Annotated in this window: 16 protein-coding genes (1 of these 16 running past the window's edge); 7 read left to right on the top strand and 9 right to left on the bottom strand. The window is 62.8% G+C overall.

Annotated features, from left to right (window positions below; genetic code table 11):
* Positions 1-320, top strand: partial view of a hypothetical protein gene (locus B7X90_RS01160; RefSeq protein WP_292620964.1) — the end only. It extends 1,846 nt beyond the left edge of the window; only the last 320 of its 2,166 coding nucleotides appear in the window; its start codon lies beyond the left edge, outside the window; the stop codon is at positions 318-320.
* Positions 290-1,042, top strand: coding sequence for a DUF3142 domain-containing protein (locus B7X90_RS01155; protein WP_292620962.1), 753 nt, complete (start codon positions 290-292; stop codon positions 1,040-1,042). The genes B7X90_RS01160 and B7X90_RS01155 overlap by 31 nt, the downstream gene beginning before the upstream one ends.
* 16 nt (positions 1,043-1,058) lie before the next feature.
* Here B7X90_RS01155 and B7X90_RS01150 read toward each other — a convergent pair whose 3' ends face one another.
* The 9 genes from B7X90_RS01150 to B7X90_RS01110 all read right to left on the bottom strand — a co-directional run bounded on the left by B7X90_RS01150 (position 1,059) and on the right by B7X90_RS01110 (position 49,369).
* Positions 1,059-3,086 carry a DEAD/DEAH box helicase gene (locus B7X90_RS01150; protein WP_292620960.1) on the bottom strand — a complete coding sequence of 676 codons (2,028 nt, stop codon included), beginning with the start codon at positions 3,084-3,086 and terminating at the stop codon, positions 1,059-1,061.
* A complete protein-coding gene (locus B7X90_RS01145) occupies positions 3,079-5,256 on the bottom strand; it encodes a peptidase M50 (RefSeq protein WP_292620959.1) in 2,178 nt (725 codons plus the stop codon). Before B7X90_RS01145 ends, B7X90_RS01150 begins: the two co-directional genes overlap by 8 nt.
* Positions 5,257-7,134 (bottom strand): HlyD family efflux transporter periplasmic adaptor subunit, encoded by a 1,878-nt coding sequence (locus B7X90_RS01140; protein WP_292620957.1) that lies wholly within the window; start codon positions 7,132-7,134, stop codon positions 5,257-5,259. It abuts the gene before it with no gap.
* Positions 7,134-44,483 carry a putative Ig domain-containing protein gene (locus B7X90_RS01135; protein ID WP_292620956.1) on the bottom strand — a complete coding sequence of 12,450 codons (37,350 nt, stop codon included), beginning with the start codon at positions 44,481-44,483 and terminating at the stop codon, positions 7,134-7,136. The genes B7X90_RS01140 and B7X90_RS01135 overlap by 1 nt, the downstream gene beginning before the upstream one ends.
* Before the next feature lie 207 nt (positions 44,484-44,690).
* Positions 44,691-44,879: a hypothetical protein gene (locus B7X90_RS01130; protein ID WP_292620954.1), complete on the bottom strand. Its 189-nt coding sequence runs from the start codon at positions 44,877-44,879 to the stop codon at positions 44,691-44,693.
* A 10-nt stretch (positions 44,880-44,889) separates the two neighbouring features.
* On the bottom strand, positions 44,890-45,588 hold the full coding sequence (locus tag B7X90_RS01125) for an ECF-type sigma factor (RefSeq protein WP_292620953.1): 699 nt from the start codon (positions 45,586-45,588) through the stop codon (positions 44,890-44,892).
* Positions 45,588-47,078, bottom strand: a complete 1,491-nt coding sequence (locus tag B7X90_RS01120) for a TolC family outer membrane protein (protein WP_292620952.1) — start codon at positions 47,076-47,078, stop codon at positions 45,588-45,590. Before B7X90_RS01120 ends, B7X90_RS01125 begins: the two co-directional genes overlap by 1 nt.
* Positions 47,079-47,119: 41 nt before the next feature.
* Entirely contained in the window at positions 47,120-48,109 is a 990-nt protein-coding gene (locus B7X90_RS01115; protein ID WP_292620950.1) for an efflux RND transporter periplasmic adaptor subunit, read from the bottom strand.
* Between the two features lie 243 nt (positions 48,110-48,352).
* Positions 48,353-49,369 carry a bile acid:sodium symporter family protein gene (locus B7X90_RS01110; RefSeq protein ID WP_292620948.1) on the bottom strand — a complete coding sequence of 339 codons (1,017 nt, stop codon included), beginning with the start codon at positions 49,367-49,369 and terminating at the stop codon, positions 48,353-48,355.
* A 374-nt stretch (positions 49,370-49,743) separates the two neighbouring features.
* On the opposite strand from B7X90_RS01110, the gene egtD reads away from it, so the two are divergent.
* The 5 genes from egtD to B7X90_RS01085 all read left to right on the top strand — a co-directional run bounded on the left by egtD (position 49,744) and on the right by B7X90_RS01085 (position 57,599).
* Positions 49,744-50,742, top strand: a complete 999-nt coding sequence (gene egtD / locus B7X90_RS01105) for an L-histidine N(alpha)-methyltransferase (RefSeq protein ID WP_292620947.1) — start codon at positions 49,744-49,746, stop codon at positions 50,740-50,742.
* Positions 50,743-50,753: 11 nt separating this feature from the next.
* Positions 50,754-51,983 (top strand): ergothioneine biosynthesis protein EgtB, encoded by a 1,230-nt coding sequence (egtB, locus tag B7X90_RS01100; protein WP_292620945.1) that lies wholly within the window; start codon positions 50,754-50,756, stop codon positions 51,981-51,983.
* Between the two features lie 32 nt (positions 51,984-52,015).
* On the top strand, positions 52,016-53,239 hold the full coding sequence (locus tag B7X90_RS01095) for an MFS transporter (protein ID WP_292620966.1): 1,224 nt from the start codon (positions 52,016-52,018) through the stop codon (positions 53,237-53,239).
* 681 nt (positions 53,240-53,920) lie between these two features.
* Positions 53,921-57,103: a type II CRISPR RNA-guided endonuclease Cas9 gene (gene cas9 / locus B7X90_RS01090; protein ID WP_366409648.1), complete on the top strand. Its 3,183-nt coding sequence runs from the start codon at positions 53,921-53,923 to the stop codon at positions 57,101-57,103.
* 52 nt (positions 57,104-57,155) lie between these two features.
* A complete protein-coding gene (locus B7X90_RS01085; protein ID WP_292620941.1) occupies positions 57,156-57,599 on the top strand; it encodes a CRISPR-associated endonuclease Cas1 in 444 nt (147 codons plus the stop codon).
* The last annotated feature ends 72 nt before the right edge of the window (positions 57,600-57,671 follow it).

Raw genomic sequence — 57,671 nt, 5'->3', positions numbered from 1 at the left:
TGTTCAACCCGGACGGGAACGAGATGGCGCTCGGCAACGGGCCGGATGGCTTCGGCGGCAAGGCAGTGGCGCGCGGCGCAATCTATGACGCGGTCATAGCCGACAAGACCGCGGCGCCCGATCTGCGTGCCTACGCGCTCTATCGCGCCGTGATGTGCTATGCGCCTTCGGGCTACAACGGGTGCAGCGGCCCGGCATGGACCATGGCCGAAATGGATGCTGCCCAAGCGCCTACCGCCACACGCAAGGCATGGTTCACCGAACTCAAGCAGCGCTACCCGAACAGCCCATGGGCCAAACGTCTGCGCTACTACTGGTGAAGTGGCGTCCGGCGCTCCTGCTGGCGTTGGCACTGCTGACGGGGTGCAAGGCTGAGCCGCAGCCAAACGCTCCTGCGGCAGTGCAAGCGGCAAAGTATGACGCGATCTACGTCTGGCCCGGCGTGCGACCTGCCCCCGGCAATGCGGCAAAGACCGTCTACCTGCTCGATGGCGAAGTGCGGCGCGAAGGCGTGGCACGGCTCGAACGGTTGCGCATGGGCGTGCCGAAACTGCCGGGGCGGACGGTGTGGCTGGTGGTCCGCGCCGAACGGCTCGACTGGAACGAGGCTACCTATGCCGCGATCCTGTCGGACCTTGAACGATGGGAAAAGGCCGGCAACACGCTGGCCGGCCTGCAAGTGGATTTCGACGCCGCCACGCGCGGGATCGATGGCTACGCCCGCTTCCTGCAAGACTTGCGCAAACGCCTGCCGCAGCGCTGGAAGCTATCGATCACCGGCCTGATGGACTGGAGCGCGCATGGCGATCCTCAAGCGCTGGCAGGCCTTGCCCGGACTATCGACGAGGTGGTGGTGCAAACCTATCAGGCCCGCACGACCATCCCCGGATACGAACAATACTTCGCAAGGATGGAGCGTTTCCCCATCCCGTTCCGCGTCGCCCTGGTCGAAGGCGGCGCGTGGAAGGCCCCGCCCATGCTGGCACAGCACCCGATGTTCCGCGGCTATGTCGTGTTCCTGCTGGCGCCCGAGGGCAAGTAGCCTGCCGGGGCGATGCTCAGCCATCTCTCCCCGCAAAGGCCAGGCTCTCCTTCAGCCGCTCCTCCGATAGCTCGGTCTGCCGCCGCGTGGCGGCATGGCGTCGCTCCGCCGCGCGCTGCGCCCACTTGCGCAGCCACTCGGCAGGGCCATCCAGCACCGGAAACTCGCGCGCAGACGAGGCCAGCGTCTTTGCGGCGCGCGTGGCGAAGTGGCGGTAAAGCTCATCATCCAGCGCGGTGATCGCCTGCGAACTGCCCGGATCGCCCTGCCGTCCGGCACGCCCGTAAAGCTGGCGGTCGATCCGCGCCGTTTCATGAAACGCCGTCAGGATCACATGCAGCCCCCCTGCCGCCCGCGCGCTTTGCGTCAGTTCGATATCAGTGCCGCGCCCTGCCATGTTGGTGGCAACGGTCACCGCCCCAACCTCACCCGCCCCCGCGATGATCTCGGCCTCCTCGCTATCCTGTCGCGCATTCAGCACGCGATGCGGCACCCCGCGCGCCGCAAGACAGGCCGCCACGCTTTCCGAATCCGCCACTGATCGCGTTCCGACAAGGATCGGCCGCTCGCCCTCCTCGCGCCGCACCCGCTCCACCTCGGCAGCCACCAGCGCCCACTTGTCCGCTTGCGTGCGCACCAGAGCATGGCCCCGATGCACCCGCTGCGTCGGCCGGTTCGCCGGAACTGGCCGCACCCGCAGTCCGAAATCGGCCCACAATTCGTCTGCCACCTCGCGCACCGTCCCGCTCATCCCCGCCAACCTGCGATAGCGGCGGAAGAAGCGCTGGTAGGTTATCCGCGCCAGTGTGGTGCGCTGCCCGGTCGTCTCGACCTGCTCCTTGGCCTCGACCATCTGGTGCAGCCCGCCTTCCCATGACCGGTCGGCCATCGTGCGCCCGGTCGATTCATCTACGATCCGCACTTCGCCTTCGACCACCACGTAATCGCGGTCCTTCAGGAACAGGCGGCGCGCGCTGATCGCCTGAACCACCAGCTGTTCGCGCGCCTGCCGGATGCGCCACTGGCGGTGCGGCAATCCGGCGGCCATGTCCTCCACCGCCCGCTTGCCCCGCTCGGTCAGTTCCACCGCGCGCTGCTCTTCGCGGATCGTGTAGTGGCGGCCCTCCTCCAGCCGTCCGGCCAGTTCCAGCCCGGCAAGGTAAAGCCCGTTGTCATCCCCCGGCGTCTCCGCCGAAAGGATCAGCGGCGTCCGCGCCTCATCGATGAAGATCGAATCCGCCTCGTCCACGATGGCAAAGTGCAGCCCGCGCATGGTCAGCGGTGGAACGCGCTGGCCACATAGCGCCTGCACCTGCCGCCGCACCGAACTGCGCCCCTTCGTCAGCGCCGCCATGTCCTTGAGGTAATCGAATGCGATTTCCTTGTTGGTCCCATAGACCACATCGGCGCGATAGGCCGCGCGCCGCTCTTCCGGCTCCCCCCCTTCCACGATCAGCCCGGTCGAAAGCCCGAACAGCGCATAGACCGGCGAAAGCTTGGCCAGATCGCGCGTGGCTAGGTAGTCGTTGACGGTGAATACATGCGCCTGAATGCCCGCCAGCGCGGCAGTGATCGCAGGCAGCAGCGCGGTGATGGTCTTGCCCTCACCCGTCGCCATTTCGGCAATGCCGCCCTCAATCATGGCAAGGCCGCCCATCAACTGCACCGGATAGTGCCGCATCCCCAGTTCGCGCCCGGTCGCCTCGCGGATCAGCGCGAAGCACTCGTCCACCAGCGCTGGCACCAGCCCCTCGCGCGAAAGCCGTGCCCGCATGGACCGGCAGCGCAGCATGAAGGCATCCTGCCCCATCTTCGCCAGCTCCGGCCAACCCTCCGCAATCGCCGTGGCGCGGCCGAGCAACGTGCCCTTCACAAATGGCGGATCGACCATCAGCCGCCCGATCAGCTTGTCCAGCGGGCGGTCCCACTTCCACGCCTTGGCCTGCCCCAGCTCAGGATAGGGTGCGATCACCGGACGTTCGGCTTTGCGGATCTCGTACCACACATCGCCCGCACGCGCTTTCAGAGCTGCCATGTCACGCATCGAACTGCGCCAACAGCAATTGCCGGATGCGCCGCACGCCCTGCCAGCCCAGCGGCTCCCAATCGAGCGCAAAGCGCACGTGGACGCGCGTCCCGAAAGGCACCTCGCGCAAGTCCGGCGGCAGCGCCACGTCGAACAGGAACACCCGCGCCAATGTGCCCGTGCCATCCTCGCTGCGCGGATCGAGCGCAAACGGACCGCCATTGGCCGAACCCAAGGCCGGACTCGGCAATTCGAACGTTCCGCCCGGCACGGCACGCACGATCTCGCTGTCCCAGGTATCGCCTGGCCGGTTGGCCAGCTTCAACCGCAGCGACCGCAAATGCCCCCGGATCAGCTCGAAATCGTCCTGCGCCACCGCAATCCGCGCCACATCGGCATGGCCCGGCGTCACATAGCCGATCAGCTCACCCTTCTTCATATAGCGCCCCGGCATGTCGCCCGCAGGAGCAGCGGCCAGCACGAAAGTCCCGGTGCTTTCAGCCTCGATCGTCAGATCACCCAACCGCCGCTCCTGCGTGGTCAGCCGCTCCACCGCCTCGGCCAGTTGCAACTGGCTGACCTCGCGCTGCACGCGGTCCCCGGCCTCGGCCCGCCCGGCCCCGGTGCGCAGTTCGGCATCGGCCTGTGCCTGTAATTCATGCGCCCGCCAGCGCAGTTGCTCCACCTCGGCGGCAAGGATTGGATTCTCCGCACCGACCAGCAGTTCGCCCGGTTCAACCCGCGCGCCTTCCGCCGCCATGATCTCGTTCACCGTGCCATCGCCGCCTGCACGCACATGCGCTTCCTCGGGCAGCCAGACGATCCCCTGCGTGGTGGCGTGATGCGGGGCGGGCACGGCGAACAGCAGCACCAGCACCGCCGCTGTCACTCCCACCGTCAGCCGCACCGCGCGCTGGCGGTTCTTGTGCAGTTGCGGGCTGGTGAAAACATGCGAATACATCTTCCACAGCGGCGCGCCGATGGCATTCCACAGCGACCACAGCGCAATAGCCACACCGATGAAGAAGAACCGCTTGGCCACCAGCAGCGCAATGCCCAGCATCATCACCATGCGCGCAGCAAAAGCCGCAGGCGCATAGGCGATGAACCAGCGCTTCTCCCCCGGCGTGGCGGCAAAAGGCTGCTCGTCCGAAGCGCCCAGCAGATGCCGTGTTGCCAGATGCCCCCAGAACCGGTTGGATCGCTCGGCAAGGTTCGGAATCTCGATCAGATCGGCAAGGATGTAATACCCGTCGAACTTCAGCAGCGGATTGCCATTGACCAGCACGGTCGAAATGCCCGCCACCAGCATCACGTTGAACAGCACCGCCCGCAACGTGCCCGGCTCCACCATGACCCACGCGAACATCGCCAGCGCCGCCAGCGCCAGTTCTGCCATCATCCCCGCTGCACCCACCGTCGCGCGCTGCCACTTGTTCGGCAGGGCGCTGGCGGCAGAGGCATCGACATAGGGCACCGGGAACAGCACCAGCAGCATCACCCCCATCTCGCGCACTTCGCGCCCGCGCGCCTTGGCGGCAAAGCCGTGCCCCAGTTCGTGGATCACTTTGACCAGCGGATAGACAAAAGCCATGATGAACAGGTTGTCCGCCGACAGTGCGCGGTCCCACAGGTTGCCGGTCAATTCGTCCCAATGCCGCCCCGCCAGCACCAGCGCGGGCACCACCAGCGTGAGCCACAGCGCAAGCCCCGCCCAGCCGAACAGCGGCTGCACCCACGGCATCGTGCGGGTCAGGAACCTGTCGGGATCCACCAGCGGCACGCGCAGGGACATCGGGCTTTTCAGGTTCTGCAACCAGATCTGCCGCCGCTGCTTCTTCTGCCGCTTGAACAGGTCCGCCGTATCGGGCGCGGCGTCGCTCGCCAGCAGATCGGAGTTGTGCAACTGCCCCAGCGCGCGGATCACTTCGTCCTGCGTCGGCGCATCCTCGCCCATCTCGTCCACCAGCCGTTGCCACAAAGCATCGACGGTCTGCGCGCCGTCCAGCCGCCCGATCAGCAGATAGGCCCCGCGCGCAAACCGATGCACGCGCCCCGCCGCACCATCATCGAGCACGTACCACATCGCTCCGCGATAGACATGCCGCCGCACCCGCACGTGCGCGCGCAGCTTGGGCCGCAGATGCGCGACGTTGAACCAGCTGGCGCTCTCGAACGGGTTGGCCATTTACGGTAGCCACTCCCATGCAAACAGCCGCATCCAGCCGATCACCGAGCGCAGCAAGATGCCGGCCAGACTGCGCCGGTCCACATCGACCTTGGCCACGCCTTCCATCCCGGGCCGCAGCAATTCGCGCGCTTCGGGCGCAAGTTCAGCCTCCACCCGGAACGTGTTCTGCCCGTCACGCGCGGCAGTCACGCTGGTCAGCTTGGTCACGGTGAATGGCACGGTTTCCCCGGCCAAGCCGGTCGGCGCGAATTGGCCCTCCTGCCCCGGCTTCACGTGCGAAATGTCGCCCTCGGCCACGTTCAGCACCACGCGGAAGTCGTCCGCGGGGGCCACTTCGAACAGGACTTTGCCTTCTTCCACCGGCGATCCGACCAACTGGCTGACATCGCCAGATACCAGCACACCGCTCAAGGGCGCCGTGATGGCGATGCGTTCCAGCTTGTAATCGATCAGCCGCAGTTCGGCCTCGGCCTGGCGGTATTGCGCGCCCAGCAGGTTCATCTCGGCCCGCTCGTGCCCCGCCAGCGCCTTGCGGTACTGCCGGTCCACCTGCTGCAGTTCGGCCGCCGCCCGCGCCCGGTCCAGCCGCAAGTCGCGGTCGTCAAGCACCGCCAGCACTTGCCCCGCCTGCACCACATCGCCCGCCCGCGCCATCGACCGCGCGATGAAGCCGTTGAACGGTGCGGCGGCAGCGCGCTGCACCCGGCCCTCGAGCGTCGCATCGGCCCCCACCCGGAACTGCGCCAGCGGCACCAGAAGCACGAAGGTCAGCACCACCGCACCAATCGCCAGTGCCTTGGCCAGCGGACGGCGCGGACCGAACACGGCGCGCGCGCCATGCATCGCCTTGTCCCGGATGCGCCCGCTCACCAGCCGCGCCTCGCGCTGCTTCAGCGAGATCGTCGGCGCAACCAGCGCAGCGGCCGTCTCGCACAGCAACAAGTCCCGCGCGCTGAACGGTGCGCGGCCCCGGTCGCGCTCCAGCGTCAGCACGCCAGTCACGATACCCCGGTCCTCGAACGGGATCGAGGCGATGGCCCCGCTGCCCAGTGTCGAAATCAGCCGCGCGTGCTGGATCGTCACCGCGCCACAATCGTCGCCCGCATCGCCTTGCGGCAACACAATCCGCGCGAGCTGGTCATAGGCTTCGTCCATCGCGGCCTCGATTGTCTCGGCCAGTTCGGACTTGCGCCGGAACCACGCGCCGTGAGACATCGCCGAGAGCCGCACCGCATCGCGCCGCACCAGCCCCACCGCCGCCCGGTCCGCCCCCACCGCACGGGCAATCTCGTTGACGAAGGCCAGCAGCGTCTCCTCCAGCCCCTCATGCTCCTGCACCGCCGCCAGCAATTCCATCGCCGCGACCGCTGCGGGCGGAGGCGCGGCGCTTGCCTGCCCCGCCTCGGCCGCGCGATGCTGCCATACCAGCGTCAGTATCCAGCCCACGCCCCAGTGCAGTTCGCGCAATGTCTGCTGCAAGGTGCCCGCATCGGCAGAGGCGAGCGCCAGCACGATCACACCGTGAACTTCTGCCGAAGATCCAACGGGATAGGCGATGACGGTCTGCCCCTCCCCACCCGGCGCGATCTGCGGCTGACCACTCGCCAGCACCGCTTCTGCCGCCTCGCGCAGCGGGTCGATATTGCTCGGCCCGGCAGGCCAGACCGCAGCAGGCGCAAAGCCGCCGCCCTGCGCTTCCAGCAGGATCAACCCGCCGCTGGCCTCCGGCGTGCGGGCGCATTGCAGATCGAGCCAGGCGCGGCAGAAGCCTGCGCCGTCCTTGGCCATCGCCAGCGCCGCCCAAAGCGCGGCCTCTTGGGGCGCGGCGGTGCGGGCCTCATCCGCGTCGAGCATCTCGGCGTGAACCTCGGCCATCAGACGGCCTCCTCTTCAGCCTTGCGACGGCGACCCTTTGCCCTGTCCTCGCGGTTCGGAATCAGCACTGGCAGGCCGACCGCGATGAGCGCATCTTCGAGCATGAAGCCGGACGGCGACGGGCCAGCGAGCAGGTTTGCCAGCATGAGCGCCGGAGTGCCCGGCGCAGGGGCGTTGGTGAGCGGTCCGGTGCCGTCAGGTGCTGTTTGGTGCACTTCGGGATTTGCGGCCTTCGGCGTTGCCGGAGCACCCTTTTCTGCTGGCTTTTCAGCAGGTTTCACGCCCTCTTCCGGCGGCAATGGCGTGGTATCGGTCGTCCAGATGTCCCCCGCCCACTTCGCCACCGCCTGCGCGAACCCATAGGTGACTTCCGGCAGATCGGCCATCGGCGCGCTGGTCGATCTGTGCAACCGGAGGTCCGCCGCAACCAGCGGATCGATGATCGGCAAGCGCGGAGAATTGAAGAAGCGGGAATCGCGGATATCTGCGATCAGTTCGGGCGGAATCCCGCTCCATGCGGCGAATTCCCCCTCACTCCGCACCGCAAGGCGCGTGATTTCGTAAGTGTCCAGAATCGTGAGGATTTGATCGCCATCGGCATCGCCGAAGGTGCCGACCACTTGCAACGCCTCGTCCCGTGCCAGCGCGGTGGGATCGGCGGCGTTGATCATTTCCACTTGCACTTCAAGCACTTCGCTGGCCCCATAGGGCGCGGATTGCGGCACTCTTGCATCGAGGCTGGCGAGCGCAACGCTGCCCGCGGCGATCGGCGTATCGCTGATCACGGTGACGCGCACCAGCGCCTTGCCACCGCTGGCGGGGAGGACTTCCCATGTCAGCTTTGCGCCTTCGGGCAAGTCCGGCCCGGCATTTACGCCATCAAGCGCAAGCAGTGCAGGATCGTACTGCACTGTAAAGCGCAGGGTTTTTACCCCACCCTCGCTGGCAAAGCGCACCTGCAAGCCATCTTGCGCTTCACGCGGCACATCGATCTTCTCACCCGGCACGCGCAGGAAATCGGGCAGCGAGGCAAGGCCGGGACGCGCCTGCTCAAAGCGCAGCGTGGTGCGATAGTTGCCCCCCGGCGCGCCATCGGCATCGCCATCAAGCAACGATCCGCGCGCGCTGGCAAAGGCGGGCGCTGAGAGTTCGAGCGCGTAGCTGTCATACTGCAGCGCCTTGCCATCGACGCGGGCGATCACAAGCGCACCATTGGCATCGAGCGTCAGCGCAGTGGTGACAGCGCCGACCGCCGAGCCGACCAGCGTGACCGGAGTGCCGGTCAGCGGCAAGGCCGCCAGCGCTTGCGAGAAGCGGACGACCAGCCTGCCACCGACGATTCCGCTGCCGGTGACTTGCAAGAGCGGCGCTGCGGCGACATCAACCACCAGCGGCTGCGCGGTGAAAGTCCCGTCCTCGTTACGCAAAGTGGCGCGCACGGTAAAGCGGCCCGCGCCTGCAAAGACGTGCTCTGCCGCCGATGCCGTTCCGGCGAGGCTGCTGACCACGGTGCCATCGCCCCAGTCGATCCGCCATTCCTGCGGCGTATCCTGCCCCGGATCGGTCAGCGCGAGTTGCAGGCGGTAGACCAGCCCTGCCCCGGCGCTGCCGCTGCCCACCACGGTCAGGACAGGTGCGACATCGGTGACATTGACAGTGACCGTGCCGGTGGTGATGCCGCCCTTGCCATCGCTGACCCGGACCGCAAACTCGGCACTCGCCGCGCCATCAGGGGCGAGCCATGTCAGCCTGCCTTGCGGGGTAAGCACTGCGCCTGAAGGGCCGGAAACCAGTTCCCACGCCAGCGCATCGGCCGGGCCATCGGCGTCGGTCGCGGTGAGATCGAGCAGGACTTGCTGCCCCTCGGCCACGGAAACCACCGGCTGCGGATCGATCACCGGCGCGATGTTGGGACGCGCGCTCACCGTGATGTTGAAGCTGCGCTCATCGAACGCACCGTCAGGATCGGTGACGCGGATGGTGAAGTCCGCATCGCCCAGCGTTGCCGCCTGCCACGTCAGCCGCCCGTCGGGGGTGACTTGTGCGCCTTGTGGACCAGAAACCAGCGAGAACACCAGCGTTGCCAAAGCATCGTCGGCATCGAAGGCGGAAAGTTGGAAGGCGAGATCATCGCCTTGGGTGGCTGTCTGGTCGTTCAAGGGCGCGAGGACCGGCGCGATATTGGGTACGGCGCCCACGGTAATGTCGAAGCTGCGTTCCGCGCGGTTGCCCGATGGATCGATGACCGAGACGGTAACCGGCACGGTGCCAAGCACGTTGCTGGTCCACGTGAAGCGGCCCTGTGGTGTGACCGCAGCGCCTTGCGGGCCGCTTTCCAGCGCGAAGATCAGGGTGGAAAGGTCGTCGTCGGGATCGCTGGCGACCAGATCGAGTGTAACATCGCCACCAATGATGACAGCCTGCGCCGCAATCGGGGCGAGCAGCGGGGCGTCGTTGCCCACGGCAGCAACCGCGATGACGAAGCTGGTTTCCGCCGAGGCTCCGGCAGGATCGGTGACGCGAACGGTGATCGCCTGATCGCCGGTCAGATCGGCGGTCCAGACGAACTGGCCGTCGGTCGATACGGCAGCTCCGAGCGGGCCGGAGACGAGTTCGAAGACCAGTGTGTTGGCGGCGTGATCGGGGTCAGTCGCGGTCAATTGCAGGCTGACAGCGGTGCCCTGTTGCACTGCGCGGTTGCTGACCGGATCGATGGCGGGGGCCTGATTGGCGCGCGCTTCGACGGTAACCGTGAAGCTGGTTTGCGCAAAGAGGCCGCCGCTGTCGGTTACGCGCACGACCACGTCCTGTGGGCCGAGCGCTTCGCTCGCCAGCCAGCTGAACTGGCCAGTGGGCGAGACGGCCGATCCTTGCGGGCCGGAGACCAGCGACCAGACCAGATCGTTCGGCGCGTCGAGATCGTCGGTGGCGGAAAGCGGGACGATCAGCACGCCGCCTGCCGTCACTGTGCGATTGGCGACGGCATTGGGCACCGGAGCCAGATTGTCCGGCGCCAGCGCCACGTTGATCACGAAGCTGGTTTCGGTGAATGCGCCTGCCGGATCGGTGACGCGCACGGTGACCGGCTGCTGCGCGGCCTGATCGGTGGCGATCCAGTTGAACTGGCCTGCGGGCGAGACGGTGGCACCGGCGGGACCGGTGACGAGGCTGTAGACGAGATCGCCTGCCGCGTGATCGGCATCGGTGGCGGAAAGGGCGAAGCTGAGGCTTGCGCCTTCATCCACCTGTTGCGCGGCAACGGCTGCGATCTGCGGGGCTTCATTGTTGGCCGGGGTGACGGCGATGACGAAGCTGGTTTCGGCGCTCGCCCCGCCGCTGTCGGTTACGCGCAGACGCACGGTTTGCTGGCCGCTGCCCGCCGCTGTCCACTGCAACTGGCCTTGTGGGGACAGCGTCAATCCCTGCGGGCCTTCGAGCAGGGTGAAGACGAGATCCTGCGCCGCGTCCTCGATATCGCTGGCCGCAATCGCCAGAGCAATCGCCTCGCCCACGGTGGCGCTGCGGTTGGCTACCGGAGTGATTTCCGGCGTATCGTTGACGGCGCTCACCGTGATGCGCGCGGTGGCCGTGGCGGGCGGGTTGATGTTGTCGCTGATCTGATAGGTGAAGCTGTCGGTGCCGCTGAAGTTGGCATCGGGCACATAGGTCCATGCGTCGCCCGGTGTGGTGGGCGCACGCAGAGTGCCGTTGGCGGGCGCGGTGAGGATGGTGACCGCCAGCGGGTCGCCATCGACATCGCTATCGTTGGACAGGAGGTCGATGGCTACTTCGCCGTCCTCGGCCACCACAGCATCATCATCGCGCGCCACGGGCGGGCTGTTGATTGCGCCGCCGAAGCCGACATCATCAACCGTCACAAGGCTGTCGAGCGCGCCCTGCCCGATCAGGTCGAAGCTGAGCCATGCGCCGTTGCTGGTATCGACGCCTGCGAGGGAGATCGTGACGATGGCCGCGCCGGTGAGCGGATTGCCCTGCACAGTCACTCCGGGTGCGAGGTAGAGCGAGCCATCGGCCTGAAGGTTGAGCAAGGCATCGCTGAGCGAAAGTCCGCCCATCGCGCCGAGCAACGAAGCGCCGGTGACCGGATCAAGCAGCGCGATTTCGAAGGCATCGGGCGGCAGCGCGGCATTGCTGCCGAGACTGGCTGAAGCGATGCGCAAGGTGATGCTGTCTGCCCCTGCGGGAACGGCGAAGCCTTGCTGGAGCGAGGACAGGAAGCGTGAGTCTTCCGCCAGAACGCCGACGCCGCCGGAGACCACGCCGCCGCCGCTGGCCGTCCAGCCGGTGGCCGCAACGAAATCGCCGTTGGTCAGTGCCGAGGTCACGGGCGCGCCGGATGCGCTGAGGGTCGAGAAGGTCTGCACGCCCGAGCCCGATGCGGGCAGTGCTGCGCCGGTGAGCAGGACCATGGGATCTGCGGCAGGCGTGGTGGGTACGGCAGGCGCAGGCGCAGCGTCCAATTCGGAATAGACGCGGCGTTCGCCCAGACGCAGTGTGGCGCTCATCAAGCGGGGTTCGAGCGTGGCGGCAATATCTTCGAGGCCGACGGCGTGGCCGAGTTCGTGCATGACCACGGTCAGCAGGTCTACCCGCCCTTGCGCGCCGCTGCCGGACAGGGCTTCGAACAGGTGTGCCTTGCCTCCGGCAGTATACTCGCTGCTGTCAGCCGGGCTGAGATCGATGAACCAGCCAAAGCCCGATGCGTCATCGTCAATAGTAAGCAGGCCATCGTCGAACGAGGCCAGTGCATTGTCGCCCAGATCGCGCACTTCGAAGGTGATTCCGGCAAAGACATTGTCGAGATTGGCGTAGACGCCATTGTCCAGCCACGCCTGCTTGGCCGCATCGATCACGTCCTGCATCTGCGCGAGCGTGGAGACAGGCGCCCCCTGCGGCACGGCACCTTGCGGATCGAGTTCCATCGGATCGCCGCTGGTGACGAGGCTGAAGCGGACGCCATCGAGGAAGAATACCTGGCTGATTTCTTCGCCCGCAGCATAGGCGGGGTCGGTGGGGTCGCTTTCGCTGACGATTGTTACGCGTTCTCGCACGCGCATTTCGGTGCGGCGTTCGAGCGTGTAGCTCGCAGACGTTCCGCCAGGGATGGCCACGGCTGTTACTTCGCCGATGGACACCGGATCGAGTACGCGCGCTGCGGACTGCCCGCGATCGACGAGGAATTGGCGGACGTAGTGCGTGACTGCGGTGGCGCGATCTAGGGCAAGCTGGCGGTTGTATTCGATAGTGCCGATGGGATCGGCATAGCCGAAGAACTGCACTTGGGAATCGGGATGATCGAAGATCCACTGCGCCTGTTGCTGAAGCGCGGCCAGTTGCGCTGGACTATCGGATATCTGCGCGATTGTCCGCTCATCAGGTTCGAACAAGACCTTGTTTTCAATTGCTTCGCCATCGATTTCGGGGAAGGACCACGCGTTGAAGTCCTCGACGATTTCCTCGGCATTGAGCGAGGTAATCTGCAGCGTCACCACTTTGCCGCGCAGTTGCGGAGGCACGTCGATCACGAACTGGTTGCTCTGGAGGAAGCCGGGCGTGAGCTTGACGGTTTCGAACAGGGGATCGACGTCAACGCCTTCGGCGGTCATCCGTACGAGGATCGAAGCCTTGGGTGTCATCACCCACGGAGCGAAGGTTTCCAGATGCAGCTTGTTCGCATTGGGCGGCACGAACATGCGGTTGTGGGTGACGGTCGAGAAATCGGTGGTTTCGTCGATGAACTTCTTGATGGCGCCAGTGACCTGCTCGGCCAGCCCACTGGGCAGGCCGAGTTTGTCGATGCCTGCGATTATACCATCGAGAATGCCCTTTACAGCAGCGGTACCACCGAACATCAGCGCATAATCACTGCGCAATTCTCCTGATTGTTCGCCGAATATTTTCTTGAACACCGCCTCGAACGACTTCTTGAAAATTTCCCGGAAGCCGTCGAATTCGTCCGGCTTCGGGTTCGTGGCCTTCCCCAGAAAGTCCTGAAAGTTGAATCCGTCTCCAAATACCGCACCTGCATCGATTGCGGCCTTGATAAGATCATCGAAAATTTCGACGATCGCCAACAGGAAATGATAGTTCTCGAGATCCGCCAAGGCTCCGGGCAGGTTCTTCCTCATCTCTTCCTGCCAGGCAAAGAATGCGTCGGTTCCCGCTGGCGGTGCCGGTGTAAAACCCGCCGCCCTCATCAACAGGCCTCGCAACAACTTGTCTCCAAGCTTCTTGCCGACCGTGTCCATCAGGCGTCCGGCAACATCGAGGCCCGCCTGCGTGGCACTGGTCTGCATGGCGAACATGCCGGTGATGTCGATTTCGCCGAACCAATCGCCGAAATCGAGCTTGAAGCCACCGCCGCCGTGGAAGGACCAGCCGGGCAGTTCGTAGGCCAAGGGATACCGGCCGAAAGTGGCCTCTTCGAACACGCTGGTGCTGGCGTTGCCGCCTTGCGTGAGGAAGTTCCAGAATGAATTGCGCACGCCCAGTTCGAATTCGCCGTTGAACACGGTGGGCACGGGCTGATCGCCCGGTGTGGCCTGCGAGTTGTCCTCGGCCACGTTGACGCGGGGGCCGCCTGTGGTGCGATAGTCCGCCCCGCCCCCGGCCGCGCTGTAGTACCAGCCCATGCCGATGCCTTCCCAGATCATGCCGGGAACTTCGGAATAGAACACGGTCGGCTTGCCCGCTGTTACCAGCGCGGGCTGGACATTGTACCAGGGGATACGCCCGAAATCTTCGGTTGGCAGGACCAGCGACAGCGTGCCTTTGCCTTCATCGGTGACGCGGCGATAGATCGGATAGCCTTCGAGATTGTCGACACTGGTGTCGATCGTCCCGGCATACCATTCCAGCACGCGGTTGTGCGGGCCGCCAGCGCCGATGCTGAAGGGACCAAAGCCGAAATCGTCCTGAGTGAATCCCGACCGGCCATTGAGCAGGACATCAAGATTGGCACCGCTGACCGAGCGCCCATTGGCGGTGAGCGTAAACGACAAACGGCGCAGTTCATCGCCCACGGGCAGGTCCGTGGTCTCCATTCGCGCGAGGGTCTGGTAGTAATTGTCGGCGAAACCGACATTGTTCCAGACCTGAACCCTGGGGTCCTTGAAGTCCTGGAACTGTACGGGATTCAACTTCAATCCGAGAAATGCTGCAAGTTCAAACAGCTTGGGGATCTTCTCTCCCAATTCAATAATCTTCGCCCCGACATTGGGCGCGAGCAGACCGACAACCGCGCCAATCCCCTGCGCCAGCAGCTTGGCCAGCGTATCGAGCGGTACCGCGAGCGTATCCTGCTTGAAATCGTGCGGATCAAGCGTGGTCATGTGGATGCCGCCATCGGCCTGACCTGCTGCCGGGAAATAGGTGCCGAGGCGCTGGATGATCTCGGAATTAACCGAGGCACCGCGCCCGTGGCCGATGAAGTGCATTGAGGAGGCAAAGATTTTCCCGCCGCTTGCCTGATTGAGCAGGACAAGAGAGGCGAAGAAGGCATCGGCTGCGGCTTCGGAAAAGCCGATGTCGGTGATGTCGGATTCCTTGGCCCAATCGGCGATCAGCACCACCGGCTTGCCTGCGATCAGGGCATCGGCATTGCGATTGGTGGAATCGAAGATATCGACCCAGTCGCCGGTTGCCTTTTCATAGCGCAGTACCACACCACCGCCGCCAGCTTCGGCGATCATATTGGCCATCGTGGTGAAAGCGCCGCCCTCGCTTTCGAACGGATCATCGTCGATCGACAGGCCCAGCTGCATGTCATGCGTCAGCAGCGTAACGCCATTGTAGGGCGTGCTGAGCTGCTTGGGGGTGACGGTGAACGAGGTGGATTCTCGCACGTCCTCGCCAAGAAGTTCTACGCCCCAATAGTAGTCCTGTCCGGCAGTCATGGCGCGGGCGAAGGCTGCGTCGACGAAGACCTTCCACGTCTTGTTGTCGGTATCGCCAGTACGGGTGATGTTGCCGCGGGCATCGACCTTGTAGATACCGGGCCGCAGGATCTGGGACGTGAGGATGCGGTTGGGATTGGTATCGCCCGCGTTCAGCAGATCGGAACCGGGGTTGCTGTCAAAGAAATAGCGCGGCGAAGGACTGTCATCAGGCCACAGGCCGTTGCCCGGTGGCAGCGCGCTGAGGAAGAAGCGCGTTTCGTAGCCATCTTCGGGCACTTCGACGAGGCTGGTATCGATGTCCCAGGTGAAGCTGAGCAGTTCGGAGTTCTGGTTGAAGATGTCGAATTCGCTGGTCGGCGCGATCAGGCGCAGCGCATTCAGTTCCTGCAAGGCCATGCCGCGGCCATGGCGGGGCACATCGATGGCAGGCTTGTAGAAATCGACGCCAAAGGTGGGATGATCGAGCGCGGTGCGCTGCCACTGGTCGGGATCGAGGAATGGCGCGGGATCGATGGCGCGCAACTGCGCCACATCGAGGATGACGACATTGCCGACGCCGCGATAGTGCGCGTAGAGTTTCTGGCCCGAACTGTCGATCCGCAGTTCTTCGAGGAACGCCAAGGGGATCGGCGTGGTCGATCCCACAAGGATCGGATTGGCGCCGAACGGGTCCTTGATCACCAGAATCTTCGATCCGGTGACGTAGAGATCTTCGATATCCTGCCCGTTCTGCTGATCTGGCCCCCAGTAAGCAGGCGGCAGGCCCCATTCGGCGACGAAGGCATATTGGCGGTCCGGCGTGACTGCCACGCCCGAGGCATAGTGGACGTTGAGATCGTTGATACGGCCTATCGAGAACGATGCCTCGTCGGTCGTGCGTTTACGGTCGACTGTCACCGTGTAGCCAGCGACAGTGAACGGCTTGTATTCGACGCCGGTGGACTTTTCGGTCAGGCTGGTGCCGATGACCTGCGGCCCGCCGAATTCGAGCACGAAGTTCAGCGGATCGTCGTTGGCAACCTCGATCAGGCGCAACCCGTTGTCGCGGTCTCCGCGTGAGACGTAGACCATCTTGTCAGGATCGGTGGTGGCCTGGATATCATAGACTTCGACCCCGCCATCGAGCTTGGCGATGATCTGGCGCCATTTCTTGGGGTTTTCGCCCGCCTTGGCCACGCGATCACCCTCGTCGGTGTTGATCACCATGACGAGGCCCTTGTCGCCCTTTTGGCCATAGACCCAGCCGCGTGACCCGAACAGTTCGGACACCGGCACGCCCACATAGAGTCGCGTGCCATCGGCGTTCAATGCCATGCTGGTGATATGGCCGAAGTTCTGGCCCCGGCTGACGATGCTGACGTCAATCGCGCCAAGCGCGTTTTCGACCACTTTGAGGTAGTTGGCCGACGAGGGGTTGATGTCGATCACGTAGACTTTGCCGAGGCCTGCGGCGTAGAGATAGCGGTTGTTGGGATCGACCGCGAGCGCGGTGACCGCACCTCCCGGTATCTCGATCATCTGGACACCGGCCTTCGACGGATCGGCATCGTATTGCTGCAAGGACAGCGTATCGATGACCGCGATGCCCTTGTTCGTGGCGGCAAAGGCAGCGCCAAGATCGGACGTGGTGACGATTTCATTCACCGATGCCGGCTGATTGTCCGCTCCAAAAAGCCTGATCGTGTGAAACAGCCGATCGGCTTCCTGTTCGGTTTCGAAATTGCGTTTGAGATCGATAACAAGCACGCCCGTGGTCGAACCGACGAAACCAAACGAGGCTTTGTTGTCCACCTTGATCGAGGCGCTGCGGATCGTGCGGTCCGGCAGGCTGTCCTGCCGGGGCCGTTCTACGAAAATCTGCGTGGAGCCAAGCAAAACGCTGCGGCTGGTCCGCGCTGTCAGGATCGCCGTGCCATCAGGCCCGGCAACCACCGTCACCTGATCCTTTGACAGCACGATTTCCTGCCCGCCGTGGCGCAGGACCAGATCGATTTTCGACAAGTCCGCGCCGGGATTGTCTATAGTGATGACAAGCTGCGAACCGCCGTCATCAAGCAACCTGGGCTGAACGTCGAGGATGACCGGCCCTTCATCGCTCTGGTCTTCGGCTGCAGGGAATTCCGCATAGATCGTGCGGTTGATTCTCAAGGTATTGGCGGTGGGTTGCAGCGTAACCTTGTCGTAAGTGCCATCACCCGCCTGACGGAATATCTCCACCGCTGCGCGCGCGGCGAGATCGGGCAATTGCGCAATCATCAGGCCTAGCGACGCAAGGCCGAGGCCGACGATGCCGCCTGCTAGCCCACCTCCGGCTGCGATGCCCACCGCCGGCATGAAGACGAAGAAGTTTGCCAGCTTGAACCCGGCGTTGACCGCCAGCGTCGGGACGGGTTCGCCCAGGCGGCCAACGAGAATGCGGGCGTTCTTGCTGAGGCCGGGAAATGCATTCTCGGCAACGCCAGGGTATGGCGGGGACTTGACGCGGGCCATGCCATCGGCGTCGATCGTGCCGGAATCGAGCACGTTCCAGACCTTCTGGAGTTCCCCGTTTTCACCGACAGGCAGTTCCTGTTCGACGAATATCCATACCTGATCACCGACATTTCCGGCCCCTGCCGGGACCGGTACGGCAAGTTGCACGGCCTCGGTCAAATCGCCGCCGTCGACATTGAGATCGAACGCAGCGACGAAATCGAACAGGTCGGGCGCAGGGATCGGAATGTCGAGTTCGGCCTCGGTCACGGACTGGATCGTGACCGTGGCATCGGCGCTCAGCCCGCCGGGGCCGAAAGCGATCATGATACCGTCGGTGCTGCGGATGATGCCACCGTCGCTGGCGTCGATTGCCGCCGTATTGCCGACTACCGGTGCCTTGACTGCCACTTCGATCACATCCTCACCGCGCGCGTGGATCACGGTAACGGTGGTGCGCCCTTCGCGCAGCGCGGTCATCACGCCATTGGCATCGACGCTAACGATGGAGCTATCGCCCGAAACATAGATCGTGGGCGTTTCGGGATAGTCACTGGCGAAGATCGACTGAGCGGGATCGAGGCTGACCACGATCTGGCGCGTGCCGCCTGCTGGCAGTAGCGTGACTGCATCGGGATAGGCGTTGATGCTGTAGATCGACGTCAGCGTTTCACTGACCGTTCTCGGTTCCCCGCCCGAAACTGCGGTGGCGGCGGATATCGAGCCGTGCGTGACTTGCAGGTAGGTAGATCCCGGACCAGTTGGGCGCAGCAGGCCATCAGCCGAAATCGTGGCGACACTGGCATCGCCGATGCGCGTGGTGACATAGGAATAGGGCAGGAAGACGTTCGCCTGATCCGCGAAAGTGCCGATGAGGCCCGTGCGGAACTGCTCGGTGATGGAACCGAACTCTATGTCGCGGGCTTCGAATTCTATGGCTGTCAGCGGCGCATTGGAGACGTTGAGCGCGAGCCCTGCTGCGGCCGAGCTGCCGAAGCCGTCATCGGCGGCGACGCGCAAGGTGGCGTTTCCGGCATAGCCCGCGTCGGGCGTAAAGATCAGGCTTTGCCCATCTGCCGTAAGCCGCGCGGTGCCACCGGTTACTTCGACGACGCGGAAGTAGAGCGCATCGCCATCGGGATCGCTGGCGATATCGGACAGATTGATCCACATCGGCAGATCGACGTGGGTGAGCAAATCGGGCAGGACGGCTGCCACTTGCGGCGCGCGGTTGGCGATGAAGCCGAAGTTTGCGGCAAGCACCTGACGGTCTGCGGCATTGATCGCGCCATCGCCAGTGATGTCACTGCCCGGCTGGGCGGCAGCGAGCGCCGTGCTGTCCAGACCATCAACGCTACCATCGGCGTTCAGATCGCCTGCGATGCCAAGTTCGAGTGTGTAACTGCCGGTGCCCGAAAGGCGCAGAAGGTGCAGGCCCGCGCTTTCTATGGCAAACAGTGACGTGCTGGTCGTGCCAGCGGTTGTGCTGGACAGCAGGCGCACGCCGTCGATGGCCGGGGTGGCTGCGCCTTCGGTCACCACGCGCAGGATCACCACGCCGGTCGGGGTCTTGGCAATCTCGCTTTCGCGGATGGTGAAGGCGTAGCTGGCCTCACCTGCTCCGCCCAGCGAACCGGAGACGGTCTGGCCGGTGAAGCTGGCGGCAACGGCAAGGTTGGCGATGACCGGGGACTGTGTGACCGTGTTGCCTTCGCCATAGGCAATGCTGCGGCCTGTACCTGCGCTTGGCAGTTCGAGGATCATGCGGCCCTGTGCATCATAGGCATAGCGCGCGCCTGCGCCGGTCGAAAGATCGCGCGCCACCAGCACGCGGCCGACAGCATCGTGTTCTAGCACGATGGTGGTGCCGTCGCTCGCGGTCAGGCGGGCGATGTTGCCCGACGGATCGCGCACGAAGGCCAGCGACTGGCCACCTGCAGCGACGATGCCGTTATCGCCCACCAGCAGCGTGCCCGCCGCCGTTTCGATTGCCACGGTGCCGCGCGTGCTGTCAATCGCATAGGCAGTGCCATCGGGCGCGGTCAGGCGATAGTCGGCATCGCCGAAGACGCTGGCCGCAGGGTTATAGGCAATGCCGGTTTCGACCGAGAAGAACCCGGCGCCGACACTGCGCAACTGCATGTCAGCCGATGTCAGGACATAACCGTGGGTGCCATCGGCGACGAAGGCGGGGCGATAGAAGGTCTGGCCATTGATCGTTTCGGCCACTGGCGCAAAGGTGAACGCTGCGCGCTCTCCGGTTGGCAGCGTGAGATAGACGCGGGTGCCCTGCTCGAACGCGGGCGGGGCGCCATCGGCGCGCAAAGTGCCGCCGACCGAGCTTTGCAGATCGACGTCGATGCCGAGATAGCCCCACTGACCGGTCTGGGAATCATAGCGGCGTTCGAGTTCGAACGGCACGCTGCCGATGGTTCCGGCATAATCGGTGGCGGTGGTGACGAAGCGCCCGGTCTTGTTGGCCCCGCTGCGCAATTCGACGGCTGCGGTGGCCACGCTGCTGCGACCGGAAATGTCGGTGGCGCGCAGGCGCAGGGTGTAAAACCCATCCGGGCGCGTGCGGGCATCTAGCCCGGCCAGCACGCCGGACGTAGGACCATCGCCGCGCGCGAGAATGACGGCCTCGCCACCGGTGGGGACCAGTTCCAGCGTCCAGTCATCCAGATTGGCGTCGGTGATCGTGCCGGAGATGTCGATAGCGCCATCGACCAGCGCATTGGCGAGATTGCCCGCGAGGCTGAGGAGCGGCGGGGATTGGTCTAGCGGATCGCGCACCTTGAGCACGCGCGTAGCAGTCGTCTCGCCGCCATCGGCATCACGTACGGTGGCGACCAGCGTGTACTTCCCGGGGACTGGCGCGGTGATCGTGGCGCGGTTGTTGGCATCGAGCGTCTGGGCCACGCCGTTCAGCGTGAGCGACACGGTAGTGATGTTTGACAGGCTTGCGGCCTGAACGGTCACGATTACCGGGGCACCCGGTACGGCGGCAAAGCTGGGCGTCAGTTCGATACGTGCGGTGGGCTTTATGGGTTCGATCAGCGCGCGCAGCAGGATCGTCTTGCGGGTGGTCGCCTTTCCATCGCTGACCAGCAGGGTCACGACATGATCGCCGATCTGGCCCGGTCCCGGCGTCCAGACGAATTCGCCGGTGGCGGCATTGAGGGTTGCGCCCTCGGGCAGGTTTTCGGCGGTGAACGTTAGCGTATCGCCCGCATCTTCGTCGCTGGCGTTGATGGTGAAACGCTTTTCCTCGCCCACGGTGAAGCCATGGTAGCCTTCATCGATCACCGGCTCGCGGTTGATGTCGGCCACGCGGATCACGACCGAAACGTCGGTGCTGGCCCCGGAAGGATCGACTGCGCGCAGCAGCAGGACGTGGTCGCCCTGCTGATCGAAGCCCGGTGTCCATTGGAATTCGCCGCTGCTGGGCACGAACAACGCGCCTTGCGGCAGGCCGCTCAGGACGGCAAGCTGCACCGGATCGCCGTCAGGGTCCGAAGCGCTGGCGCGGAACACGAGGTCGGAGCCTTCGCGGACCAGTTGCAGGCCGATGGGCACGATGATCGGAGCCTGATTGGCATTGGCGACGGTGAGCGTGACAGTCTCGGCGCTGACCGAATGGCCATCGCTGGCGGTGAAGGTGACGCTGTAGGTGCCGGACTGGTTGCCCGCCGGGGTCCAGCGGAATGCGCCAGTGGCCGGATCAAGCACTGCACCTTCGGGCGCGCCGCTCATGCGGTAGGTCAGGCGGTCTGCGTCGGTGTCAGCCCCGCGCACGGTGAAGGCCAGTTCCTCACCTTCACGCGCCTGCTGGTCGCCCACGGGGGCAAGCTGCGGGGCGGCGTTGGCGGCGCGGACGGTCACGTTGAAGGTGGCGCTGTCGGTGGCCTGCGTGGTCACGCCGCTGCCGCTGTCGCGCACGGTCAGTTGCGCGCTGTAGCTGCCGATCTGGGCGCTGGTGGGCGTCCACGTGATCAGCGCGCGGCCATAGACCGAGGTGGGCGTGACGGTGGCTCCGGGCAGGCCGGTGAGCGCGTAAGTGAGCGCGTCCTCGTCCATGTCGGACACGTCGACCAGCACTTGCAGGAGTTCGCCCGCCACGGCGGCGGCATCACCGAGGTAGCCAAAGACCGGTGCTTCGTTGGGGCTTTCCACGCTGATGTTGAAGGCGTAGCCGCCTGCCAGGGGCTCGGTGCTGCCGTCGCCATCGTCGGTGGCAACCACGATGATCGTGTAATCGCCACGATCGCCAGCGCCCGGCGCGATGCGCAGCACGCCGGTACCATCGCCATTGTCGGTCAGCGTGACGAAGCCAGGGAGCGGGCGGTAGGGGCTTTCGTTGACGGCTTGCAAGACCAGCGGGTTGCCATCGGCGTCGCTGGTGCTGACCGGGATTTCAACCACTTCGCCGCGATCGATCGTGACGTTCTCGATCGGACTGACCACCGGGCGGCGGTTCTGGTTGAAGACCTTGATCGGGATGTCGATCTGCGTCGACAGCGGGGCTTCGGTGCCATCGCCGGTGTCGGTTGCGCGCAGCCGCACGACATGTTCACCCACCTGATCGCCGCGCGGCGTCCAGTTCAGCGTCATCGTTTCGGCATCGAAGGTTGCGCCATCGGGCAATGTGCCGATCACTTCGACGTTGACGGTCTTGGGCAGGTCGGTGGTCTGGAGCACGGTGCCCGAGGCATCGCGGAGCGAGGGCGTGTAGTATGGATTGTCAGGATCGAAGGCGAAGGCGGTGATCGTCAGCGGCTGGCCTTCGAGCACTTGCCAGCCATCCTGATTGCTGAATACCGGCGCGCCATTGGCGTTGAACACGGTGACGCTGGTGGTGAAGTTCACCTCGCTCTGGCCGTCCGATACGGTGAAGGCGAGGTTGTAAGTGCCCTGCTGGGTGAATGTGGGGATCCACTGGAATTCGCCGGTGATCGGATTGAGCACGGCACCGAACGGCAGGTTTGCACTGGAGAACGTGAGGTCGCGGGCGGGATCGACGCTGGCCTGAATCTGGAAGCGAACGAAATCGCCCTCACGCGCCGTGCGGTCTGCGGGGATGACGACTGTGGGCGGCTCGACGGCTTCGGCCACCGACAGGCGCACGACGATTTCCTCGCTTGCGATGCCGTCGCTGGCAAGGAAGCGCAGGTCGTATGTGCCTGCCGCGCGGTAGTCTGCGCGCCAAGAGAAGCGGCCTGTGGAGGAATCGAACACTGCGCCGCCGGGCAGGCCATCGGCCACGAGCGTCAAGGTATCCTGATCGGGATCGACGGCTTCGAGGGTGAATTCGAAGAGTTGGCCCTCGGCCCCCTCCAGCGCAACGGGAGGCTGGTAGAACACGGGCGCGCGGTTGCCGCCGGTCACTTGCAGCTCGAAGCGGAGCAGGCTGATCGCGCCGCGTGTGTCGATGGCCTGCACGATCACTGGCACATTGCTCGCGGCATCGGCAGCAACGGTCCACGCGATGCGTCCGGTTTCGGCATCGACGGTCATGCCCGCAGGGGCCGTGAGCAGGCCAAAGCGGATCGCCTGCCCTTCGGCATCGGTGGCGCTGGCCTGATAGGTGAAAGCTGCGCCGATGGTCAGCGGCGCGGTGGGCAATGCGCTGGTAAAGGTCGGTGCGGTGTTGGGCAGCGTGCCTGCAACGATGCCGGGCACGAAGGACAGGCGCTGCGTGCCGGTGGCCATGCTCACGGTGCGCCCGGTGGTCGATTGCCCGGCTTCAAGGATGCCGTTCAGCGGCAGCGATGCGCCAAGGTCGATCAGCCATCGGCCGTCTTCGCTTTGGCCTGCGGCATCGATCGGCACGTTGTCAAAGCCTGCCAGCGGATCGATCGTCAGCAGTGCAGGCAGCGAGATCGGCCCGTCGGTGCGGTTGGTGACGACCACTTCGTAGCTGACCGTGCCGGTTGCGCGGTCGAGCCGGGTGTTGGTGAAGCGCAGGTCTACGAGTGCGCTGATATCGTCGAAGGCTTCGAACTGCGTGGCGTAGTTGACTGCCATGCGCTGCCCGTACTGGCTGGTCAGCGCTGAACCGGCGGTCAGGGTGTAGCTGTCGGCCAAGAGAACGCCGAAATTGAGATAGGCGGTGCGAGTTGCAGCGTCATAGGTGACCGAACGCGCGGCCAGAGTGCCGACGGTTTCCCCAGCCAGCGTATAGTAGGTTGGGTTGAGCACCGATCCTGCATCGCTTGCAGAACCGACGAACATGTCCTGATCGAACGTGACCGAGAGAAACGCCTGCGGCAGCGCGATTTGCGCACCGGCAGGCGGATTCGTGGCGATAACCACCGGCGCGGTTGCCGGGGCGACGAGGTCTACCTGATTGGACTGGCTGATGAGCAGGCGGCCATCGCTGGTGGTGTGCACCACATCGCCGCGCGTACCGTCGCTGGCCACGGCGATGCGGCGCATGGTGGCAAGATCGACCATGGTCAGTTCGCTACCTGCCTCGGCCACCCCGGTATCGGCCACGGTCCCAGCGGTGTGCGAAACGAAGAGCAGGTCTGCCAGCGCCGTGCCCGCCTGTCCGAACGCGATGGAATCGACCGGCGCATCGAAGCGCAGCATGGTTTCCGCGCGGCGCAGATCGGTGAAGCGCACGACCTGTTCGCGATCAGGCCAGGTCACACCCCACAGCGTACCTTCTGAATCGAACGCGAGACTGCCGACGCGCAGGCCTTCATCACGGCTCCACTGTTCGAACAGGCCGGTGTCGGGATCGAACGTGGACACGCCGCCATTGGTGGAGACGAAAATCTCGCCGCTATCGGGATCGATGGCGAGCGCGATGGTGACGCCGTCACCATAGCGCTGGAGGATCTGCCCGGTGACCGGGTCGAGCCGCAGCAGTTGCCCGCCGCCGGTGGTGGCCCAGAGCCGTCCCTCGACGTCGAACGCCATGTTGAACACCGGCACATCGAGCGTGACGAGCGGTTCGCCAACCACGCCTCCATTGCCGTCGACGCGCCAGATGCTGCCGCGGTTCGGGCCGCCGGAAACGAGTAAATCCCCGTCCGGCGTTTCGACAATCGCCATCGGGCCGATCCCGGCATCGCTGGTGCCGATGCCGGTGGCAAAGGCGCGGGCGATGAAGGGGCTGAGCACGTCTTCGAACTCGCTCGGCGCGGTCAGCGGATCGGCGGCGGGGACATTCGCCTGCGCTGCAAGGAACAGGGCGTTGGTCGAAGGTTCGGGCGAAGGCGCAGGCGGTTGGCCGAAATTGGGCGCAGTCGTACCCGGCACCATCGGCGTGCCGCCAAGGTTCACCGGAGACCCATCGGCCACAGCGTTCACGCCGGGGCGCGGCACTTCGACATTGCCCGCGACATCGGTGGCGAGCGCGAGGAATTCGTAGGTCTTGCCCGCTTCCCCTTCAAACACCAGCATACCGGAACTATCGGTCAGGCGGCGCTGCCATATACGGAAATCGCCACCGTTTTCGGCAACATAAAGCGTGACGTGGCGGAAGCCGGAACCTGCGTTATCGTCGCGCACGTTCCAATCGACCTGAAAGTCATTAGTGGTGCCGACGCGCGCGGCCGTGATCGTGCTGTCGGGTGCTTCGGCATCGATCGCCTGCGAAAGGACGGTGGTGTCCTCGGGCGCGAAGCCGGTCATTTCCACGCGGGCAGAGGCGCTAATCCGGTCTCCGGTCTGAACCGTATCGCCCGGCTCCACGCTCCACGCGACAAAGCCTGCACCGCTGCCCAGTGCATTGTTGGGCGCGAGCAACCCGCGCGTGGTGTCTTCCAGCACTTCACCTGTCAGCGGATCGATCGCCTGAATCAGCCAGCTTGCCGCAGCCGGTTGCTGGAAGAGGTCGAGCACCGCGCTGACCCGCAGCACGAAGCCGCGCGTGGCGGTGAAATCGATCTGCGCCTGAAAGCTGGTGCGGCCATCGGGAACGTCGATGGTGATATCGCCGATCTTGATATCGCCGAAGGTGAAGCTGCGCGGATCGAGCATCGGATCGAGTTGCGTGGTGACGCGGATTTCATTCACGTAACCGCCCGAACCTTCGGCATTTTCAAAGCCGACCGAATAGGGCAGCGCTGCGCCGCCCGGCAGCCAGCCTGCCGTATCGAGCGTGGACGGCCCGGTGATCGAGGCCAGCCTGCCCACCTCGCCTTCGCTGCGAAAGACATTGCTGAAATCAAGCGCGGCAAACGGGTCACCGTCGACTGGTTCCGGCCCGGTGATCTGGAAATCGGCTGGAAGCCCAGCGCCGCGCTGATCAAACGAAAGCCACGGCACGAAGATGCGGAAGGCCTCGAACGCGGTAGGGTTGCTGAGGCCGAGGTCATAGTCGGCAAAGTCCGGGAGCGCCGGGATTGGCACTTCACCGATGTAGCGCGGGCTTTGGCGCGGATCATAGAAATCGATGTCCGCCATCTGGCCATCCTTGTGGCCATAGAGCGTGCGGAGTTGTTCGAAGAAGCCGATCAGGTCTCCGCCCGAGCGCACTTCACTGCCTGCGGGGCCGAACAGAATGCCCGACGCCAGCACGGCCATCTTGGAGACGACGTGCGACTGCGTGCGGATCGGTGGCACTTCGCCTTCGGGGCGGAGCAATTGCGCTTCTTCCAGCGCAGCGAGGAACAGGTCGGTCCATTCCTGTTCATTCGCGGCCAGTGCCAGCAAACCGGGGGCGGCATCGTCGGCTTCGAGGATCGCGGTGCGCAGCGCCTTGGCCTCAGCGGTCTGGAACGCCACGAATTCGGCGCGCGTCATAGTTGTCGCGGCGGCCATGATGTGGAAGCGATAGGGGATGAACGGGATTTCGTCCGTGCTCGGCACCGCCGTGTTGGCGTTGTAGAGGCCAGCAAAGTCAAGACCTTCAAGGATGGCCCCTGCTCCCGGCACTTTCTCTTCGACGTTCTCCTTAACGGCTTCCCACCACTCTTCGATGTTGCTCTCACCGCCTGCAAGGATGTCGTCGAGTTCGGGGAACACCGTCTCCATCTGCGCACGGAACGTTTCGAACGCGCGGTCGGCCATGGCTTTCAGGCCGGGGTAGGTCAGGACATTGAAGGTAAAGCCGGAAAAACCGTTGGCGGGCTGATCGTAAAGGAAGCCGGACGTGATCAGCTGGCCGTTGGTGTTGGTGATCGATTCAAGGTTCAGCCACGGCACCGCGCTGTTGGCAGAACCTTCCGCGCCATCGGGCACGCCGCGCACGTTGGTGTAGAATTCGAGGAATTTCAGGCCATAGACGTACTTGTTGAAGTTCAACTCGGGCACGCCCACCTGAAAATAGGTGTAGGGCGCATCGAGGTTTGCAAGGTTCTGCAGTGCCACCGAATAGGTCGCCTGATCGCCCGCCAGAATCACGCGCGGGCCGCCCACGCCGATGGTCACTTCCGGCTCGATCCCGCGTTCGATCAGGAAGCGGTAGGGTTCAGACGTCTCGGACCCGTCGGGGTTGATGATCTTGAGATCATAAAGTCCGTGCGGCGCATCGGTGAAATCGAACGTGGCGATGATGGTTGAAGCATCGACGACTTTCATCGCCACGGGTTCATATTCGGCAATGCCGGGGCGCGAGAGCTTGACGATTGCGCCTTGCCGGAACTGTGCGCCCTTGATGGTGGTGGTAACGAACTTGCCGTCACCGCCGGTGTCGGTGTCGATGTCGGTCACTACCAGCGGAAGCAAATCGGACGTAATCGTCACCGCGCTGCCCTCGTCAGGGCCGGAGAATCCGCGCACCAGCACGTAATAGGTGCCGGGTTCGGTATCGGGCACGATCGCGGTCAACTCCTGCGCAAGCGGGCCGGTATAGGTCGCATCAAACTGCGCCGAGGTGGGCGCGGCATCGTGGCGCACGAAGACTTCGTTGATCGCGCGCTCGTCGTCCGAGGACATGCGCAGGCGCAGCGTTTGGCCTGCGGGCACGACGATGCGGTAGAGCCGCTCCTGCCCCGGCTTCAGGTCCACCGTCAGCGGCACGCCCAGCGTCAGCGCATCAACCGAAACGCTGATGGCACTGGCCGAGGCGGTGGTGTTGTTAGCATCGCCGGTGTCTTCGGCCAGCTGGTTGCGCGCATCGGTGCGCACGATCACGCGGTAATCGCCCGCTGCCGTCCCCGGCAGGCTGGTGGTCAGTTCGCGCGTATAGGTCTGGCCGGTGGTGAGCGAGCCGGAAAAGTCGCCATAGCCCAGCAGCGTATCGTTGATGTCCCATGCGGCATCGGCGGACAGATAGACCGCATCGGTCCAGCTGCCGCTGGCCGTAACTGCGCTGATGTTCTCCACGGTCCAGCGCACAGTGACGGGATCGCCCGGTTCGGCGCTGGAGGGGACGACGATATTGCCCACGCGGATGTCGGTCGGCGGAGGCTGATCGATCAGCACCGGATCAATGGTGCTGCGCGCGTTATTGCGCTCGTTCGCCTCAAATACAGCCCCGGTTGCATCGAAGCGGGCAGGATCGGTGATTACGAAGACGTAGTACGCCTCGGTGCCAAGATTGGTCGGCATCGTGAATTCGGTGCTGGCGTCATAGCTTTGCCCCCCGGCAAGACCGCCGGTGTGGCGGACAGACCCCAGGAAGCGGTCCGAGGTCAGATCCAGGAACGGATCGCGCGAGAGATAGACCAGATCGTCCCAGCGCGCCTGCAATGCGGGCGTATCGCCGCCGCTGTTGATGACGGTATATTCCACCGTGAATTTCTGGCCGCGCACCACGCGGTCGGGCACCGACACTGCGCTCACCATCAGATCGGGCGGGCTGTAGGGCGTCAGCGTGATCGCTTGCGATGTGGTGTTGTTGCCCTCCCCTTCGAATTCGCGCACCATACCGCTGGCGCTGCCCGAAACACCTTTTAACCGGGAGGAGAGCGAGCTGGCCCGGAAGCCCGATTCCGACGGCCCGGAATCGGCCATGGCGATCACGTGCAGCGGCCCCTGCAGCTCGAACGGAAGGGTGACAGTGGCGCGGGCAATGTAGGAATCGCCCGGGTTCAGCACGCCGTTGTGCGGCACTTCTGCGCGTACCACCACACCGGGCGAGATTTCGCGGCTCATCAGCCAATCGCCATCATCGAGCGAAGCATCGAGCGAGAGGTAGAGCCGGTCGGTCCACGCATCTTCGCGGGTGCCGCGGGTGCCGGTGTTCGTCACGCGGAAGCTGATTTCCACCGTGCTGCCTGCGGCCAGCGTATCGTCGATGGTCAGTTCGGTGACTTCAAGGTCTGGCTCGCGGTAGACCACCGGGAACTGGGCGGAGAGGACATTACCCTGCGGCAGTTCGAACGCGCCCTTGGCAAAGGTATTATCGCGCAAGCCATCGTTGCTGCCCTGGCGGATGATGTCCGCCGGCACTTTGGCGTTCTGATAGACGTTGGTGAAGACATAGACGTAGTATTCGCCGTCAACGCCGGGTGGCATGGTGAAGCTGGCGGTGTTGGTGTAGCTTTCACCGCTGCCCAGTGGCGCATTGGTCTGGAGCACCGAGGCGACCTGTTGCGCGCGGCTCTGGATGAAGGTTGGGTCCTTCGAAATCCAGATCTCGTCCTTCCAGTACTCCGTGCCTTCCCAGACCGCTGCGCCACGGTTTTCGACCGTGTAGGTGACGCTGGTCAGCTCGCCTGAGAAGGCAGGCGCTGCAGGGGCTGCGGGGACGACGGAGACGACCTGCAGATCGGCAGGCGCATTGGTGACGGTTGATGCTGCAAAGTTGGCATTATCAAGCGGCACCGGATCGCCGCCCAGTGCGCTGGAGACAATCACATACATGCCCGCCGCTGCGGGGTTCAGATCGAAGGTCCGGCTTACGGTGTAGCTCTGGCCCGGATCGAGGCGGCTCTGGTTGCGGAAGCTGCCAAGGTCGAACGTGCGCGTGGCATCGGCCAGCAAGGGCGCATCGGCGAGGATCACGCGGTCGGTCCAGCCGTCGGCCGTGGCGGTGCCCCCGGCGCGGATCGTCCAGCTGACCGAAAGCGGACCTCCGGCGACGGCGACCGGATCGGCGGTGACCTGCTCCACCGCGATGGCGCGCGTCACGCTTTGTGCAGGCGTGCCGACGATGGCGATGGCGTCCGAGCGGTAGTTGCTCGAATTGATTTCGTTGGGATCATCCGGGTTGACGTTGGGCGCCAGCGAATCTTCGAGCAGCGTGGCATAGGGATCGACCCACGGGGTGATGTAATATGTGCCCGATGTCAGGCCGGTGGGCAGCGTGACCTGCAATTGCCGGTCATAGCCTGCGCCAACATCAAGCACGCCACCGGTATAGCTGAGCGTGGTAAGCAGCACATCGCCCTGCCCCGGATGGGGGCGGTTGCGATCGCGCGTCAGCCATATCTGTTCGGTCCAGGTACCCTTGTCGGTCTCCCCTGCCCCGCGATTGGTGACCGTATAGCGGACGTCGACGGTGTTGCCCTCGAACGCCTGCTCGTTGACCGCCACGCCATCGACCACGAGGTCGGCAAACGGGATCGGATCGATGAAGATCGCCTGCGCCTTGACGTTGCTGGCAGTGGTGTCGTTCGGGAACTCGTCGATGGCGTTCGAAGCGTCGGTCTGGACAAGGATGTAGACGGTGCCACGGAACCGCTTGGGCACGGTGAACACGTCGGAAATCGAGCGGTATTCGCCGAGGGATTCCAGCGCCGACTGGTTGGGCTTTACCGATACCAGAATGTCATCGCTGGTGATCTTGTCATCGAGCGAGAGGTAGACGCGGTCGGTCCATGTGCCGTTGGCCGGGACCAGACCCTGATTGAACACGGTGAATTCGACCGACCCGGTCGCGCCTGCGGTCACGCGTTCGGGCGCGATGATATCGCCAATGCGCAGGTCCGGGCGCGGCAGGAGCGAGACGAGGATCGTGGCGTCGTCGACCAGCGTGTTGTTGGCGTCGGCCTGATGCTCATAGACCTGTCCGGTCGCGTCGGTGATGACGATGATTTCGTAGGCACTGCTCGACTTGTCGGGCAGGCGCATTTCCTCGCGCCGCGAATAGCTGGCACCAGCGGCCAGTGGCCCGGTGTAGGAATAGCTGCCGATCAGCGTGCCGGGGCCGCTATCGCCCACCTTGCGGAGGTAAACGCGGTCCACCCAGCTGCCGTTTGCCGCCGCTGCGCCATCGTTGCGCACCGTCCAGTCGACATCGATGACCGCGCCTTCTTGCCCGGCGGGTGGCGCAATGATTCTGGTGACGCGAAGGTCCGGTGACGGTGCGAGCGCAACATTGAACGCTGCCGACGCGGCGCTGTTGTTGCCTGAATAGATGAATTCGTACGGTGCGGTTGTGGATCTTGGATTGTCCGATCCAGGAGCCTCGACGACAATGCGGTAGTCGCCCGATATGCCCTCGGGCAAGGTGAAGCTCGCCGTCCGCACATAGCTGTCGCCCGGCGCAAGAAAGCCGATGTGGTTGACCGTGCCGAGCCGGATGCGACCGGTGCCATCGGCGCGTTCGAGGAACACGCTGTCGTTCCAGCTGGCGCTGCTGGTCAGGCCGTTGCCCTGATTGGCGACTTCCCATGTGACGGTCACTTCGCCGCCTGAAAGAGCACCGCCGCTGACCGTAACAGACGGAACGGCCATATCGGCCCACGGTGTCGGCGTGACATCGAATGGCCCTGCCAACAGCGCGCGGTTCTCGTCGTTGCCGTTCTCGAACACCTGCCCCGTGGCATCGCTCTGCACGAACAGCGTGAAGCGTCCGGTCAGGCCCGGTGGCAATATCAGGTCTTCGCTGGCGGTGTAGCTGGCACCGGTGTCCAGCCCGCCGGTGCGGGTGAAGCTGGCCAGCACGATATCATCGCCATCGCCAAGGATATCGTCGCGCGAAACGATGATACGGTCGACCCAGGTGTCGGTCACGCCGCGCCCTGTGCCGGTGTTGGTCACAGTATAGCCGACGGTCACCCGCGCCGGGTCCTGAATGGTCAGGGCAGGCGCGGTCACGTCGCTGACCACCAGATCGGCATAGGGCGCTAGGCCCACAGCCAAGTCGGTGGCGATCTGGTTGTTGGCCTCGCCTGCCGAAAGCTCGGCCAAGGCATTGCCGCTGTCGGTGCGCAGGATCAGGCGATAGGCGCCCTGCGCGTCGATGGGCAGCGTGACGTTGAGCAGGCCATCATAGGTCTCGCCCGGTGCGAGCGGACCAGTGGCGATCAGATCACCGAGCCTGATGTCACCACCGCCGACCACGTTGTCGCGGCTGAGCCAGAGCGTATCGGTCCACGGTCCGGGCGTGGTGCCGGTGCCGTCGTTGGTGATCCGCCAGCGCACCGCAAAGGTACTGTTCGATTCCGCCACCGCGCCACCTTCGTGAACGAGTGCGCTGGGCAGAAGATCGGGGTGTGAAAGGACGAGTTCGAGGCTGGCAAGGTCGTTGTCGACCTCGGCCCCGCCTTCGAACACCTGCCCCAGTGCATCGGCGCGGACGATCACGTGATAGCCGGAATCTCCGATGTTGGTCGGCAGAGTCACATCGCGCACGACCGTATAGGCCTCGCCCGGAGCAAGATCGAACGTACGGGTCACACTGGCCAGCAAGGTGCCACCCGAAACCGTGGTATCATTGTCGATATAGATGCGGTCGGTCCACGGTGCCGTGGCGGGGCGCGTACCGGTGTTGCGGACGGTGAACGTGACGGGCACGGTCTGCCCCGGCACCGCGCCATCGGGCACGGTCACGCTTTCCACCACCAGATTTGGCGATGGCGCGGACACGAATGTGACGGGAGTCGAAATGCCGACGTTGTCGGCTTCCAGCAGGTTTTCAAATACCTGCTGACCTGCGTCGGTCACAAGGATCAGCCGGAACTGGCCCGAGCGGCCATCCTGAACGCTTACCGGGACCGAGACCGAATAGGTCGATCCCACGGCCAGCGGCGCATCGCGCACCAGCTCTGCCAGCACCAGATCGCCCGCATCGGCAATGCCGTCTGCCGAAAGCACGATGCGATCGACATGGCCACCGGGCGCGGTCGCCTGCCCGGTGTTGCGCACGCGCCAGCTGACGATGAAAGTCTCCCCACCAGACACCGTGCCAGCAGGGCCGAACACCGCATCGGCCACCAGATTGGGCGCCAGAGTGGTGATCGTGAAGGGTTCGGAAGGCACAGCATTGTCAGCACGGGTATCGGGTTCGACAACCTTGGCCGTGGCATCGGCGACCACGAACACGCGGTAGCTTCCGCCTGCAAGATTGGCAGGCAACGCGAACGTGGCGCTGGCAGCGTAGGAGCCGTTTGCCGCCAGCGCGCCTGCACGCGCCACTTCGCCCAGAACCACATCGTCTGCATTGCCGAGTGTGCCATCTGCCGACAGCACGATCCGGTCTACCCAGCCGCCATCGGCGGTCGCCGCCACAGGGCCAGCATTGCTTACCGTCCAGCCCACGGTAAGCTCGCCCCCGCCACTCGCCTGTGGCGGGACGGTTACGCCCGAAGTGCGAAGATCGGGGTATTGGCGCGCGATGACATTGGCGATGACCGAAGCATCGTTGTTGTTCTCGGCATTATAGGCCGCCGCCACTTCACGCACGGTGCCTGCTGCGCCAAATGCGCCCCGGTCAGCATAGACGATCGCGCGTACGCGGCCAACCGAAGCCGCTCCATCGGGCAAGCGGAAAGTGAAGCTCTGATCGCGGCTGGCACCTGCCGCCAGTGCGCCGGATGACGTGTAGACCGTGTCGGACAGCACTTGCCCGTTGTCGAGGTTCTGGATGAAGATGCGGTGGGTAAAGCCACCCAACGTGGCCACATTGCCGATGTTGTTTTCGGCCCAGGTCAGCTCGATCGTGTCGCCCGCCGCCGGAGACGTTTGCGTCACCGCAACGTTGGCCAGCGTGATATCCGGCGCGCTTACCACGTCGAGCGCTGTGGTGTTGTTGGTCTCACCCGTTGCGGTCTGGTTTGCCTCGGCAATTTCGGCCAGCACATCGGCGATTACGCTGAAACGGAACGTGCCGGTGGAATTGAGACCTGCGGGGATCACCACTTCGACCGAGCGCGCGAGGCTTTCCCCGGCTGCCAGCGGATCGGCAATCGCACGCGTGGCCAGCAGGAACGTGGAATTGCCCGAGACATTGCGAACTTCCACCCGCTCGCTGAAGCCGGAAGGTGTGGCACGATTGCCCTGATTGGTCAGCGTCCAGTTGAGCGTGATCCGGTCGCCCGGCCCCCAGCCTGAGGCTGGAACCGGCGTAATGTCGCTCACCAAAAGATCGACGAAGGGTGCCAGGCCCGACTGGACTTCAATCGACGCGGCATTGTTGGTTTCGGCCGTACCGCTGACATTGCCCTCAGCCACGGAATTCCCGGCATCGACCGCCAGCGAGAACGACAGCCTGCCGACCCCGGCGTTGCCCGATGGCAGCGTGATTTCGGCCTGCCGCTGCCGCTCGCCACCGGCAGCGATTACGCCGCCAGCATCGTCGAACAGGAATGTGCCGATGACCTGATTGGTATCGAGATTGCGCACGATCACGCGGTCTTGCCACGTGCCCGCACTGGGCTGCGTGCCGGCGTTGCGTGTCTTCCACACGAGCATGACCGTGCCGCCGGAGAACACCCCGTCAGCAGCTACGACTGCCAGTTCGGCAGGCACCAGATCGGGTGCGTCGTTGGCTTCGGGATCGAGCACGATGGGCGCGCCCGCCACCGTCTCGATCACGTTGAACGCGAAGTTCGCCTGCCCCGTCCCGTTGAAAATGCGGCCTTCAAGCAGGAGCGTGAATGTGCCGGTCGCGGGCAGGACATAGCCTTCGACATCGCCGAAGGGGCTGTCGAACAGCTGCGCGCCATCAGGCCCGATCAGCCGCCAGCTCGCCTCTGATCCGGCGAAAGTTTGCGCATCGAAGAAGAAGGTTTCGCCTTGCGTCCCGCTGAAGCGGAAGATTTCGGTCTCTGTCGCCGGGCTAAGCGTGCCGGTGACCGGGAGGCCCGGCGTGATCATCTGCCCTTGCGCAAGGTTGCTGACGCGCACATCGAAAGTGCGCGGCGACGGGGTGCTGCTGCGTACCCGCAGCACATAGTTTCCTGCCTTGAGCGCCACCACCGGATTGTCGGTGTTGTCGCGCGCGTCGCTCTGGTGGAATGGCCGGGTGGCCATCTGTCCATCCACGCCAACGATCTCCCACGATAGCAGGGAATCGGGCGTCATGCTGTCAACATAGACCAGCCCATCTGCCGCCAGCGTAAAGGCAAGATCGGTGGACTGATACGGCAGCGGCAGGGTGCCCTGGTACGTTGAACCCAAGGTCAGCGTATCGACCAGATCGACGATCTTCGTGACCTGAATGGCGTAATTCTGCGGCGTGGCATTGCTGATGCCACCATCGAGCACCAGCGTGTAGCGCCCGCCCCGTGCCAGTGTCAGCGGCCCCTGATCGGTCGACCAGTTGGCAAAGAACAACTGCCTGCCAGAAGGATCGAACAGCCGCCAGATGCTTCCGCTGTTCTGGCCTTGCGCATCGAAGAAGAAGCGCTCGCCCGCTGCTGCATCGAATGTCAGCACCCGCGCCTGATTGCCCGGATCGAGCGAACCGGTAACTGCGGTGCCCAAGGGCAAGGTTGTGGCATCGGCCATGTCGAGCAGGCGGAAGGCATATGGTCCGGCAAAGTCTCCGCCCGGAAACACCGTGAGCGTATAGTCCCCGGCCAGTGCGAAGAGCGATGTGGAACCGCCGATATTGCCGCCATCGGAGCGCAGGAAATCGCGCGTGGCGATGGTGCCGGACGGACCGGTCAGCGACCACCCCACATTGTCATTGGCAGTCAGGCTGTCGAACAGCAGGCGGCTGTCTTGCGCAAGTGTGAAAGTATAGCTGTCGCGCTCACCGGGATTGGCCAAGATGGAGGACACCACTTCGCCTAGTTCGAGCATTGCCGTCTGCTCTATGGCGCGATGGATCGCAAAGGCAGTGGTCTGCGGAGATGTCGTGGCGATGCGACCTTCCACCACCAGCGTGTAGGTGCCGGTAAGCGGAAGATCATTTACCGGACCATCGCCAAGCGGCCCTGCTGTGAACATGTCTCGGCCCAGCGGATCATACAGACGCCAATAAGGGGAAGTCGATCCGCTGATATGCTGAAAGTAAAGGTCGTCGCCTGCATTGGCGGTGAAGCTGTAGACCGCCGTCGAGTTACCCGGCGTTTGCACCAGATCGACCGGCGCGCCCAGCGTCAGAGGCAGGGCATCGGCAAAATCGAGCAGACGGATGGCATAGCTGCCAGTGGCTGAGCCTGATGCACCCACCGCGAGTTCGTATGTGCCCGGCGCAAGATCGATCGTGCCATCGCGGTTGCGGCCTTCGAAGCTGTCGGTGCCGGTGAAGCTGACCGCACCGATGTTCACGCCGTCTCCGGTCAGCCGCCAGTTGAAGCTGGAATTGTTGGTGAGCGTATCGACGGTGATGCGCGTTTGCTCGGTTACCGTGAAAGCATAACGGTTTACCGCACCCGGAAGTGCAACATTGCCGCTTATCGTCTCGCCCAGCACCAGTGGTGTGGGTGCCTGCACCGCGGGGGTCATCACCACGCGCACGTTGTCGATATCGTGGTTGCCTGTGATGCTGCTGTTGGCACCAGAGAAGAACGCGCGCTGGGCTTCGAGTTCGTAACCGCCGAGGAAGTGTCGGTCGATGACGGTCAGGGGCGAAGTGCCACCCGGCGCAGTAATCTGCACAGTGATGAACGCGCCACCCTCTGCCCGCTCCAGCAACACTCGGACGTGGCCCCAATCGCCATTGGCAAGGAGGAATCCAGGGTCGAGCCCGTCGAGGATTTTCACCCCGTTGACGTGCATCTGCAGGTGGTTGTCGTTTGGATCGGCGGTGCCATCGTCCTTGGGATCGAGATAGAACGCCAAAGCGCCCGCCGTATTCACGGGATCGCTTGCGCCATTCGCAGGTCCGGCAAGCCCGAACAGCGGCACAGGCAGCAGTCCAAACGTCAGCCCTTCAGGGTTGACTGCCTGGCCCGGCCGGTTCTGGATGCGGAAATCGAAGTCGAGCGCGACGGTATCCTGCCGTCCGGTGCCATTGGCCGAGAAATAGGCGTTGTTGCGCACATTGGTGGACAGCGTATCGGTGAGACGCAGGAACCTGTCGCCACCGGCATCAAGCACTTGCGCGGCTGCGCCTGCCACGTTCGCCAGAACATAAGGCAGACCACCTGCCGCTTCGAAATCCTGCAATGTTGCCGCACCGCCTGCGGGCTGCACCGGCACATCGAAAATGAAGCCATAGGGCGCATCGGCATTGTTGGAATTGCGCCCCTCAACCAGCAACGTGTAAGTGCCCGAATGCTGCGCAGCATAATATGGCGTATCACCAACCGCCTGTTCGAATACCACCTGCCCCAGCGGATCGATCAGGCGGAAGCGGTTGTTGCTTGAAATGCCCACCGTGGAATCGAAGCGGAACACCATGCCTTCGGTGGCGGTAAACCGATACAGGTCGGTCTCACGCCCCAGCTGTCCCAGCGTGCGATTGAAGCTGCCGCCGGGGGCAAGCACCTCTCCAGTAACAAGATCAAGCAGACGGAATGCGTAAGGCCCAGTGAAAGTGCCTGCCGCATCTATGGTCAGCGTCCAATCGCCTTCGGTGAGATCAATCACCGGATTGGCGCTCAGGTCGATCCCGTCCGCAGCCGAGAACTGGCGTGAAGTGATGATTGCGCCATTCGGGCCGGATAGCGTGTAATTGACCTGGGACAGGTCGTTGAAATTGTCGAACACGACCTGCCGGGTACCGGTCACGCTGAACGTGTAGCGATCACTTTCGCCCTGCTGGCCGATTGTCGCATCGACGCGCTGGCCGATCACATATGGTGTGGTCTGGAAGCTGATCGGTGTCAGGCGAAAAGCATATGCGGCGTTGGATGCGTGATCGACGCGGCCTTCGATGACCAGCGTATACATTCCGGCGCGCGGAAGTTCCAGATTGTCCAGATCGGCAAAGCTCACACCGGGAACGTCGGTGCCGAAAGGATCGATGATCCGCAAACCCATGTCGGGCGTGGCGGTTATGGCATCGAACACTACCCGTTCGCCAGCGGCTGCGGCAAAACGGTAGGCGACGGTGGATGAAGAGGGCGAGAGGCTGCCCGATACTTCCGTGCCCAGCGGCAGGGGTTGTGCCGCTGCCAGATCGAGCAGACGGAAGTTGAAATAGCCGGTGGCATCACCCGTGCCATCCACCATCAACTCATAGTCGCCCGGCTCCAGCCGTAGCGCCGGATTAGCCCCGAAATCGCGGGAATCCGATTGATCGAAGCGGCGGTTTGCCACTTGCGTACCCTCAGGACCGGTCAGGCTCCAGACCAGACCGCTGTTGTTGGTCAGGCTGTCAAACAGCGCATAAGTGCGTTCGGCAAGGCTGAAGCGATAGGTCTGCGTCTCGCCCGGCTGTTCGATCCTCCCCGATACGCCTTGGGGATTGAGATTGCGGAGCTGCGCTCCTCCCGACAGGTTCGTATTCTGGAAATCCAGCGCGAGCAGCAAGCCTGCGGTTCCTGCCGGCGGTGGCGTGGCCATCCCGGCGGTGATCTGTGCGGCCCCGCGTGCGACATCCCACAGCCGGAAGGAATCGACGGCACCTTCATAGGCGCCATAGTCCCCGGCAAGTTCCTGATAGCGCCCGATCTGGAGCGCATCGGCAACATCGGCATTGGCCGAATTGCGGATCGTGCCCGACACTTGCTCAACGCCGTTGACATAGAGCTTTAGCGTGCCGCCATCGCGGTCTGCCACCATGGCAACGTGGACCCATTCACCCGTGATGAAGACCCCCGCATCGGTTGAGACCGACTGCTCGCCAGCATTGTCGCCGACAGCGGCCACCAATTGCCCATTGCTGCGTACCGATAGCAGATAGGCGGCCGTCGCCGTCCGATCCGCACCCTTCACCGCAAGCGACGTCCATGTGTTGGCAAAGCGGTCGAGCTTGAACCAGCCTTCCAGAGTCATGTTGCGTGCAGGCGATGTGGCTGGGCCGTCGGGCACTTCCACAAAGTCCACACCGCGCAGCGCGAGTGCGTTGCCGGTTTGGCCGGGCACCACCGTTGGTTGTGCGGGATTTGTCCCGCCCAGAGTGATCGGGATGGCAGGCTGGTCGGCCACGGTCTGCACGGCAAAGCGATAATCGACCGGCCAGTTGCGCCAGACCCTTCCTTCGACCAGCAGGGTATAAGTGCCGCCCACCGCCATCCGCCCCAGTTCGCGGTCGACGAAATCTGTCGGCCCGAAGACTTGCCGTCCCAGCGGGTCGATCAGACGAAATGTTGCGCGGGCTTGCTGAGCGCTGATGGACTGCGCATCGAGGAACAATGATTCCCCCGCCGCCACGTCAAATTTGAACGCCCTGTTTTCGCCCGAACCGGAAATCGTGCCAGAAACCACAGAGTCGGTGGAAATGGGCGTGGCCCCGGCAAGGTCAAGCAAACGGAAGGCAAAGCTGCCCGTGTTTGCACCATTGGCGTCCACGGTGATCGTATATTGCCCTGCAGGTGCACGGAACAGCGGGTTTGCGCCGCCAAATTCGTCAGAATCGCCATTGCGCATGTTGCGTGTGACAGACAGCCCGCCCGGCCCGTCAATGCGCACGTTCAACTGGCTGTTATCCTGCAAGGAATCGAACGCCAGCATGGTGTCCTGCGCCAGCGTGAAGGTATACACGCGCTGTTCGCCAGGAGTGCCGATCCGGCCCTCAACAACGCCTGCAAGGCCAGCAAGGCTCCAGATCACCGGCACCGATGCGTTGGACACCGTTTCGCGCGTCGCTCCGCCCGCAAGGTTGTCGAAGGGCAGGCGCATCAACAGGCCTGCGGTGTTCGATGGCGCCCCCCGCAGCATTTCGGCCTGTATGTCGGCCTGACTGCGCGCACCGTCCCACACTCGAAGTTCATCCAGCGCACCGTCGAAACGCCGGTAGCTTTCGCTCCATTCGTCTGTGCTGCCAATATAAAGCGGCGTATCCGGGCTACCGCTGGCAGGTGTGGAGGATACTGTCCGTGTGGCCGCAACTTCTCCGTTGATCAGGATCTGCATTTGCCCGGTGGAACGGCTCAGCACCGCCGCCACATGGTTCCATTGCCCGAATTTGATCGATCCACTGGCCGTCTGGAGCGCATCCTCGGCACCACCCCGCGCGCTACCAAAGTAGATGTAGCCGCTGGAATTCAGCCAGACTGAATAGGTGCGCTGGCCGTTTACCCCCTTGTAGACCAGCGGCGTCCACGAATCTGCCATGGCATCCGGGTTGATCCAGAACTCCACGGTCACATCATCGCGGATATCGAGCGCGGGGTCGGCTATGCGCAGTTCCTCGTGCCCCGTCATCCGCAACGCGTTGCTGATCCGGCCTGGGGTCAGCGCATAACCGCCATTTGCACCCGTGATATTTATCGCCGCCACCGGGCTTTCAGCATCATGCAGCACAAAGCTGTAAGGGCGCGGCGTGGTGTCATAGACGCGCCCTTCAACCAGCAGGGTGTACGTGCCGTTTCGGCTGACGGTGAACTCACGGTCACCAAGGCCGGCAGGGCCGAACAGTTGTTTTCCGTCCGGGCCGATCAGGCGATAGCCGTGCTGGCCACTGTTTTGCAGGAACTGCAGGTACAATCGGTCCCCCGCCTCGGCCGTAAAGCTGTAGGCATCGGTTTCCGCTGCTGGATCATTGGTGCCTGCAACCGGCTGTCCTTTGACGATTGGCACTGCTGTTGCCAGATCGAGAAGGCGGAATTGCACTTCGCCGGTGTTCAGCCCGCTGGCGCTGACGGTAAAGCTGTAGTCTCCCGCAGGCAGATCGATGGCCCGATCGCTGGTGTTCTCGAACGCATCACTGTTGCTGAAGGCAGCACCCGCCACCCGACCGGTGATCGCGGTCAGTTCCCAGCTGATCTGATTGTTGTTCGTAAAGGAGTCGAGATAGACGCGCTTCGGCTCGGCCAGAGAGAAATTGAGCGTCACGACTTGCGTAGGCTGCGCAATATTGACGGTGGTCAGCGCGTTCAGGTTCAAACTGCCAGCTGGCGGGTTCAAAGGGCGATGCAGACGGAATTGATAGGGCGTGGCTGGCCCGGCAAAGAACACCTGCCCTTCCATCAGAACATAGTACGTGCCGCTCAATTCAGCAGTGAACGAGCCGCTGCTGAAGCTGGCACCTGAAAGATCGCGTCCGGCAGGGTCAATAAGGCGCAGGCTGGTCCGGCTCGACTGCTGGATGTTCTGGAAAGCAAAGCGTTCACCCGCTGTCGCCGCAAATGCAAAAACCTGTGTACCATTGGGCAGCGAGGGTGTGCCCTGCACCAGTTCACCATTGCCAGCCACGAATTGCGCCGAAGCCGCAAGATCAAGCATTCGAAAGCCATAGGCACCAGAGCCGAAACCGCCGCCCACGACCAGTTCGTATTCTCCCGCTTCAAGCAGGACCGGCGGGAACGTGCCGGATTCATAGCTGTCGGAATTGGTGAAATTGCGCGTCACCGCGTCACCCGGACCGTTCAGTGTCCAGCTGAGACCGGGTGTGTTGGCAAGGGAATCAAACGCCACCAATCGCGCTGTGGCCAGACTGAAGCGGAACCGCTGCAAATCGCCCGCCGCCGCAATCGTGCCACTGTAGCTCGTTCCGAAGGCAAGGTTGATCGGTGCAGGATCGACCGGGCGGTTCAGGACAAAGGCGAAATCGTCGCTCGCTGCGCCGTTGTAGATGCGCCCTTCTAGCAGCAGGGTATATTCACCCGTCGTGGGCAGAACAAAATTGCGATCGTTGAAACTCTGCGGCTCGAATGCCAGTCGACCGAACCTGTCGATCAAGCGGATCGAGCCGTCAAAGCCGGTCACCGCATCAAGCACGATCGTCTCGCCCGCCGTCCCACTGAACCGGTACATTGCAGTGGACCGTCCCGGTGTCAGCACACCGCTTACGGTCGTCGGTCCCGGGGTGATCGGCGTAGCTGCTGCAATATCGAGCAGGCGGAAACCATAGGCACCGGCCGAACCGGTTATGCGCAACTGGTAACTGCCTGCCAGCGGCAGATCGATCACAGTATTGCCGCTTCGATCATAGCTATCGGAATCCCGGAGATTCCAAGGCCCTGTCTCCACGCCACGCGGGCCGACCAGCGTCCAGGTCTTGGACGCGTCGAGCGTCAGTGAATCCATCAGCACTCGCACCGGTCCTGCGGTGGTGAAAGTGAACAGGTCGGTTTCACCCGCCGCACTAAGCGTGTCGTTCACCGTGCTGCCCAGCACAAGCGGTGTGCCGGTTGACGTGTTGGCAGGCGGCGTATTGCCCAACCGGTCCACGCTGAAGCCGTAGGTTTCGCTCGATGTGATGTAATATCGGGATTCGACAAGCACCGTGTATTCACCGGCCATCGCGGCTGTGAACACATTGTCGGAGCCGAAATAGGCCGGGCCATAGACTTGCCGCCCGGTCGGATCGATCACGCGAACGTAGGCGTCATGCGCAAGGCCATCGCTGCGCACAACTTGCAACTGATCGCCAGCGGCGGCTGAAAAACGGAACGTCCTGCTACTGTTGGCAGGATCAAATGCGAACGACGTGCCGACACCAATCGTCAGCGGAGTGGCCGCCGCAATGTCGAGCAGGCGGAACGAAAACGCGCCACTTGCCGCGCCTTGCCCCGCCACTTCGATCACATAATCACCTTCGGGCAAATCGAGCAGCCCTGAGCCTGCCAGATCAGCGCTGTCCGAATTGCGGAAAGTGCGCGCAGAAACCTCGATCCCGCGTGGGCCGCGCAGGGTCCACGTGATGTCTGCCGCCCCGCTCAGCGTATCGAACACCAGTTGCTTCGCATCGGCCAAGGTGAAGCTGTACGCCTGAGTCTGCAACGCGGCTACGGTCCCGGTAACCGTCACGCCGGGCACCAGCGTAGCCTCGCTACGACTGGCCTTGTGCAGCACCGCGCTGAACTGCGCACCCAGCTCGTTGTAAAGATAACCCTCAATTGCCAGTGTATAGGTGCCATCCATCGGCAGATCGGAAAGATCGAGGTCAATCAGCCCGGTAGAAGTGCGAATCTGCCGCCCCGCGGGATCAAGCACACGAATATGGAGACTTGCGCCGGTATAACTCAGCACGTCGAAAAACACGCGCTCGCCTTTGCTTGCGGCAAAGCTGTAAAGGCGTGTCTCAGTAGCAGGTGCGCTGCGCAGAGTGGCCATCGCCGCTGTGGGCGAGAGATCGGCAGCAAGCGGCCCATTTTCTTCATCGAACGGCCAATAGCCGATCAGCCCGGTCTCATTCCCGCTCAGCGGTACCTGCCATGTCGCAGCAATCTGCTCGGCTGAGCGCGCCAGGTTCCACACGCGCGCTTCGTCGATCGATCCGTTCCAGCGGTAGTCGCTCGCCGGAGCGCCGCCGATGGAAAGCGCATTGTTGGTATGGCGAATTGCTTCGGCAAACGCGCTTTCGGCCACCAGCTGGCCATCCACATAGAGTTTTAGAGCCGCGCCGTCATATGTCCCGGCAACATGGTGCCATTCGTCGCCATCTACCGCGTATTCAACAAACGACCCCGACCACGAATTGACGAAGAACCGCACCGTCTCGCCGGTACGCACCAGTCCATAGCCATCGTTCCAACTGGAATCGCTGATCTTGGTAACCGCGCCTTCATAGAAGTCGCCGCCGTCACCCAGCAACCACGCCTCAACCGTAATCTGCTCAGACCTGAGCGCTGCAGTATCGGCGACGGTCAGGTCATTGAGGCGATCAACGGTCCAACTGCGGTTGCCAGCAGCACTTCCACCGATCGGCGCCCCCGCAGCACGTTCGCGCTCTGCGATCGTATTTCCATTGCCAATCGCAGCCGAAAAAGCGGCTCCATAGGTGGTCGGCAAAGCACTTGTGGCATCAAGCAAGCGGAAGGCATAGCGGCCTTTTCCATCGCTGTTGGTGTCACCCGCAATCGTCAGACGATAGCTTCCCGCCACCAGGTCCAGCACGGGATCGCCGCCGTTGGTATCCGATGAGGCCAGCGACCGGTTACTCACCACCACACCGCGCGGCCCCGTCAGAGTCCAGCGCAGACCACTGTTCTGCAGTGTATCGAACAGCACCCGAGAGTCGGCAGCAAGCGTGAATTCGTAGCTGTCGGTATTGCCGGCAAGGTCAATCTCGCCCACCTCGGTCGTTCCCAACAACAGTGGGGCGGTTTCATGCGTCACGCGTGAAAGCGTGAAGGCGTAAGCGATGGCCGTTGCATTGCTATCACGCGCTTCGAGCGAAAGCGTGTATTTGCCCGTACGGCTGAGCGAGAACACACCGGAATCACTGATATTGGCAGGCGGACGCACTTGCTCGCCATCCGGTCCGAGCAAGCGCCACGAGGCATCCCCGCCGGTCAGGCTCTGCGCATCAAAATAGAAACTTTGCCCCGCCGTCACGTCGAAACTGTACAGGTCGGTCTGCTTGCCGGGATTGTTGGCGGCAATGCGCTCTCCCAGCGTCAGCGGTGTCGCATCGGCCAGATCGAGCAGTCGGAACGCATAGTTGCCGGTGGCGTCAGCTGACCCATCAATGCTCAGCGTGTACTCGCCGATGGCAAGGTCCAGCACCGGCGCACCCGTAAAATCGCGCGCATCAGATGCGCCAAACGCGCGGTTGGCGATGACCTGCCCGGACGGATCGGCCAGATTCCAGCTGATCGCCGACGAATCAGTCAACGAATCAAATACATACTGCGAAGGCGTGCTGATCTTGACGATGAACTGGTCGGTCTCACCCGCCACATCGATCCGCCCTTCGATGGGTGGTGTGTCGGCGGAAAGGAGCAGCCGAGGTTCAAGCGTTTCCAGCGAGAGCCGGTTGGCAAGCGTGCTCGCCAGCGTCGTGGATGTGCGGAGCCGTGCCCGCTGCCAGTCCTTGAAACGCCCGGTGATCGGTTCGATTGTGGCAAGGCGGGCCAATCGCCCGCGAAGATCGCCAAGCCTGCGCTGGTTCACAGGCGACCTCCGCTACAAAAGGTTAACCGCCAGACCGCAGCCCGGTTGCTTGCCAAAGCTTCGCGAAGACCCATCCAGCCCCCCATTTTCGGGGCTACCGCACATGCAATCTGCCCCCATAATGGAAGGCGTCAAAACGGGTTGTACGGGATCACGAATTTGTCGCTGAGGCCGTGAAAATCCCGGGGCGCCAATCGCCGCTTCCGCTCAGCGCAGCGATCCGTCGCTCGATTCGTCGGAAAGCAGCATTGCCAGCGCCAGCGCACGCACTTGATCGTCGGCTTCGGAACAATTTTCCAGCCAGTCCCTGCGTTCGTCCAACGGCTGATCCATCGCCTCTTCCAGAAGCGCCATGGCGCGGCGCTCTGCATGATGGATGCCGTCGCCTCCCGTCATGCTGCGCCCCTTACGGATGTCGCAATCGGTGACGCAGCCAAGCGCGCGTGGCGGCCCAGCGGCGCTTCACGGTCGCCTCTGAAAGACCCAGTACTTCGGCAATATCTTCGGACGACATGCCGCCAAAGAACCGCATTTCAACGATTTGCGAGCGTTCGGGATCAATCAGGTGCAGATCCTTCAGCAGCATGTCGATCGTCATCAGATCTACAGGCATCTCCCATTCGGCGACATTGGTGTTGAGCGTTACCGATTCATGGTTGTGCCGCGCTGCATTGCGCTTGCGAGCCTCGTCCACCAATATTTGCCGCATCAGCCGTGATGTCAGCGCAAGAATGTGCGCACGGCTGCGAAATTCGATGAGATTGAGACGGAATAGCTTGACCATCGCCTCATTGACGAGGTCTCCAATCGAGAGCGAGCAATTGCGTTCTTGCCGCAGCCGAGCGGCGGCAATTGCGCGCAATTCGGACGAAAGCGCCGAAAAGAGCACATTGCCCGCCTCGCGATCACCCTCGCGCCAGTCGCTCGCCAATCTCGCGTAGTCCACTCGCCACTCCCGGCCATGCTGGTCAGGATGCCAAACAGACAAGCTTCTAGCAATATTAGTTAACGGATTGCCGCTTTCTTTATCATACCCTGTCCGAAAACAGGGCGCTTTCTGCGGTTCCTCTAAGGTAAATGCGCCAGAATAGCTGGCTAAATTCATCATTGCCCTTGATTGATCTGTGGAACCGGCGAGACAGAGGGTGGTGCCACGATTGCATCCTGCGGCGGCGTCTCTGCCGTCGATGTGCTTTGCGTCGGCCGTACAGGGTCGGGGTTCCAGTTCAGCAGCAGCCCCTTCACGTCCTCGTAATTGACCACCGGATCATAGAGCACACCACTGTCGAAGTTCAGGTTGCGGGCCTCGGCCAGCCCCATTGATGCCAAGAGCGCAAAGCCCGCCACATAGGCATCGCGCCGCGCTGTCACCAAAGTCACCTGCGCGTTCAGCAATTCTTGCTCGGCGTTCAGCCTGTCCAGCAGCGGTCGGAACCCTGCCGCCGTCTCTGCACGCAAGCCAGTGAGCACCCGCAGATTGGCATCCACGCCACGCCGCGCGGTCTCGGTCACCTTGCTCGCCGCTTGCCAAGTGGCATAGGCAGAACGCGCCTGCGCCACCACTGCACGCTCGGCAGCAATCACCTGCTCTCCGGTCTGTTCCTGCCTTGCCCGGGCTTGCCTTACTTGCGACGCTTGTCGCCCACCATCGAACAGCGGCACGTCCAGCCGCATCCCCACAAAGGCTGTGGTACCCTGGTCCATGTTCCTCGGCCCAGTCCCCTGCGCCAGCGAGCCGAGATAGTCGTACTGGTTTACGCTGCCCACGCCGCTGATCCGTGGCAGACGCGCAGACTGCGCTGCATCAGCATCAAAGCCTGCTGCCGTCACCTCTGCCCGCGCAGCCTGCAGTTCCTGATTGTTGGCCAGCGCGGTGGAAACTGCGCCTGCAACCGTTGCGGGCAGATTGGGCAGCACTTCCGGCTCATCCAGCTGTCCCGGCGGATGGCCCACCAATCGGATATAGGTCTCGCGGCTCGACACCAGTTGCGCACGGGCCGTTTCCAATTGGCTTTGCGCCAGCGCCAGCCGCGCCTCAGCCTGCGCCACGTCGGTCGGCCCACGGTTACCAGCAGAATTGCGTTCGCGCGTTTCCCCAAGCGTGAAGAGCATCACTTCGGTGTTGCGCTCGTTCAGTTGCACCACCGCCTCGTCGCGCAGCACGTCCATGTAGGCACCAACGACGTTGGTGAACAACTCGCTCTCGGTCCCACGCAGACCCATGCGGCTCGCCTCGACCCGGCTCTGGGCGGCACGCACGCTGTTGCGCACCGCGCCAAAGGTGATGATCGGCACAGTAAGGTTCACTTGCCCCACCACCTGCCGCTGAGGGTTGGAGAAGAAGCCGCCGCCAGCAGGTACGCCGCGCAGCAGGTTCTCCTGATAGGTTGCGCTGCCTTCCAATGTCGGTCGCCCCGCTGCCAACGCTTGAGGCACCCCTTCATCCGCTGCGCGCACCGCAGCGCGGTGCGCACCAAGCGTGGGGTTGTTTTCATAGGCGGCCTGCAACGCCGCCTGCAACGTTTCAGCTTGGACTGGGAATTCCGTCAGCAAAAGCGTTGCGGAACAGGCGAGAAGCGCGAACTTGCGGGTCATCGGCGACAGGCTCCTGCTAGTAGCGTGGATCGATTGATGGCTCAGCTGGCTGTGGAAGGTCGGCGAACCGGTGGCCGCGACGGTCGTGGAAGTGGCAGCGCTCCGCCGATGCGGATCGTGCAGCGCAAACCCGCAGGCAGCGCATTGCCGGGATTGGGCAGCTCAAGACGCATACCGAAGGTGCCGCTGGCAGCATCGAATACACGGTCCACAACCTTCACCACGGCATTGTATTCACCACCCACCGGATCTTCGGGAATGATCGTCACCGTATCGCCCAGTTTGATTGCATCGAGTTGGGCAATCGGCGCAAATACCTCCACGTGCAGTGGATCGACTTGTGCCACCGTGACGATATGCGTCGCATCCGGCCCGCGATATTCACCAGCAGACATCACCCTTTCGGTCACGATGCCCGAAACAGGGCTGCGCACGGTCTTTTCGGCAAGCACGCGCTGGCTCTGCGCATATTCAAGTGCGGCCACACGCTGGTTCTGCGCCGCCGCACGCCGCTCTTCGCCCGCAGCACGGGCATTGGCCTGCGCCTCTTCCACCGCATCGCGGGCCAGGAACTGCGCTATTTGCTCGCTGCGCTTACGCACGGAATCGAGATAGGCAGCACGGCTGGCCGCCGCCCGTTCGGCAAAGACATTGCCCGCCCGCGCCTGCGCCGCTGCTGCCCCAGCGCGATCCACATCGGCACGCAATTGGGCCACCACCTGCCCGCGCGTGACGGTGTCGCCACGATCAACGAACACCGCCTGCACCACGCCTTCCACCCCACTGTTCACCCGCACCACGGCAGATGGTTCGATCAGGCAATCGGTGGGCCGCGAAGCATCAAGGCCTGCCGCGGTCATCGCAGCAGGTTGCGGCACGATCTTTGCGCCCTCCGCCACCGCAGAAGCCGGGCGCGCCATCGCTGCTGGCTTGCGCTTCTCGTCCGGTTCGCCGCCGCCAAAGGCATAGGCTCCCGCGCCGATGGCGGCGAAGCCTGCAACACCAAGCCAGAGTGCCTTCTTCCGATCCATGTCCCTGCCCCCCACGGGCGGCTGATGCAGCCGGTCGCGTTGCGGGAACAGGACCGCAGGTCCTATCCCCTCACCTTGCATGGCGAGAAATCGGCACAGGCCGGATCATATTTTCAGGCCGGATCAGATTTTGATGTAGGCTATGTATAAAATGGCGCACACTTGGATCACGCACCAACATGCGTTCGATAGACAGCTATTGTTTGCGTTCAGGCAGTCGGTGAATGCGGTCGGCAAGAACGCTCATGCGGAACGGCACTCCTCCGCGCGCGGCGGGCTCATGGCGGCCTCTGCTTCGGCGCGGTAACGGCCTGCCAGCCATGCGCAGACGACCAGTTGCAGCTGGTGAAAGATCATCAAAGGCAGGATCACCATGCCTACTTGCGCCGGAGCGAAAAGCGCGCCTGCCATCGGCACGCCCGAAACGAGGCTTTTCTTCGAGCCACAGAATAGAAGCACAATGGCATCTTCACGCGGCAGGCCAGCAAAGCGCGCGGCCACACCGTTGACCGCGATGACGATGGCAAGGATGACGCTTGATGCCAGCAGCAGCACGCCAAGGTCGAACAGACCCACGCGCTGCCATACGCCATTCGCCACGGCAGCGCTGAAGGCCGAGTAGACCACGAGCAGCACCGAGGAGCGATCTACCGGCTGGAGCAGCTTCTTGTGCTTGTCGATCCACTTGCCGATGACCGGCCGCAGAAGATGCCCGGCAACGAACGGCAGCAGCAATTGTGTTGCGATCTTCTGCACAGAGCCAAGCCCGTCCATTTCGCCCGCCCCGCCCGAGTGGATGAACAGCGCGACCAGCAACGGCGTAAGCACGATGCCAACGAGGTTGGAGAGCGATGCACTACACACCGCCGCTGCCACGTTCCCACCCGCCATCGCGGTGAAGGCGATCGAGCTTTGCACGGTGGACGGAAGGAGCGCGAGGAACAGTATCCCTTGCGCCAGCGCAGGGTCGATCACAAGGCCCGAAGTACGGGCGGCGGCAAGACCGAGGACGGGAAAAAGCGCATACGTGAAAGCCAGCGTCATCAGGTGCAGGCGCCAGTTGCCGATGCCCGAAAGCACTGCCTCACGCGAAAGCTTTGCGCCGTGGAGGAAGAACAGCAGGACGATGGCGGAGTCTGCAGCAATGTCGAACGCGGCGAGCGCGACCCCGCGCGCGGGAAGGATGCTGGCAAGCACGATGGTGCCGACAAGCCAGATCAGGAAGGGGTCAACCGATGGAAGTCTGTAACGCCTGGCCATGCTGTAGCGGCTTTGCCTTCCCCGATCCTGCCAATCAAACACAATGATCGGCACAGTTTGCTGCAAGATTGAGAGCAAGGTCATGCAGCGCTATTCTGCGGGTGACAAGGTTGGCTTGGCGCAAAAAGGCTTGATAGCGGGCCGTTCCCTACGTCGCATTGGCGTAAAACACCGCCGCTAAACTCAGCCGGAACGCTGTCGCGGCCCGTTCGTTAGCCATTTTGTGCCAACCTTCTATCTTGGTGCCGCACCGGCAGTGCGACGGGAAAACAGGACATGATATCGTGACTGACTTCCCGATCGCAGGCAAACATCTCAGCTCAGGCATGAATTAATTGTGCCACCGGCCCACCTCAAGCCAACAGGAAAACCGTATGCATTTTAGCGAGAGCACGGCGATGGAGCGCGACGACGTCCAGACTGAACGCGCCACCGAAGACTCTACCCCCGGCACCGGTGAGTTCCTGCGCGAGGTACTGGACGGACTGTCGCACTCGCACCGCGCGATCCCCTGCCGTTTCCTTTATGACGCTGCCGGATCTGCGATTTTCGACCGCATCTGCGATCTACCGGAATACTATCCGACGCGGACGGAACGCCGTATCCTTGAAACCAATGCTCACGCCATTGCCGCAGCAACCAGTGAGGAGTTCCGCTTCGTCGAACTGGGAGCGGGATCGGGCGGCAAGGCAGAAATCCTGCTCGACGCAATGCAACAGGCCCGCGCCTATGTATGCATAGACATTTCCCCTGTGCCGCTGGCTTCCGCCGCCGCCGCAGTGCGCGCTCGTTATCCCGGCCTTGCAGTAAGCGCCGTTTGCGGGAACTATCTGGGTGAACTGGATCTGCCTCCACGCAAGGGACTACGCGATCTCTGCTTCTTTCCCGGATCGACCATCGGCAATTTCGAGCGGGACGATGCGCTGGTATTCCTCCGTGAATGGCGCAATCGACTGGGGCCGGACGGCATGATGCTGATTGGCGTCGACCTCAAAAAGGATGTGGCTGTTCTGGAAGCGGCGTACGACGATAGACAGGGTGTCACCGCCGCGTTCAGTCTGAACCTGTTGCACCGCGCCAACCGGGAACTGGGTGCCGATTTCGACACTGACGCTTTCCGCCATCGTGCGCGCTATGTCAGCGATCCGGGCCATGTCGAAATATCGCTGGTCAGCCAGACCGAACAGGTCGTCGCGATTGCCGGCCAGACATTCCGCTTCGCAAAGGGCGAGGCAATTCACGTCGAGAATTCGCACAAGTATGCCATCGACGAGTTTGCTGCACTGGCGGGCAAGGCTGGATTTGACAGCGTGGACGTTTGGACTGACGATGACGCGCTGTTCAGCGTCCACCTGCTGCGCGTGGCAGGCTAATGCAGCAGACAATGGCGCGCTATTTCGCTGTCCGCAAATTGACCGAGGATCTGGCAAGGCCCCTGTCGGATGCAGACGCAACGATCCAGTCAATGCCCGATGCTTCACCCGCCAAATGGCATCTGGCCCATACCACGTGGTTCTTCGAGACCTTTATTCTGCGCGACCACGTGGCCGGGTACCAGCACTACCGTGAAGAATGGCCGTTCCTGTTCAACAGCTACTACGAAGCAGAAGGTGCCCGCATGGCACGGGCTGCGCGTGGGATGCTCTCGCGCCCAACGCTTGCAGACATTCTTGATTATCGCGCGGCGGTGGATGCAGCGATGGAGCGCGCCATCGGGCAATTGTCGCCTGATGTGCTGGCCATGGTGGAACTCGGCTGCCAGCATGAACAGCAGCATCAGGAATTGCTGCTGACCGACATCCTCCACGCCTTTTCGATGAACCCGCTGGAGTGCGCGGTGTGGGCGCAGAAGGACGCCCAGCATCACGCCACCGCTGTCCCCCACAACTGGCTGGATGGCAGGCAAGGGCTGGTCGACATCGGCGCGGATACCACAGGCAGCGCAGATTTTGCCTTCGACTGCGAAGGGCCACGCCATACCACCTTCCTACATCCCCACCAACTCGCCGACCGCAAGGTCACAAATGGCGAATGGCTCGCCTTCATGGCAGATGGCGGCTACGATGATCCCCGCCTGTGGCTGTCGGACGGCTGGGCATGGCGGCAAGCGCAGGGCATCGAGGCGCCGCTCTACTGGGCGGATTCCGCCGATGGCTGGACCAGCTTCACGCTTTCGGGACGCCAAACGATCAATCCAGCAGCGCCGGTCTGCCATGTCAGCTTCTTCGAAGCCGATGCTTTTGCCACATGGGCTGGCGCGCGCCTGCCAACCGAGGCGGAGTGGGAAGCGGCTGCGGCGCTGCACGATTCGACCCAAGGCAACCTGCTGGACGGTCCCGGCAATATCCGCCCTGATCCAACGAACACTGGCCCGGCCTTTTTTGGCGACGCATGGGAATGGACCGGCAGCGCCTATCGCCCCTACCCCGGCTTCCGCGCAGCAGAGGGTGCAATTGGCGAATACAATGGCAAGTTCATGAGCGGGCAGTTCGTGCTTCGCGGCGGCAGTTGCGCCACACCGCGCGGCCACACGCGCGCCACCTACCGCAACTTCTTCTACCCTCACCACCGCTGGCAGTTCATGGGGCTGAGGCTGGCACGGGACACTGCGTGAACGACGCTTCCGATCCCAAATCCCGTCGGGCAATGATCGCGGTCGGCCTCTCGACCGTGGTCGAATGGTACGATTTCACGCTCTGCCTCTATTTCGCCCCCACGCTCTCACGCGTGTTCTTCGGCGAGGATGGCGAGAGCCTGGGCAAGACCCTTGCCGGGTTCGCCATCGCCTATCTGATGCGCCCGATCGGTGCCATCGCCTTTGGCCAGTTCGGTGACCGCAGGGGCCGCAAGCCGACGCTGCTCCTGTCGATGACACTGATGACCATCGCAATGCTGGCGCTGGCCGTGCTGCCAACATACGCACAGATCGGTGCAAGTGCGGGCTGGCTGCTGATCGCGATGCGCTGCCTGATGGGCTTCAGCGTCGGCGGCGAATATCCGGCGGTCGTCACCTATCTGTTCGAGACGGCACCAGCGCACCGGCGCGGCCTGATTACGTCGAGCGCGGCGGCGGCCAGCGAGATTGGCGGACTGTTGGCCGTCGGCCTCTGCGCTTGGTTGACCGCAACACTGCCGCAGCAAAGCCTCGATAGCTGGGGCTGGCGCATCCCGTTCCTGTTCGGTGCGGCGCTTGCTGCCGCCATCTGGCTGCTGCGCCAGATCATCCCGGAACCGCCCGCATTCGTGGCAGAAGCCCAAGCGCGCGCCTTGCCTCTCTCGCCACTTGGCGATGCCGTACGCAACCAGCGGCGAGGCATCGGGATCGGATTTGTGATATCGGCGCTCGGCTCGATAACCTACTACGTGGGTATCACTTACGTGCCATCCTTCATCAGCCTCGTGGGATCGGCAGACGAAGCGACCGCGCTACAACTGTCGACTTTCGCTGCGCTGGTCGTGATCGTGGTGACTTCCTTCACCGGCTGGCTATCCGACATGATCGGCCGCAAATCCGTACTTCTGGTGCTGTGCACATTGTGCGCGGCGCTGCCCGTGGCGATGTTCCTGATGATCGCCAGCGGAGACATCATGATGGCGCTGCCCGCCGTGATGGTCCTTGCAGCGCTGGCTGGCGGGGTAAGCGCGGTGGGCGCTGTCGCCACCGCAGAACAGTTCCCCGCCAGAACCCGGCTCAGCGGCCTTGCGCTGGGCGTGACCACGGCCACTGCCCTGTTCGGCGGCGCTGCGCCCTATGCTGCCTATCTCCTGCAAGGCTGGTCGAATGCCCCAGCGACCCCCGGACTGATGATCAGCGTCGTAGCGGTAATCTCAGGTCTGGTCCTTACGCGGACAATGGCGCGTCATGCCTGAAAGCTGAAACCTGCCGCAGTTCATTGGCTTCGCCCTGTACGGCAGCAGGGCAAGGCCGAGAAAAGACCAATCAGGTAATGGATCTTTGGCAAAGCGGGTGGAAGTCAAAAATAGTTCATTTATAATAATTATGGTATTTTTCAATTTTTATAATTAGCATGGCTGAACCAAGGCGAACTCTCATGATTTTCGGCGATCAGCATCAGTGCAAAAATGGGGGCCGTAGCCCCCACCTTATTTGGTGCAATCAAGTTGCTTGTTAACAACCAGACCTGCGATTTCTGAAATTTGATTTTTTCAGGAATCGCGGTTGGTGTCAAGGGTTTCAGAAATCGGTGGTCCGGCCGCAACTAGGGACTCAAATCGATTCACTGAGACCAGTGGAATCAAAAGCTCACCTAGGCGGTCGCGCTCGGTTGTGGACGCCAAGCACTCATGCTATCGTCACTTTTCACTGAATTGGCCGATTTAGCTAGCCTGTTCCGTTTGGGTTTGGACCCCAGCGGAGCAGGCTTGTGCCGTCATGTGGGGGCACCATGTGCTATCGACTGCCCACTGTCAAACTTTTATTGTAAATTGAGTCCCTAGGGCATACATTGTGCTCGTGGTGTCGAGCAAGCGCGCAGTAGCGGGCGGCAAAATCGTCCCATAACGTGCAATCTGAGATTGGAGTAGTGGGGCATGGCAACCAGACTTGGACTGGACATCGGAACAAACAGCATCGGCTGGTGCCTTTTCAATCTTGATGGGCAAGGAATGCCAGTTGGCATCCGCGACATCGGCGTTCGCATATTCTCGGACGGGCGTGATCCCAAGTCAGGGGCTTCGCTGGCGGTTGACCGGCGTGACGCGCGGGCGATGCGGCGGCGGCGTGATCGCTATGTTCGGCGTCGGTCGGCTCTGCTGGAAGCTTTGATCGATACCGGTCTTATGCCCGCCGATGCTCAGGACGCCAAAGCACTGGCCGGGTTTGATCCCTATGCTCTGCGCGCAACTGCACTGGACGGAGCGTTGAATCCCCATCTGCTGGGCCGGGCGTTGTTCCATCTGAACCAGCGTCGCGGGTTCAAATCGAACCGCAAGGCCGAGCGCAAGGCCGGGGATGACAAGGAAGGCGGCAAGATCGCGGGCGGTGCAAAGGCGCTCGATCTGGCAATGCATGAAGCAGGAGCACGCACTTACGGTGAGTTTTTGGCTGGCAGGGATACAAAACGTGTGCGGATGCGCGCGGAAGGGGACGGCTATGACTTTTACCCCGAACGCCGTCATCTGGAAGCTGAGTTCGATGCAATCTGGGCCGCGCAGGCTCCGCATCATCCCGCGCTGCTGACCGATGCCGTCCACGACCGGCTGCGGCGCATCATCTTTTTCCAGCGCCCGCTGAAAGCACCAAAGGTCGGCGGCTGCACCTTTTTCAACGAAGAAGAGCGTCTGCCCAAGGCGCACCCGCTGTTTCAGGAACGGCGGTTGTATGAAGAGGTCAATCAGCTTGAAATCACCAAAGCGGGCGCGCCATCGCGCAAGCTGACGCTCGATCAGCGCGACAAGATCATAAGGGCGTTAAAAGTCCAGAAAACGCTTTCGTTCTCCAAGATGGCTGGCGGGCAGATGTTGAAGCTGGCCGATGGCGAAAGCTTCAATAAGGCGAGCGAAAACCGCACTGGTCTTGTCGGCGATGAAATCTTTGCCTCTTTCAGTCATAAAAACTGCTTCGGCGGTCGCTGGGCGCATTTCGATCCGGGCGTGCAATGGTCGATCATCGAAGCGGTGGCCGAAGAGGAAGACCCGGTTCGCCTGCACGAGTGGTTGATGGCCACCCACGGCGTTACTGCGGAACAGGCCGAAGCCATCGGGCGCGTGGGCTTGCCAGAAGGTCATGGGCGGCTGGGAGAAACTGCCAGCCGACTGATCCTTTCCGAACTCAAGAAAGATGTGGTGACTTACGATAAGGCGGTAGAGGCTGCGCTCGGCAAGTCGCACAGCGATTTTCGGACGGGTGAAGTACTGGACCAACTGCCGTATTACGGTGAAATCCTCTCGCGTGAGATTCCGCCCGGCTCGCTCGATCCGCAGGACAGTGATGAAGCGCGCTGGGGCAAGATCACAAACCCCACCGTGCATATTGGCCTTGGCCAGCTTCGCCGTCTGCTCAATGCCATCATCAAGGTGCATGGCCGCCCGGATGAAATTGTCGTCGAACTGGCGCGCGAACTGAAATTGAACGAGAAACAAAAGGAGGTGCACAACAAGCGGATCAATAAAGACACCCGCGCGGCAAAAGCGAGATCTGACGAACTGGTGCGATTGGGGCAACCGGACACAGGTGCCAACAGGATGCTCCTGCGTTTGTGGGAGGAGTCCAGTCCCAAAAATCCACTGGATCATGCCTGCCCCTACTGCGGCAGGAACATCGGCGTTGCGTCACTGTTTGATGGCACTTGCGACATTGACCACATTATACCCTATTCCATTTCGCTTGATGACAGTGCCGCCAACAAAATTGTGGCGCATAGGGCGTGCAATCGTGAAAAAGGCAATCAAACGCCTTGGGATAAATGGGGCGAGACAGGCCGCTGGCCGATCATTGCGGAGCAAGCCAGTCGGCTTGATTCATCAAAACGCTGGCGCTTTGCGCCCGACGCGATGGAGCGCTTTGATCAAGAGGGTGGCTTCATCGCGCGCCAGTTGACCGACACGCAATATCTTTCGCGGATGGCGCGGACCTATCTGTCCAGCCTCTATCCCGAACGCCCTTCCGACCGCTTGCCCGGGGAAGGCGTAAAGGGCGTTTATGTGATCCCCGGTCGCATGACGGCGATGCTGCGGCGGCTGTGGGGGCTGAACGATATCCTTCGCGACCATAATTACGTCGAGAACCCTCACAACGGCGCACCAAAAAATCGTCTCGATCATCGCCATCATGCGATTGATGCCGCCGTTGTAGGAGTTACGACGCGCAGTCTGTTGAACGAGATTTCGAAAGCGGCAGGCCGCGCGGAGGATCAGAATCTCGACAAGCTGTTCGTGGGCTTGCCCAAGCCGTGGGAGACTTTTCGCGAGAATTTACGTGAGTCGCTTGATCGCGTAGTTGTCAGTCACAAGGCAGATCATGGTCGCAAGGGCGTTCCCGCGAAGGGTAAGGACGCCACCGCCGCGCGGCTGCACAATGACACTGCCTATGGGCTTACAGGCCTGACCAGCGACAGCGGCTTGCCGATTGTTGTTCACCGTGTGCCCCTGCTCAGCCTCAAACCGGCAGATATCACCGATCCCATCCGTATCCCGGATGCCGCCTTGCAACGGGCACTCTGGGAGGCAACCGAGGGCCGATCCGGCAAGGATTTTGAAAAGGCGCTTGTTCAGTTCTCTAAAACGAATCCAGTATTCAAGGGTATCCGCCATGTGAGAGTGCGTGAGATTCTGAGCGTAATTCCCATCCGCGACACTGATGGGCGAGCATTCAAGGCGTACAAGGGAAGTTCCAATGCACGATTTGACGTTTGGCGCTTGCCTGACGGCAAATGGAAATCAGTGACGGTCTCGACTTTTGACGCTCATCAAAAACAGCCAAAGGATACACGGCCACACCCTGCGGCAAAAAAAGTGCTTAGTCTAAAGCAGAACGATCTGATTGCTATAGAACGTGATGGTGGTCCGCGCGAGATTATGCTGGTCAAGCAAATATGGCCAACGCAAGTTAGTCTCGTCGGCCACTTAGAGTCGGGAAAGCTCGACGAGCGTAATAAGTCTCCGAATGACCCGTTCAAGTTCTTTTCCCCTGCTGCGGGTGGCTTGAAAAAGCTTAAGGCTCGACAGATTCGCATCGACGAACTTGGCCGTATATTTGATCCCGGACCGCGTTAACCATTAATTATCCATGCTGTGCCAGCCTTCATTGGCGAAAGACTGGCATAGCATGGATCGTATTGTCGATATTGCCACGGATGATTTGCACCTGTCCGCATATCGTGGATTTCTGGTTGTCAGCCTTGATCGTCAGGAACAAGGGCGGGTGGCGCTCGACGATATTCAAGCCATCATCGTTCATGCCCACGGCGTAACCTGGACGACAAGTCTGGTTGTCGCGCTCGCCGAACGCGGCGCGATTATGGTGATGTGCGCGGCCAATCATTCCCCGGTTGCCATCATGTCTCCCATTGACGGTCACCACGCACAAGCAGCCCGGATGCGAGCGCAATGGGAGGCCCCGCGCCCCATGTTCAAGCAGCTCTGGCAAAAAATCATCGTGGCAAAGATCACGATGCAAGCATCGCTCTTGGCAGTGCAAGGCAAAGCGGAAGCCAATGCGCTAATGCTTATGTCACGGCGTGTCCGGGTCGTGTCCCATATGGTGGTGTAGGTTCGCCGGCGTAGCCTTAGCGATCTCCGGCCAAGCCGGGTTGATCATGCTGCCATAGGGGGCAACGTGATG

Origin of the sequence: Novosphingobium sp. 17-62-19, assembly GCF_002256775.1 — a bacterium.
GTDB lineage: Bacteria > Pseudomonadota > Alphaproteobacteria > Sphingomonadales > Sphingomonadaceae > Novosphingobium.
This window is presented reverse-complemented; position numbering and strand designations above follow the sequence as displayed.

What these genes read in the sequence shown, in the direction of transcription:
- B7X90_RS01130 (WP_292620954.1), bottom strand. Translation starts at nt 44,879, where the DNA reads ATGACGGGAGGCGACGGCATCCATCATGCAGAGCGCCGCGCCATGGCG.
- B7X90_RS01095 (WP_292620966.1), top strand. Translation starts at nt 52,016, where the DNA reads ATGATCGCGGTCGGCCTCTCGACCGTGGTCGAATGGTACGATTTCACG.
- B7X90_RS01120 (WP_292620952.1), bottom strand. Translation starts at nt 47,078, where the DNA reads ATGACCCGCAAGTTCGCGCTTCTCGCCTGTTCCGCAACGCTTTTGCTG.
- cas9 (WP_366409648.1), top strand. Translation starts at nt 53,921, where the DNA reads ATGGCAACCAGACTTGGACTGGACATCGGAACAAACAGCATCGGCTGG.
- egtD (WP_292620947.1), top strand. Translation starts at nt 49,744, where the DNA reads ATGCATTTTAGCGAGAGCACGGCGATGGAGCGCGACGACGTCCAGACT.
- B7X90_RS01110 (WP_292620948.1), bottom strand. Translation starts at nt 49,369, where the DNA reads ATGGCCAGGCGTTACAGACTTCCATCGGTTGACCCCTTCCTGATCTGG.
- B7X90_RS01140 (WP_292620957.1), bottom strand. Translation starts at nt 7,134, where the DNA reads ATGGCCGAGGTTCACGCCGAGATGCTCGACGCGGATGAGGCCCGCACC.
- B7X90_RS01085 (WP_292620941.1), top strand. Translation starts at nt 57,156, where the DNA reads ATGGATCGTATTGTCGATATTGCCACGGATGATTTGCACCTGTCCGCA.
- egtB (WP_292620945.1), top strand. Translation starts at nt 50,754, where the DNA reads ATGGCGCGCTATTTCGCTGTCCGCAAATTGACCGAGGATCTGGCAAGG.
- B7X90_RS01125 (WP_292620953.1), bottom strand. Translation starts at nt 45,588, where the DNA reads ATGAATTTAGCCAGCTATTCTGGCGCATTTACCTTAGAGGAACCGCAG.
- B7X90_RS01145 (WP_292620959.1), bottom strand. Translation starts at nt 5,256, where the DNA reads ATGGCCAACCCGTTCGAGAGCGCCAGCTGGTTCAACGTCGCGCATCTG.
- B7X90_RS01115 (WP_292620950.1), bottom strand. Translation starts at nt 48,109, where the DNA reads ATGGATCGGAAGAAGGCACTCTGGCTTGGTGTTGCAGGCTTCGCCGCC.
- B7X90_RS01155 (WP_292620962.1), top strand. Translation starts at nt 290, where the DNA reads ATGGGCCAAACGTCTGCGCTACTACTGGTGAAGTGGCGTCCGGCGCTC.
- B7X90_RS01150 (WP_292620960.1), bottom strand. Translation starts at nt 3,086, where the DNA reads ATGCGTGACATGGCAGCTCTGAAAGCGCGTGCGGGCGATGTGTGGTAC.